The sequence below is a fragment of the Achromobacter agilis genome (assembly GCF_900496965.1).
GTDB classification, from domain to species: Bacteria; Pseudomonadota; Gammaproteobacteria; order Burkholderiales; family Burkholderiaceae_B; genus Achromobacter; species Achromobacter agilis.
In genome coordinates, this window is record NZ_UFQB01000018.1 from 1 (window position 1) to 56,051 (window position 56,051).

Below are 56,051 nucleotides of genomic sequence, written 5' to 3' on the forward strand. Positions count from 1 at the left end.
TTCACATTGGCGATATCCACGCCAGTCTGATCAGACTTGACGCGCACCTTGACGTTGTAGTCAACGACGCGCTTGACCGGCACCAGCACTCTCATGCAATAGCTCCTTGCTCAAATGAACCCCAGGCCGCGATGCCGGCAGGGGGGTGATTCCTCGACGCCGATACCGGCCGCCAACTGCGGGCTTACGCCTCGCCTTCTTTCGATTCCGCCTGCAGCTCGGCCTGGATATCGCGCACCGTGTTGGTCAGTATCTCGATCTTCTCTCGGAGAAAACTGCCCGCCAGGCGTTTTCTCAAGGCCGAAATGCTCAATGCCCCAACGGGCAAGCCATGCCGGTCGAAGATCGGCATGGCCAGCGACAGGATTTCCTGCACTTCGAGCACTTCATTGATGAAGTAGCCCTTTTTGCGGGCATGCGCGATGTGCTCCCACATGGTGGCGACATCGAACCTTGGATAGTCGCGCTCCAGCCGCAGCTTGTTTGCCTGGTAGATGCGTTCGATCTCGTCATCCTCGAAGCAACTCAACAAGGCAACCGCGCCGCCGCCTACGTTCAAGGGCCGGTGCCGGCCGACGTCCGTAACGAAGGCCTTGACCGGGTACGCGCCTTCGGCGCGCGCCGCGCAGACGCCGTCGAAGCCTGACCGTATGGTCAGGAAGACCGTATCGCCCGTCGCTTCGGCCACCCGCTGCAGAAAGGGTAGGCAGACGTCCCGCAGGTCGAACTGCGGCGCCGCCGCCAAGCCCATTTCGTAGACCAGCGACCCCAGGAAGTACTTCTTGGTCCGGCTGTCCTGGCGGACCAGGCGTTCCGTGACCAGGGCCTGCAAGATCCTGTGCGCGGTCGGGCGCGAGAAATCGGCGGCCTTGTACAGATCCACCAGCCGCATTCCCGTGCGATTGTTCGTGGTGATCAGCGTCAGCAGCTTCGCGCAGCGATGGATCATCTGCGTGCCGGTGCGGCCTTCGTCGGTGGCCTCATTATCCTCGAACCTTGCGTGCATTGCATCCTCCTGAATCTCACTTTGTAGACTTTTGCTTGTGGTCAAAACCATGGATCCGCCTAGATAATGGTGAAACGATATCCAGTTTTGAAAAAATAGTCCACATTGAGGGAGATTGATCAGGTGACAACCGATACCTTGGACACCAGCACATCCGGCATTTCCGCCGTGGTGGGCATAGGCCACACCGATTGGGTGGAAGACCACAAGCGCGTGCGCAATGGCGAGAAGCCGCATGACTCCTATGGCTATGCCGCCCTGGCGTTCAAGCGGGCGCTGGATGACGCCGGCATTTCGCGCGACGAGGTCGATGGGCTGATCGTCGGCCCCACCACGGCGTATGAGCGCATGGGAGAGATCCTGAACATCGATCCCCGCTGGGGCGGGCAGGCGGATGCCGTCCAGGCCGTGTTCCAGGCGGTCATGGCGATCAAGTCGGGCATGGCCGAAGTCGTGGCCCTGGTATACGGCAACGACCAACGCTCGGCCGCGGTGCAGTACGGCGGGCCGGAAGCGATGGGCGGCGGGTCTTTCCTGTCGTACGTCTATCACAGCCCCTGGGGCCTGACGTCGCAGGGCGCGCTGTATGCGCTGATGTTCCAGCGCTACAAGCAATTGCACGGAATCGGCGACAGCGACCTCGGACAGGTCGCCGTGGGCCAGCGCCAGTGGGCCAGCCTGAACCCGAACGCGATCATGCGCAACAAGCCGCTCAGCCTGGACGACTATCTTGCCGCGCCGTACATCGCCGAGCCGCTGCGCATGAACGACTACTGCCTCATCAACGACGGCGGCGTAGCCCTCATCATCATGGAAGCCAGCCGTGCCCGCCGCCTCGCCAATAACAAGGCGGTGACCATCCACGGCCTGGGCCGCAGCGACCTCAACCATCACGCCACCAGCCTTGGGCCGCGCCTGATGGACTTTTACCTTCCCGCGCAACGCGGCGCGGCCGAGCAGGTATATGCGGCCGCCGGCATCGGCCCCAAGGACATCGATGCCCTGATGGTGTACGACAGCTTCAGCCCGCACATCTTCTTCGCGCTGGAGGGCTTTGGCTTCTGCAAGCCGGGTGAAGCCGCGAAGTTCATCGCCGACAACGGCATCGGCGTCGGCGGCAAGCTGCCCGTCAACACGCACGGCGGCCACATCTCGGAATCGTACATGCAGGGCTGGAACCACCAGATCGAGGCCGTGCGGCAGGCGCGCGGAAAAGAAGGGAAGCGGCAAGTGCCTGACTGCCGCTTCGTGCAGTATGTGTCGGACGTCGCTGGCAAGGCCATGTCCATTATTTATGGACAGTGAAGGAGGCTCGCACCATGAAAAAGAATCCCCGCTTGTACTCTCCCTACGATGCGCCGATGTGGGAAAGCATCGCCGAAGGCCAGATGAAGCTGCAGCGCTGCTCCGAGTCCGGCGTATTCCGCTACCCGCCGGGCCCGATGTGCCCCGTCAGCCTCAGCATGGAATATGAATGGACGCCCATTTCGGGCAACGCCAAGGTCATTGCCTGGACCGTGTTCCATCGCCAGTATCTACCAGCCTATCCGGCGCCTCACCTGGTGGTTGCCGTGCAGCTCGAGGAAGGCCCCATCATGGTTTCCTACATGGACCATGCGGACCTGGACAAGATCGAGCTCGATACGCCGGTCAAGATGGTCTATGCCGATCATCCCGACGGCTACCGCGTGCCGAAGTTCGCGCTGAATTGAAGGCCCCGATGCAAACCCGCCGTGCGCCTGAGGCGCGCGGCGGGTTTGTGTTTTTCAAGCCGGCCGGATCAGGTCGATTCCAGGAGAATGGCCCGCAGGCGGTCCCGGTGCCGACTCAACTCGCGCGAGCGATCGGCGTTGAAGTTGAACAAGGAGGATGCCAGGGCCTGTTCGAGATTCTGTTCCGACACGCCTTCCAGCCGGCCGGGCAGGCCCAGTCCCTGGGTCAGCGATTGCACGGCCGCTATCACGCATTCGGGCCTGGCCGCTTCGGCCGCCGGCAGGCCCAGCGCGCGGCCCATCTGTCCGACGGCATCCGGACAGAGATCGGCGAAATGCCGCAGCGCGGGGGCCGTCAGCACGACATGGGTGGCGCCCTGGTCCAGATGCGGAACGCAATTGAACAGGGCGGCGCCCAGGGCATAGACCGAGCGGGCGATCCAGTGAGCGTCGAAGGGACGGCCGCCGTCGTCCTCGTCCCGATTCTGCAGCAGGGCCGCGGCGCACATGTCCAGGCGCGCCTGGACATCGCCGCAATCCCGCATGCGAGGCAACGCCGCTTGCGCCAGCGTGTAGGCATGCAGCCGCGAAGCCTGGACCAGGGGGTTGGCCTGGCAGACCGCGCCGATGTTCATCAAGGCGCGCCAGAAAACGCCCAATCCGGTCGACAGTGCCAGGGAGGGCGGCGCGCTGGACAAGGCCTGCGCGTCCCAGAAAATGGCGGCGGGACGGGTCTTGGGATCGAAGAACTCCAGGCGCGGGCCGCCGTCGCTGCGCCGCAAGGCGGCGCCAGCCCGGTTCTGGGCCGAGGTCGCGGCGGTCAACACGTTGAAGATCGGCGGCTTGGGCCGCCGCAGCCGGGGGCTCACGGGCGCGCCCTGTTCGGGATATTGCGTCGCGAGCCGGGGCAGGTCCTCCGCCTCGCCCAGCGCCATCGCGATAACGCGGGTTCCCTTGAGAACGCTGCCCGCGCCGACGGCGATGAGCAGGTCGGCCCGGCATGCAGCGGCCTGCCGGACGGCCTCCTGCACATCTTCCAGCGGCGCGTCCTTGCCGAGCCGGGTGTAGGCCCCCGCGAAGCCGTCGCCGAGCAGGTCACGTATCCGGCCGAGCAGGGGCGTGCGCGTCGCCACGGCGTTTCCGCACACGACGAACGCGCGCCGCGCGCCCAGCCGGGCGGCCTCGCGCGGCAACAGGTCCAGCGCGGCGTCTCCCGCGTGGATCCGGACACCGGCCGAAATCGAGGAAAACGCCATCATGCCCAGCTCCTTTCCGTCAGGCCTCGGGAATGCCGCCGCGCAGCAGTTCGCGCGCCACGACCCAGCGGTGCACCTCGCTCGGACCTTCCACGATGCGCATGACGCGGCACATCCGCGAGATGTATTCCAGCGGCAATTCCTTCGATACGCCCATGCCGCCGAACAGCTGCATCGCCCGGTCGACCACGCGGGTAATCATCTCCGTGCCCTGTACCTTCACCATCGAGCCGTCCAGGCGGACGTCCTTGCCGGCGTCCATCTTCCAGGCCATCTGGTAGACCATCAGGCGAACCATTTCGATTTCCTGGTAGCTGTCCGAAATCCACCATTGCACGGCCTGCCGGTCGGCCAGCGGCGCGCCGAAAGTCTGGCGGGTGTTGGCCTGCTCGATCATCATGTTCAGGCAGCGGGTGGCCAGGCCAAGGCAGCGCGAGGCGATCTCCAGGCGGCGCACGCCCAGGCGCTTGGACAAGGGAGCGAAACCCGCGCCCACTTCGCCCAGCACCTGGCTGTCATCGAGCTCGACGTTGTCGAACACCACCTCGTAAGGGTGATATTCGCCGATCATCGGGAACGACGTCGGGATACTCATGCCGGGCGTGCCCTTGTCGACCAGGAATGCCGTGAATTTGGCGCGCTTGTCGGCCGCCGCGTCCGTCACGGCCATCACGATCATGAAATCGGCCCGGCGCGCGCCGCTGATCCACAACTTGGTGCCGTTGAGCACCCATTTGCCATTCTTGCGCTCGGCGCGCGTCTTGATGGCGGCGGCGTCGGAGCCCGCGCCGGGTTCCGACAGGGCCAGGCAGCTTTTCTTTTCACCGCGCGAATACGGAAGCAGGTAACGGTCCACCTGATCGCCCTTGCACAATTCCTTGAGCATGAACAGATTCGGGCTTTCCGGCGGCAGCACGAACGGCACGATGCTGTTCTTGAGCTGCTCGATCACCAGGCACTTGGTCAGCATGCCCAGGTCCTGGCCGCCGAATTCCTCCGGCACGTCGATGCCCCAAAGGCCGATGCTGCGCGCCTTTTCCTGCAGCGTGGCTTCCAGCTCGGGCGGAATGAGGGCGGTGTCGGCAAAGCCGCGCTCGGCTTCGCGGCGGATGATCAATGCTTCGTGGGGAACCAGTTCCTCCTGGACGAAGCGCGCTACGGTATCGCGCACCATGCGCGACGAATCGGGTAATTCAAAATCCAATTTCTTCTCCTGGTGTTCTTTGGTCTAGCGGCCTTGGTAGACGGGCGGACGCTTTTCCTGGAAGGCGCGCCGTCCTTCGATGCGGTCTTCCGTATCGCGCAGCAGGCCAAACACATAGCGTTCGTTGTCCAGAGCGGCCGGCAGGGGCATGTCGGCGCCGCTGGTAACCAGGCGCTTGATCGACCGCACCGACAAGGGCGCGTTCCGCGCAATGCGCAGCGCGATCTCGCGCGCCGTGGGCAGCAACTCCGCGCGGCTGACCACCTTGCTGACCAGGCCGGTGCGCAGGGCTTCGGCCGCATCCACGCGATCTCCGGTCAGCAGCATCAGCATCGCGTTGGATGCGCCGATCGCCCGCGGCAGGCGCTGCGTGCCGCCGGCACCCGGGATGCTGCCGATGCGGACTTCGGACAGCGCGAAAATCGCGTTGTCCGAGGCGACGCGGATATCGCAGGCGAGCGCAAGCTCCATGCCGCCGCCCATCGCATAACCGTTGATGGCGCAGATCAGGGGCTTATCGGTATCCAGGCCTTCCAGCAGATGGTCGGAGTACGCGCGGCCGAACGTCAGTTCGGCGAAGCTCTCCTTGGGAGGCATGGTCTTCTTCAGGTCGGAGCCGGTGCAAAAGGCCTTGTCCCCGGCGCCGGTCAGGATGGCGACTCGGATGTCGTCGTCCTCCTTGATGCGTTTCCAGGCCGCGTGCAGCTGGTTCCGCATTTCGGGGTCGATGCTGTTCATGGCCTCGGGGCGATTCAGGGTCAGCGTGGCGATATGGTCCTGGACGGCAATATCTAGTGCCATGGTCTATCCTCTTTGTGTATACGTTCAAATGGAGGCGCGGCCTCAGGCCAGCACGCCTTCCGCGCTCAATTTCTCGATCGCCGCATCGTCCAGCCCCAGCAGCTCCCGGCAGATTTCGGCTGTGTGCTGGCCCAGCAGCGGGGCGGGGGAAGACGGTTCGGAATACGCGTGCGAAAAGCGGTAGGGCGGCGAGTTATAGGTGCTGGGCCCCATTTCCGGATGGTTCAGCGTCACCCAGTGGCCGCGGGCGTCCAGTTGCGGGTCGTTCACCACGTCGCGGGCGTCGTAGACGGCCCCGGCCGGCACGCCGGCGTCCTGCAAGGCCTGCGTGAGGCCCGACATGTCTTGCGTTGCCGTGCGCTTCGCCACTTCGGCGTCGATGGCTTCGCGCTGCCGCAGTCTCCCCTGCATGGTGGCCCAATCGGTCTCTGCGGCAAGGCCCAGCACCGACGCCAGCCCTTGCCATTGGGCGTCGTCACAGACTTCGATGGCGATCCAGCGATCGTCTCCGGCGCAGGGATAGACGCCGCTGGGGGCATGGCCCGGCCTTGCATTGCCGTGGCGGGAGTCGATGGCGCCGTTGACCAGGTAGTTCATCAGGGAAGGCCCGATGAAGGCCAAGGTGGGCTCCATCTGCGCCAGGTCTATGAACTGGCCGCGTCCGGTCCGGCGCTGATGGCGCAGCGCCGCCAGGATGGCGAACGCCGTGTGGCCGGGATTGGGAATGTGGTCGGGATAGTTCGTGCCGGTTCCGGCAGGCTCGCGGTCGGGCAGGCCCGTCATGTGCTGTAACCCCGTCAGCGCGGCGATCGTCAGGCCGTAGCCCAGATCGGCCTTTTCGGGGCCCTCGGCCCCTTGCATGGACATCGAGGCATATACGATGCGTTCGGACAGGGACCGGACCACGTCGTAGCCCAATCCCAGCTTGTCCATCACCCCGGGAGTGAAATTGTTCGTCACCAGGTGGGCGTCGGCGATCAGGCGCCTGGCCATGTCCAGGCCGCGCGGATCCTTGACGTTCAATGTGATGCTGCGCTTGCTGGAATTGCGGTCCGCGAAATAGCCGCTACGGTTGACGCCGGGCTTGCCGTCCTTGAACGGCTTCGTCACCCGCAGCGTATCCAGGCGCTGGGAGGATTCGATCTTGATCACGTCCGCGCCCAGGTCGGCCAGGATCTTGGTCGTATACGACCCCGCGCCTATCCACGAAAAATCGATGACGCGCACACCTGCCAATAATGATCTCATTGCACTGCTCCCTGCTGCCGCAGCGCCTGCTGCTGGTCCTGGGTGTATCCGGCCCAAGCCAGGACCTCCTGGGTATGTTCGCCAAGCTGAGGCGCCCGCTTGCGCAGCGCCCACGGCGTTTCGGACAACTTGTAGGGCGCTCCGGGCATGCGCAGCGTGGCGCCATGGGCGTCCGCCACGTCGACGAAGTATCCGCGGTATTCGCGTTGCGGGCTCTGGCAGATATCACGGGTATCGGAGATGGGCGCCAGGGGGATGCGGCGCTCGCGGCCCTTGGCGTGGAGCTCGGATTTCGTCAGCGAGCGCGCGAAGGGCGTGAAGATCGCGCCAAAGCGCTGCTTGGCCTCGTCCGTGACGAGAAACGCCTGGTCCAGCCAGCAAGGCTCGCGGAATTGTTCCGCGCCGGCCACGCCCTCGGCGATCAGCCAGTCGGTCGTTACGGCCCAGAACTTATTGCTGCCCACTCCGCCGGCCATCAGGTAGATGTACCCATCGCGGCATTCGAAAACGCCGGTTCCCGCCAGGCGCTGCGTGCCCGCGTTGCGCTTGCGGATGGACCCTTCCAGGTCATAGAACTGGACCGCGTTCTCCATGCCCAGCACCACGCATTCCTGCATGGACACATCGACGTGCTGCCCCGTGTTGCTGATCTCGGCGTCATATACCGCGGCCATCGAGGCCACGCCGGCGAAGACGTTGGCCGCGCCCACGGCCTGTTCGCCGCAAGCCACCATTGGCGCCGTGTCGGGATAGCCTGCCAGGTACATCATGCCGCCCATGCCCATGGCCGTGAGGTCGGTCGCCAGCCAGTGCGAGAACGGCCCTGACTGGCCGAACGCCGTAATGCTGGTCAGCGTCAGCGATGCATTGAGCTTGCTCAGCTCGGCAAAGCCCAGGCCGCGCCGGGCCATCACGCCAGGCTGTTCGCTTTCGATGACCAGGGAAGCCTGGCTGGCCAGCTTGCGGAATACTGCCTGGCCGGCTTCGGTATCCAGGTCCAGGGCGATGCTTTCCTTGTTCGTATTCTGGTACTGGAAGGTCAAGCTGGAGTCCGGGTCGTTCCGGCCGGCGATCCGAGGCTCGATGTGCCGGGTAGGCGCGCCTTCAGGGGGTTCGACCAGGATGACCCGGGCCCCCAGGTCAGCAAACAGCTTGCCGCAGTAATTCCCCAGGGGGCCCGCGACGTCAAGTACGGTGATGCCCGCCAGCGCGGCGGCATTTGGCGTCGATGTCATGTGATGTGTCCAGCTATGCGGAGGTCTTGCTTAAAGGCGTGGAAAAAATCATTGAACGTGGTAGATGCCGGCCTTCTTGGCGACGTCTGCCCATTTCTTGAGGTTGGCCTGGATGTTCTTGCGCTGTTCTTCAGGCGAGCTCGCGACGACGTCGTAGCCCAGCTCTTCGAGTTGCGTCTGGCGCTTCTTCAGGGACCTGACGATGGCCGCGCTGAGCGTTTCGACGATCTTCGGATCGGCGTTGGCGGGCATGTTGAAGCCGTACCAGGTATCGGAGTCGTAGCCCTTGAGGCCGATTTCGTCCAGGGTGGGGATGTTGGGGAACTGCTTGTTGCGCTGCGGGCTGCCGATGGCCAGGATGCGGATTTTCCCGGCGTCAACGAGTTGCTTGGCCGAGGCCGACTGGACGAACATCATGCTGATCTGGCCGCCCAGCAGGTCCGTCATGGCGGGTTCGCCGCCACGGTAGGGCACATGGAGAATGTTCACGCCGGCCATGCTTTTCAGCAGTTCGCCCGCCATGTGCTGGGAGCTGCCCAGGCCGGCCGATCCATAGCTCAGGCCTTCTGGGTTCGCCTTGGCGTGGGCGATCAGTTCCTGGGCCGTCTTGAAGGGGGAGTCCGAGCGCACGACCAGCACGATAGGCGCATTGACGGCGATCGACAGCGGCGTGAAGTCCTTGAGCGAGTCGTAGTTCAGCTTTTTGTAGATGGCGGGATTGACGGCCATGATGCCGTCGGTCGTGAAGCCGAACGTATAGCCGTCGGCAGGCTGGCGGCGCAGGAAGTCGGCGGCGATCGTTCCGCCCGCTCCGGGCCGGTTCTCGATGATCACCGGCTTCTTGAATTCCTCGCCCAGGTCCTTGCCCACCATGCGCGCGAGAGAGTCCGTGCTGGCGCCGGCGACGTACGGCACGATCAGTTTGATCGGTTCGGCGGGATAGGCGTCGGCCGCGGCCGCCTGGGCGGCGGATGCCAGGCAAACCGTTCCGAACAAAAGTTTCATCCAGTGCTTGATGGAAAACATCAATGTCTCCTGTTTTTTGTTGAATTCACAAATGGACTGCTTATGACGATTGCACGCTCAGGCGCGAGCCGCGAAGCGTATAGATGTTAGGTAGACATCAACACACAAGCAATGTCTAAAAGACCACGATATGAACTAATAGACAAACGTTTTAGAAGAAGCTCAGGAGGGGTGTGATCATTTAATCTCACATAGCAGACTAAATTGGCGGGCGGCGTATGGACGTCGGGTGGGGTCCTCGCTCAGAATCGATGGCTTCCCACAACAGAACTTCCATCACGGAAACAGACATGTCCAAGCCCGTTCTCCCCTCGAAAGCCCGTGTGCTGGTTTCCGCGCACATCAAACGACAGGGAGGGGAGGCGATTGCCGGGCTGGCCGCCTCCAACGGCAGCGAGGTAACGCTCGTCGCGGCCGCGCCCGGCCTCGGTGCCCAAGAGCTGGACGGCATCGACGCGGCCTTTTTCAGCCGGGATATCCACGCCATGCCCGGACGTCCTCCCTCCAATGAAGAAACCCGCTCTTTCTTCCGCCTGCTGGATGCGTGCCCGAACCTGAAGTGGCTGCACATTTTTTCCGCGGGCTCGGACGGAAATGCATACCGGAAACTCCAGGCCCGGGGCGTGGCGGTATCCACCAGTCCGGCCGCGAGCGGCAAGGCGGTGGCCACCAGCGCCCTGGCAGGCATCCTGGCGCTGAACAAACGGCTGCCTTGGCACTATGCCAATCAACAGGCGCGGGCGTGGCGGGCCATGCCGGACGAGCTCAGTCCTCTGCCGCTGGACCGCCAGACCGCGGTGCTCGTCGGCACGGGGCACGTCGGCACGGTGCTGGCCACGTGCCTGCAGGCGCTGGGCATGCGCACGATCGGCGTCAACCGCAGCGGCAAGGCGGTCGAGGGTTTCGACGAAACTATGCCGCTGGGACAGCTGGACGGCCTCATCGGCCTGGCGGACTGGCTGGTCATCTGCTGCCCGTTGACGGATGAAACGCGCAACCTCGTCGATGCCGGCAGGCTGGCTGGGCTGAGGCGCGAGGCGCTCCTCGTCAACGTGGGACGAGGCGGCATTGTGGACGAATCCGCGCTGATCGCAGCGCTGCGCGCGAAGCGCATCGCGGGCGCCTATCTCGACGTCTTCGAGAACGAGCCGTTGCCGGCCGAATCCGAAATCTGGACGCTGGACAACGTCATCGCCACGCCGCATTCCGCCGCCCGGATTTCGGATTTCAACGACCGGGTATTTGCTTGCTTTCTCGACAACCTGAAGCGCTGGCTGGCCGGCCGGCCGCTGGCGAACATCGCGGGGTGAGCCGGGGCCGCCGCAACGCGGCTGCCCGGCCGCCCTTGGCGGCCAGGAACGCAGGAGTGCGAAAAGCACGGCCGTCCCGGCGCCGGTTCAATGGTCCAGCGAGATGTTCTTGAGCTTGATCACTTCGGCCCACATCTTCCGGTCGGCCTGGATCAGCGACGCATAATCCTGCGGACTGCTCTTCTGGGGAAGCACGAATCCCAGATCGCCGAATTTCTGGCGGAACGCCGGATCGGCCAAGGCCTTGTTCATCGCGCCCGACAAGGTGGAGATGCGGTCGGCCGGCGTTGCGGCGGGCGCCATGAATCCATAGCGGACCGTCACGACGAAGTTCGGATAGCCGAGTTCCGCGAAGGTCGGAACATCCGGCAGCAAGGCCAGCCTTTCCTTGGACGCAACGGCCAGGGCGCGCACATTGCCAGCCTTGATCTGCGGCAGCGCCGATCCGACCACGCCGAACAGCGCCTGCACCTCCTTGGACGCCAGCGCCTGCATGGCGGGCGCCCCGCCCTTGTAGGGCACGTGGGTCATCTGCACGCCGGCCATCTGGTTGAACAGCTCGCCCGAGAGGTGGAACGTGCCGCCGGTGCCCGTGGACGAGAAGTTCAACTTCCCCGGATGCGCGCGCGCATACTCCACGAACTCCTTGAGATTCTTCACGGGCAGCGATGCGTTGATCAGCATCACCAGCGGCAAGTCGCTCACCAGCCCGATGGGAGTCAGGTCCTTGTCCGGGTCGTAGGACAGTTTCTTGTACAGCAAGGGATTCAGGACCGCCGTGGAGTCCGATGCCAGCATGAACGAATATCCGTCGGGTTTGGACCGTGAGACATGGAGCGCGGCAATAATGCCGTTCCCTCCGGTCCTGTTTTCCACCACGACGGTCGAATCCAGTTCGCGCGCCATGCGTTCGCCCATGGCGCGCGAGATCAGGTCCGTCGTTGCACCCGGTTCGTAGGGTACGGTCAACGTTATGGGACGGCTGGGGAAGGTATCGGCGACTGCCGTTGCCGCGTACCCATATCCGAGCATCACCCTGGCGGCCAGACCCGCCAGCCGCCGAATCCCCCTGGATTGCCAGGACCACTTCTTATGCATTGTTGTCTCCTTCAAAGCGTGGCCGCCGCATGCCTTCGCCGCGGAAGACCACAAAAAAGCCACCGGGCGAGGGGCCCGTTTTATTGTTGTGGAAGGCCGTTGCGCAGCAGGTCCCGCGCAATCACCCAGCGATGCACTTCGCTAGGCCCCTCGACGATGCGCAACACCCGGCACATGCGGGCGATGTATTCCAGCGGCAGTTCCTTGGACAGGCCCATGCCGCCGAAAAGCTGGATGGCCCGGTCGGCCACGCGCTGGATCAGCTCGGTGGCCTGCACCTTGACCATGGAGCCGTCGCGCCGGAAGTCGGCCACGCCCTGGTCGATCTTCCACGCCAGGCGATGGATCAGCAGGCGCACCATTTCGATTTCCTGGTAGCTATCGGAAATCCACCATTGGACCGCCTGCTTGTCGGCCAGGGGAGAGCCGAAGGTCTGGCGGGTATTGGCCTGTTCGATCATCATTTCCAGGCAGCGGCTGGCCAGGCCCACGCAACGCGAGGCGATGTCCAGGCGGCGGATGCCCAGCCGGTTGGTGAGCGGCACGAAGATGTTGCCGACCTCGCCCAGTACCTGGCTGTCCTCCAGCTCCACCTCATCGAAGAAGACCTGATAGGGATGGAATTCGCCGATCATGGGATAGGAGACCGGGATGGTGACGCCGGGAGTCCCCTTGTCGACCAGGAATGCCGTCATGCCGCCGCGGGACCCGAGCTTCGGGTCGGTTACGGCCACGACGATCATGAAGTCGGCGCGGCGGGCGTGGCTGATCCACATCTTGGCGCCATTGAGCACCCATTTCCCGTTCTTCCTTTCCGCCCGCATTTTGATATTGGCCGCATCGGAGCCGGCGCCGGCCTCCGACAGCGCGATACAACTCTTTTTCTCGCCGTTGGCGTAGGGCAGCAGGTACTTGTCGATCTGCGGCCCCTTGCACAGCGCCTTCAATAGATGGAGATTGGGGCTGTCCGGGGGAGGGACGAAAGGCACGATCGAATGCTTGAGCTGTTCGATCACCACGCATTTGGCCAGCATGCCGAATTCCTGGCCGCCAAACTCCTCCGGCACGTCGATGCCCCACAGGCCCACCTCGCGCGCCTTCTGCTGCAGCGTCGCTTCCAGCTCGGGGGGAATCAGCGGGTCATCTCCCATGCCCCGCTCGGCCTCGCGCCGGATGATGAGGGGCTCATGCGGGATCAGTTCGCGCTGCGTAAAGTTGCGCACCGTGTCTTGAATCATCCGGGTGGTGTCGGGCAACGTGAAATCCATGTCTACTCCTTGCTTCATGCCTTGAGGCTCGATTTATTTTTCGTGGCGCGCGATCGAGAGGAAATCCTCGACCCGTGCCGCCGGGTCCGACGCGATCGCCAACTGGGCGCCGGCATCCGCCTGGAATCCAACCCAGCCATAGCAGTCCATGGCTTTGGCCATCAGCGCTTCGTCCGTCAATGGCAGGGCCGCGGATCCACGCAATGCATCGACCTTGCGTTCGATGCGCTGGCCGTCCCGGGTGTAGAGGCGCACCAGCGCCCAGCGGGGCAGGATCGAGTCGCCTGGCGTGCTGCGTCCTAGCACGAAGGGAAGAAATGCCTGGATGGCGGGGCGCTGCACCGCTTCGTCCGTGAAGGTGGCCAAGCCGATGTGGCCGTCCAGTAGCGCCGCGGCGACCGCATATTCCAGGCTGAACTTTCCCTGCAAGCCTGTCGTTGGCCGGTGATGAATGAGCGGCACCAGCGCGCCGGGGCTGGTTTCGATTTCCACGCGCTCCACGTCGGCGAGCGCGATGCCGTGTTCCGCATGCAGGTCCAGCAAACCGTCCAGCGTCCGGTGGGTCGCGTAGCACAAGGGGTACTTCTTGACCTCCAGTCCGCTCGTGGCCAGCTCCAGCGGAACCGCGCCCAGCGTCGCCAGCGCCGCCGAGAGATCCTGGCCTTGCCCATAGAGCGCGGCATAGCCTTGCTGGGCATCCATGGCATCGGGCGACGAGGTGAATCCCGCCTGCGCCAGCCGGGCGGCGCGTATCGCCGCCGCGTTGGCGTGGCCGGCCTGGAAGGATTTCGCGTCCGAGCCGAAGTTCGCGCGCGTGCCCGCCGCCTGGGCGACCGCGATGCCGATGGCGTGCGCGGTCTGTTCCGCGTCCAGCGCTAGCAGATGGGTGCACGCGGCCGCCGCGCCGATAATGCCGATGCTGGCGGTGACGTGCCAGCCTTTTGCGTAGGCGTCGACGGCGGCGGCCTTGGCCAGCTTGCACATCACCTCGAAGCCCACCACATAGGCGGATTGCAGCCGCCCCATGGCGATGCCGTCGGCCTGCGCCAAGGCGGTCAGCGCCGGCCACAGGACCACGCTGGGATGGCCTCGCAAAGGCGAAGTCACATCGTCGTAATCGAGCACATGGGCGGCGACGCCGTTGTAGAACGCCGCCGCTTCCGGCGCGGCGCGTCCGGCGCACCCCCACAACGACGCGCCGCTGCCGGCGCCCAGCGTCGCGAGATAGGCCAGGGCGCGCGCAGAGGCGGGTTCGTTCTTGCCGGCAACGCCCACCGCATAGGTATCCAAGAGGGAGCGCGCGCAATCATGGCGCAGCGCCGGGGTCAGGGCTTCGGCATCAAATGCCGCGGCGAATGCCCCAATCTGTTCAGAAGGCGTCATGCAGATCTTTCCTGGTGTCCAGGCCTCCGGCCGGTATCGGGCCGAGGCATCTTCGTCATTCGCTCCGCGTACAGGCCCCACGAAGAAAGGCGCGGCGGCATATATCGCAGTAGTCCATAATTTGGACTACTTTGGGCTGGCTAAGCATTTACTCTACCCAATACGAGCGGATAGGTCGCATAATTGCTCGGCCATAAGGTCCATATAGTGAAAAATGTCGAACCATACCGAGCGCGGTGCCAATAGTGGCACCCAGGTCCTGCAGCGGGCAGCCGCGCTGTTGCGCCTGATCACTGCGAACAACCGCCTGGGAATGCGCTTGACGGACCTGCACGCTTCGAGCGCCATAGAAAAGCCCACGGCCCACCGCATCCTGCAGGGGCTCATCGCCGAACAGATGGTCCGGCAGGACAATGCGAACAAGCGCTATTACCTGGGGCCGGCCATGTATGAAATGGGGCTGGTCGCGGCCCCCAGGGTTGCGTTGCGCGACATCTGCCTGCCTCATCTCCAGGCGATTGCGGAGCAGACCGGCGACACGGTATTCCTGACGATACGCTCGGGGTTCGATGGCTTATGCATCGATCGGGCTGAAGGCGGCTTTCCGATCAAGGCGTTCGTCCTGGACATAGGCCGGCGGAGGCCGTTGAACGTGGGCGGGGGCAGCCTGGCAATACTGTCGACGCTGCCCGAGGCCGAAATCCAGCGCATATGCAGCGCCAACGCCGATCGCGTCAAAGCGAACTTCCCCCGCTACAACACGGCGGACCTGCTGCGCGACATTGCGGCGTCGCGCGCGCGAGGCTACGCCCTCAAGGATGTGCTGGAGATACCCGAGGTGCGTTCCGTCGCCGTGCCGATATGCAGGCAAGACGGGGAGGCCATCGCCGCCATCAGCGTAGCCACCCTCAAGGCGCGCCTGGACGATGCGCGCGCGGCCACCGTGGCGGGCTGCATCGCGCAGGCCGTCGCGCAAATAGAAAAGCGGCTGGGCGACGGGCACCCATGAACAGCATAAGAAACGGCGCAGTCGCTTGCGTCGAAGCCGCATGGCTTACGCCGCAAATGGTCTAGCCCTGGAAATCAACTGGCTGCGTGGCAATGGCAACTGCGATGCGTCGTTCGTATGGGAACCGGCAGGCTGGAGCTCAAGCTGGGCGCGGAGGGCCTGGCGGCAAGGCAGTGCAGGTGTCGGACCAAATTTTGGCCAGGCGGGCAATGATAGCCAGAGCGGCTACGGTGGCATGTTGAACGTGCGCTACAGCCGGTGGCGGCGGCTTGCGGCGACCCCGCTAGGGATAGCGGGCGCCGACCCGGAACGTGCGCCAGTTGTCTCCGCCGAGGGCGAGCAAGGCCTTCAGGCTGCTTGCGCCCATCGGCGGCGACAGCACGCTGCCCAGGATGCGCAGGTCTGGAAATACGCGCATCCAGTGCAGATCGTGCGCATGGTTCACGTCTGAAACCAGCAGGGGAAGCTTGGCGACTTCGGCTTGTTGCACCAGCTCGATGAACCGGCTGCGCAAGGACGAGAATTCGGAAAAGTCGGGAGGCGCCTTGATGTGCAGGCCGGTGACCTGCAAGGCGCCGTGCGCGCTTGGCCCGCCCCGGGCCACGGTGGGAGTGAGCCTGATGCGCAAGCCGACTTTGAATTCAGCGTAGCGGGAGAACAGGTGCGACCGCGCATGCAGATGGGAAACCGGCGGTGCATGGAAGGTGACGAGCCTTGCGGGGTATGCGGCATCGACGCCGAAGCGCTCTTCCTGTGCCGGGTTGGGGTTGGCGAGCAGTTCGGTTCCGTCCAGGACCAGGCCGCTTGACGCACATAGCTCCGCCGCGGACCAGCCTATGCTGGAGAGGTCGCCGCCGCAGTCCAGTGTAAAGGGTATGTGCTCGTGGAAAGAGCGAAAGAACGCAAAGGCTTCACGGGCGAGATGCGCAGGCCGGCCGGGTATGTGACGCCGCCACGTATGGCGAGGGCCGGCGACAGCGTACTCGAGCACCAGGCCGTCGGCGGAGAATATCGGTTGGAAGCTCAGCCCTTCCATGGCAGGGCGTGCCGGGGACTCCGCCGTGGCGGCATTGTGGTGCACTAGGGATTCCATTGATCGCATCTGCCAGCAACCGATCGGTTATGGATGATGCCGCGACCGCGGCATGCATGCGAGACAGGAGGCTGAGCACGTGGGAAATGAAAATTCTAGTAACCGTGGGCTTGCCCTTCTATGGGAATATTCTCAATCTGGGGCCAGGCATAACGGGGCGCGGAATCACACCGCCGCCAGCATGGCTTTCATGTCCGCGATCAGCGCTGCCAGGCTCTGTTGGGCCGCGGCGCTGAGGCCGTCATTGCGCAACTGGTTCTCCACGCGCTCGGACTGGTTCTGCAGATCGGTGAGCTCTACCGCTGCCAGGCCGCCGCGCATGCGGTGCAGCACGGCGCGCAGGTCGCGTTCGCTTGCTTCGCCGGCCGCCTTCTCCAGCTTGTCCAGGTCCTGGTTCATGGTTTCCAGGAAAATCGCGCGATACCTGGCGGGGATGGAGGGCACCTTGCCGGGGGCGGCAGGAGACGTCCTGGCCGCGTCTGCCGCCTGCAGAGAGGCGGCGGGCTGGGCCTGTGCATCGGCGTGGGGGCGCAGGCGGCGCAACAGCGAGCGTAGTTCTATCGGCTTGACCAACCAGCTGTTCATGCCGGCGGCCATGCAGCGCGTTTCCTCTTCCTTCATGGCGTTGGCGGTCACGCCGATGATGGGCACTGTGACGCCTCGCGAGCGCAGCGCGCCAGCGAGGTCGTAGCCGTTCATGCGCGGCATGTTCACGTCGGTCAGCACCAGATCGAAGGGCTCGATGCTCCACATGGCGAGCGCCTCGGCGCCGTCCGGAGCGATCACCACCCGGCAGCCCAGCTGTTCGAGCTGATCGCGGATGGTGACCTGGTTTATGGGGTTGTCCTCGGCCACCAGTACGCGCAGGTTCAGGGGCGTGTAGGCCGCCTGGCCGGAATCCTGCGGCTCTTCGGCGGCGCCGGACATCAGGCGCTCGATGGCCTGGCCGATGCTCAGCATCGAATGCCGGTCCGCCTGCGGGCGATGCTTGCCCAGCGTATCCGCGCCGCCCGCGACGATGAGCGGGCCGGCCCACTCCGCGGGCCTCGCGCGGCTGGTCAGCAGCACGTCGACAAGCACGCCGTCCAGGCCGCCGTCAGGGTAGGCATCGGCCGGCAGGATCGCCGTGTGGGCTCCCCAGCTCGCCAGCCATTGGCAGATGTTCTCGCTCAATTCCTTGCGCGGGCTGCGCACGTGCACGTTGAGGCCTTGCAGTTGGGGCGGGTCGGAGGCGGGCGGCTCCGCTTTTTCCAGGTCGATTTCTACCGAAAAGCTGCTTCCCAGTCCCGGCTCGCTAGTGACATCGATCGTGCTGCCCATGAGTTCCGCCAGTTTGGCGCAGATGGACAGGCCGATGCCGGCTCCCCGGATGGTGTGAGAGCCGCTGTCGATCTGGTAGAAGGGCTCGAACAGGCGGACCTGCTCCGCAGGGCCGATGCCCACGCCGCTATCGACCACTTGCAGGCCGAGCCGGGCCTTGCCGCCGGGAAGCTCCTCGGCCCGCAGCCTGGCGATGACGTGGCCGGATTCCGTGAACTTGATGGCATTGCTCAGGAGGTTGCTGAGGATCTGGCGTATTCGGCCGCCGTCGCCTCTCACGCATTCGGGCACCGCCGTGTCGACACAGCTGTAGATGATCAGGTCTTTCTGTTCGGCCATGCTGGCATAGGACGCCACCGTGCCCTGGAAGAGTTCGCGCGGGTCGAAGGTGTCGATTTCCAGGGCCAGCTGGCCGGACTCGATCTTGGTGATGTCGAGGATGTCGCTGATCAGTTGCTGGAGGATCACCGAGGAAGTCTGTATGCGGTCGACGTGACGTCGCTGCTCTTCGCTCAGAGGTGTCATGGCCAGCACCTCCAGCGTGCCGAGCACGCCATACAACGGGGTGCGGATCTCGTGGCTCATAGTGGCCAGGAAAGTGGATTTCGCCTCGCTGGCCTTGTCGGCCTGCTCCTTGGCCAGTGCCAGCGTGCGCTCCATTTCGGCGCGCGCGCTGATATCGGCGAAGGCGCACAGCACCACGTCCTGCTTTTTGTAGCGGGTAGGTGCGAAGGTGACGAACAGCGGCCGGCCGTCGTAGGCGAGAAAGGTCTCGATGGTGCCGGCCGCGCCGGATCCCAGCGCCTGGCGCAGCAACTGGTTGGCGTCGGGCGAGTTGTGCAGCTCGCCGCCCGGCTCGATGCCCAGCCATTGGGAGGCTAGCGCGTTGCTGAACACTACTTTTCCGTCGGGACGGGACAGCACGCAGAGCGCCACGGGGGCGGTGCCCAGCACCGCGCGGTTGAATTCCTCGTTTTCGACGATCTCGCGATGCGCTGCCTCGGCTGGCTGGATCACCCGCCGGTTGTACCAGCGCAGGTAGGCTGCGCCCAGGCCCAGGCCCAGGATGAGCAGCAGCAGAGCGCCGACGGGCAGCCACATGTTGGCGCCGAAGAAACTGCCATACGTCAGCTTGTAGTAGCCTGTCCAGGTTCCGGTCCCATCGGTGATCTTGAGGACGAGGCCATCGGAGAAGTAGTGCAGGCGGTCGCCCTCGGACTGGGGCGGCGGGGTCGTGCCGATCAGCAAACCGCTGCCTTGCCGGGTCAGCCAGAACTCGTCGTACAGGGGCTCGTTCAGGACTCTTTCGGAAATGTTGATGCGCTCCCTGTTGAGCAGGGTCGCGGCATAGACGTTGCGCCGGGTTTCCGGCGCCTCGTTCGCCAGGCCCATGGGCAGGCTGCTGGGCATCATGCCTATCATGGCGTTGGGCAGCTCCGGGTCCTGGATCCATTCGATCCGGCCCGGCGTATCGAGCCGCGATTCGTCCGGGTTCGCGCCGTCCGCCTTGGCCATGACCGCGTCTACCACGGTCATGAAGGCGCGGCGCGTGAGAGGCTCGTAGCCCGAATCCGTGGCCACTGCGGGGACGCTGAGGCTCACCCCCTGGCTGGGCGAGATGACGAACACCGGCGCCGCGGGGAAATACGATGCGGCCCAGTGGCTGGAGTAGAAGTCGGACAGGTAGGGGCCGATGCCTTGGAAAACGCCCTTGCTGACAGGACAGGCGTCCGGCCGTTGGCACAGCAGGGAGAACGGCATGGACGCCAGCGCGTGCTGGCCTTCGAAGAAGCGCCACGCTGGAGGATCGAAGCCGGCGGCTTCGCTGACGCCGGTGGAAGACACCAGATCATGGGAGTCGGGCCGCCTCGTCTGCGTATGCAGGACGCGCAGCATGCGCTCCTGCGCGTTGATGTAGCCGACGAGAATCGAGAAGTCGATGCGGAATTTATCTTCTTCTTCCTGCAGGATGCGCTGGCCGCCCCAGTAAAGGGCGCCGGCCAGCACTATCACGAGCGGCAGGATGCCGAACAGCGCGGTATTCAAGCGGCGGGAAGCGCGCGTCACTTTTCTTAGCGGCGTATCCAGTTTCATAGACGATGTGGGCAGATCTCGCGCCAGGGTTTAGTGGGGCGGCGTGCAAGTGGAAAAGCAGGGGTTGGGCTTGTTGGCCAGCAAGCGGCTGAATGCCGACACATCGACGGCGGCGGAAATCAGGTAGCCCTGCGCATAATCGCAGCCGACCTGGCGCACGAATTGCAGGTCCTGCATGGTTTCCACGCCCTCCGCCGTCACTTGCAGGCCCAACTGCCTGCCCAGTTGCACGGAGGATACCAGCGCAGCCGCCCTGACTTCATCCTTCGCCGCGCCGCAGACGAATGCACGATCTATTTTCAGTTCCGTGAAGGGGGTTGAGATAAGGCTGTACATCGTACTGTAGCCTTTGCCGAAATCGTCTTGCGACAGCCCGAATCCCTTCAGCCGCAAGCGGCTGGTGCCCATATAGTATTGCCCGGCGTCGACCGTCATATCGTCTTCGAGAAGCTCAAACGTCACGTCTTCGGCCGGAAGTCCGGAGTTGGTGACCATATAGTAGAGTTCGTCCGGCAATTGCGGCCTGTCGAGCAGAGAGGTGGGAAGGTTGATGGAAATGGGGATGCGATACCCCTGGCCGCGCCAGATGCGATAGGCCTTGAGTCCGTCTTCCAGCATGCGGATCAGCAGGTCGTGGTCCAGGCCGTAGTCCCGCAGGGTTTTCAGGAACGATGAGGGCATCATCAGCCCCAGCTCCTGGTGCTGCCAGCGCATCAGCGCTTCGGCGCCCACGATCTGTCCCGACGACAATGATTTCTTGGGTTGGAACCACGCCCGGATGCTGCCGTCGCGCAGCGCGCTTTTCACGCTGTTCCTGTCGAGCAGGCTGCTGGCACAGTCCGTGCGGGGAACGCTGAAGCGGGCGCCGGCGGGAGTCTTGCGCAGCAGGCCGACGGCAAGGCTGTCGATCTGCTCGTGCGAAACGGGCTTGACGAAGGCGCCCAGCACGGCAAGGCCTCTTTCCTTCGCCATCAGGCTGATGCTGTTGGCCATGCGTCGGGAGCAGCCGGTCACGATGGCGAGCATGGGGGTCAAGTCCTGGCGGGCGAGCTCGTGGATGAACTGGGCGCCGTCCATGACGGGCATGTTCACGTCCATGACGACGAGGTTGTAGCCATCGTCCCGGATGCTCCGCAGGGCATCGCCCGCGCTTTGCAGGGTGTCCACGTGGCTGAATCCCGCCTCTTCCAGCATGTCCTTCAGGTGTGCGCATTGAAAAGCATGGTCATCCAGAACGAGCACTTTGTAGGCAGACAACATATTCAGTTCAGATCCTCTGCTAGGCCATGCAATGTTTGCGCCAGGACCAGAATGGGCAGGGGCTTGAGAAGCACTCGGTCCATGCCCGCGTCCAGGCCCTGGCGGGCGGCTTCGGGCGCCGCGCTGGCGGTCAGGCCCAGGATGGCCCCGGTGTAGCCGAGCTTGCGCATCGAGCGCGCAAGCTCGTAACCGCCCATCATCGGCATGTTGAGGTCCGTGAGGACGACGTCGTGGTCCAGGGCCTTCCAGTGCCTCAGGGCTTCGTTGCCGTTGGAGACCATCGTCGCCGTGCAGCCGAGGTGCTCGAGCTGTTCGCGCAGGATGATCTGGTTGATGACGTTGTCCTCGACCACCATCACGCGCAGCCCCAGCGAAATGCGCTGCACGTGGGCCTGGCCCAGCGCCGGCCGTTCGATGCCGTCCTGGGCCATGCGCACGGCCCGGCCGATGCTGACCGGATTGAAGGTGCTTGCGATGCCGGTCTTGGACACCGCGGCGACGAGGGTTTCGTGGCCGGAGCCCGGCGCCAGCACGCGCACCCGGCCATGCTTCCAGCGGGGCTCCTGCGGCGCGGGAGGCCAGGCCTGCACGAGTACGGCGTCCTCGCATTCGAGCGTGTCCGCGTATCCGCGGTAGGGCATGGCCACCGCGCCCCATTGGTTCAGCCAGGCGCACAGGTTGGCGACGACCTCGGGAACCGCTCCGTCGACATAGACCGGGCGCCGCCGCAAGGCGACGGCCGCCGCCGAGGGCGGCGCATCGAGCGTCAGGGTGAAGACGATGCTGGTGCCCAGGCCTTCCTCGCTGACGACGGAGAGGGAGCCTCCCATGAGGTCGGACAGCCGCCTGCAGATCGCCAGGCCCAGGCCCGTGCCGGAGATGTCGTGCTCCAGGCCGGCGTGGGCGCGGAAATAGGGTTCGAAGAGTTGGGCCTGGGATGCGGCGGGAATGCCCACGCCGGTGTCCGCGACCTGGAACCGGAGAGAAATGCGGCCATGGCTGGGCTCCGCCGCGGAGGCGCGGACCACCACGCGGCCGGCTTCGGTGAATTTCACCGCATTGCTGACGAGATTGTTCAGGACCTGGAGGATGCGGGTCGGGTCTCCGAGGACGGCCGCTGGCACGTCGATGTCGGTGACGGCATAGATGAGCAGCCCCTTGCCTTGCGCCCGGGCGGCGTAGTTGGCGACGACGCGCTCCAGGACGTCGGCCGGGGAGAATTCCGCGATGTCCAGCTCCTGGCGCCCGGCTTCGATGCGCGACAGGTCCAGGGTGTCGTTGATGGTGCGCAGCAAGGTCGAAGAGGATTGCTGGATGGTGTTCAGGTATTGCTGCTGCTGGCCGCTCAGGCCTGTCAGCGCCAGTAGCTCCAGCGTGCCGACGATGCCGTACAGCGGGGTGCGGATTTCATGGCTGATCGTGGCGAAGAACATGGTTTTGGCTTCGCTGGCCTTGTCGGCCGCCAGCTTGGCCTTTCTCAGCGTGCGCTCGATTTCCTTCTGGCTGGTGATGTCGCTGATGCCGCAGAGCACGACGTCTTCGGATTGGTAGGTCATGGCGGCGAACGTCAGGCAGACGCTGCGCCCGTCCGGCAGCGTATATTCGCGGCCGCCCGTTGCGGTAGTGGCGTGCCGGATATCGTCGCGCCAGCCGCCATGTTCGTCGAGCAAATGGCGGGCGGCTTCGTTGGACATGATCACTTCGCCGTCGGCGCGGCGGACCAGGCTGAGACCCACCGGCGCGACCTCGATGATCTTGTCGTTGAGCGCGACGCTGTCCGCCAGGGCCAGGTACTGCTGCAAAGCCGGCTCGACGAGCTTTCTCTTGATGTGCCGGACCGCCAGCAGCACCACGGCCATCAGGAGCAGGCAGATGGCGCCGGCCGTCCAGAACGAGGCCGAGCCATGGCGCAGGACGTCGCGCAGCGGCACGTAGTAGGCGAGCTTCCAGCCGGCTTCGCCCACCGATTTGACCAGGACCAGGTTTTCGGGAAACCAGACGCCGCCCTGGAATCCGAACGAATCCTGCTCCAGGCGCGACGCCATGGGAGCGATCATCGTTGGCAGCGGGCCGCCGTGCAGCGCCAGCCGGCTGTTGCTGTCGTAGAGCGCGTAGCTGCCGCCGTCGCTCGCGCATTCGGCCGCGATGACCGCGGCGATGCCGTCGACCTCCAGGCCGATCCAGCTGCGCTCCTGGCCCGCGGTGTCGAGCGGGGTATAGAGGAAGAAGCGGTCCACGTCGTCCATGGGAGGCCGCAGCCAGACGATGGGCGCGCGGCCGTCGGGGCCGGGGCTGGGGTCGCGCAGGGCGAGGGTTTCCGACAGCCAGCGTTCGGTGCGGGGCGAGATGGGCGCCGGCGGACGCCGGGTTTCCAGGGGCAAGCGCTGCGAGACGGGTTCTTCCGCCGGGGCATAGACGATGCGGGCATTGGCCGCGACCACGTCGGCGCGGTCGCGCGGCGTCAGGACTAGCGCCCATTCATAGCTGTCGTCTTGCTTCAGGAGCGGGGTGACGCTGATCTGCCTGGTTTCACCAAAGGTATTCGGGGTGCGCGCGGGCGGCATGCGGTCGGTGTTGCGCACCGACGAGCCGGCCACCGACCTGAGCAGCCCTTCGCGCTGGTCGAAATAGACCTGCGCGTTGTAGGCGGCGGCATTCATCCTCCGCCGGTACCTGGAGACTTCGTCGCTGAACGACCAGTACAGGGAGAGCGCCGTACCCACCAGGATGCACGCAAGCAGCGCTACGGCAAACAGGTGCAGTAGAAGCATGGGCAGGCCGGGCACGGCGGGCCCCGGCTTCCGGAAGAGGCGGGGAGCGACAATCATGCAACGATGATAGGAGTCGCGTCCGCCCCAAAAAACCAGACGATTCTTAAAAAATAGCCCCGGGGCGAAGCTGGGGCGTGGCTGGCCTCGAGCCTATTGGAACAACCCGCTTTCCATGCAGAAGGCAACCAGCTCCTGATCGGTCTGCACGTTCAGCTTACGCATGGCGGAGGCCTTTTGGCCGCTGATGGTCTTGACGCTGCGTTTCAGGTTTTCGGCGATCAACGTGACCGTTTCCCCGCGCACGAAATGCCGGAGCACCTCGAATTCCTTGGGCGAGAGGCTATTGATGCAATCGCCGATGGGGTTGCGCTGGACGCCCGCCAGGTGGTCGCGCCCGAATCCGGGCGGATAGTATTTTCTTCCGAGGCGCAGCATGGACAGCGCGGTGACGATCTCGGCGAGGTTGTCGCGCTTGAGGACCACGGCGGCGACGCCGGCATCGTAGAGCGCCGATATGATCATCGGATTGGATACCATGGTCAGCACGACTATCTGCAAGTCGGGGTGCCGCCGTATCAGGTATTTGATCAGGCGCATGCCATCGCCATAGGCGTCGTCGCCCGGCATGGAATAGTCGGTGATCACCACATTGGAGTGGTTTTTTTCCAGATGCGAGATGAGGTCGGTCGAGGTGGAAACGGCTCCCGTTACCTCGACGTAAAGAACCGTGTCCAGAAGATCGCGTATGCCCACCAGGACGAGAGGATGGTCATCCGCCAGGACAATTCGAAGTTTATCCATTGAGGAAGCAGAAAAGCGGCGTGCAACGGGACGCCGAGCCAATCGCAAATTCTGCATCAAGACGTGGACTTAAGCTAGGAGCGCGAAGGGCAAAGGGCCGCCTGCGGGAGGGCGGCCCTTCCGCCTTCAATCGTCCAGCGCGGGCACGGTTCCAATCTGGGCAAGAACGCGCGGCGATTCCATGTCGCCGGTTTCCTTGTCGACCAAGACCTCATAGGCGGCGACGCCCGCGAACTTCGAAGCCATGGAATTCGCGATCCGGATGGCTCCGAATTCGCTGCTGGCGGGGCGGATTTCGCCAGGAGCCACGCCGTTGGCGGCGGCGCGGTAGGGGACGACGATGTATTGGACGAGATGAGCAGCTTCTGACACAGGACTCTCCTGGGCGACAGTTTTTCGGGCGAGCGAAATGTATCACGAGACACTGTGTTTTTGTACAGTATCGTTTGACGCTCCGCCAATAATTTTCAACCGGCCTGGGAAAACCCCTAGCGCGCGCTCGTTGCCCGAATTTCGGCCCGCCTCTATTATTTTCGAAAATACTTAAATTTTTATAAAAAGAGGCAAGGGATGGAAGCGAACCGCTATGACGCGCACCGCGAGGACACCATAGGCCGCGCCAATGTGGCCGACTCGCCCGAGCTCATCGCCTACTACCAGGAGCTGGCGCGCCTGGAGACCGGCGCCCTGTGGACGGTGGCGAACAAGATCGAACCGTGGGCGCCGCGCTCGGTGTCGGTGCCGGTGGTGTGGCGCTACCAGGACCTGCGCGGCCACGTGCTGCGTTCGGCCGAGCTGGTTTCCCCCGAAGAGGCGGGCCGGCGCGTGATCTATCTGAACAATCCAGGCCGGCGCGACGTGGCCGCCGCCGTGGGTTGGCTGTATTCGGGCCTGCAGGTCATGAAGCCGGGCGAACTCGCTTCCGCCCACAAGCATTCGCATTCGGCGCTGCGCTTCATCATGGAAGGGCGGGGCGCGTTCACCGTGGTGGACGGCCACAAGATGACGCTGGGCGCGAACGATTTCGTGCTGACACCCAACGGCACCTGGCACGAGCATGGCGTGGCCGAGGACGGCACCACCTGTATCTGGCAGGACGGCCTGGATATCCCGCTGGTCAATGCGATGGAAGCGGGCTTCTACGCCGTGCACCCCGACCTGAACCAGACCGTGACCTATCCGGTGGACGACACCACCGCCGCCTGGGCCAACGCGGCGCTGAGGCCGCAGGTCTCCGGCTGGACCAAGCCGTATTCGCCGCTTTTCAAGTACGAATGGGAGCCCACCTACGAGGCGCTGCGCCGCTATGCGCGCACCACCGCCGGCAGCCCCTACGACGGCATCCTGCTCGAATACGTCAACCCGGCCACGGGCGGCCCGGTCATGCCCACCATCGGCGCCAGCATGCAGCTGCTGCGCCCCGGCGAGCACACCAAGGCCCATCGCCACACCGGCAGCTTCATCTACCAGGTGGCCAAGGGCAGCGGCTATTCCATCATCGACGGCAAGCGCTATGACTGGACCGAACGCGACATCTTTTGCGTGCCCTCATGGGCCATCCATGAACACGTCAACCTGTCGTCCAACGACGACGCCTGCCTGTTCAGCTTCAACGACCTGCCCGTGATGCGCGCGCTGGCGCTCTACCGCGAAGAAGCGGTCAAGGAAAACGACGGCCACCAAGTGCTGATCTAGCGCCGCCAAATCCCTGCCGAATTTTTATCCGCCGCGCGGGCGCTGTCCGCGCGCCTGACTCAACTCGTCCTGAATTTATGGAGTTCTTATGCGCTTGGTAACTTTTCGCGCCCATCCCGCCGCCGCTGCCCGCCTGGGCGCGCTGGCCGAAGGCTATGTGATCGACCTGGCCCTGCTGGGCCGCGCCGGCGGCGTGGACCTGCCCGACGACATGCTGGCCTTCATCGACCTGGGCCCCGTGGCCGTGGCGCAGGCCAGCAAGCTGATGGAGGCCTATCGCGGCAACTGGCCCGTGGGCAGCGCGCTGCCGCAGGAAAACGTCAAGCTGCTGGCGCCGATTCCGCGCCCGCGCAAGAACATCTTCGGCATCGGCCTGAACTACGTGGAGCACGTGGCGGAGTCCAGCCGCACGCTGGATACCTCGGCCGACCTGCCCAAGCAGCCGGTGATCTTCTCCAAGCCGCCCACCACCGTCATCGGCCCGGGCGACGCCATCGAGCACAACGCCAAGATCACGCAGCAACTGGACTGGGAAGTGGAGCTGGCCGTGATCATGGGGCGGCGCGCCTCGCGCGTGGCCGAAGCCGATGCGCTGTCCTACGTGTTCGGCTACAGCGTCATGCTGGACATGAGCGCGCGCGATTGCCGACGAGCCGGCCAGTGGATCTACTCCAAGGGCCAGGACACCTACGCGCCCTTCGGCCCCTGCATCGTCACCGCCGATGAGATCCCGGATCCGCAGGTGTTGGATCTGTGGCTGACGGTCAACGGCGAGAAGAAGCAGGGCTCCAATACCCGGTACATGCTGTTCAAGGTGCCGTTCTTGATCTCGGACATCAGCGCAGGCATCACGCTGGAACCGGGCGACATCATTGCCACCGGCACGCCGGAAGGCGTGGGCGCGGGCCGCAAGCCGCAGGAATGGCTGTGGCCGGGCGACGTGGTGGTGGCTTGTGTGGAAGGCATCGGCACGCTGCGCCATCCGGTGGTGGCGGTCTAAACCGCCCGGCCGCCGGGGGGCGGCGGGCAACGCAGTCTCCAAGGGGAAAACATGATCAAGAAACAGATATTGGGCGGCGCGTTGTCCGTCGCGTTGGGCGCCGCGGCGTCCATGGGGGCGGCGCACGCCGCGGACCCGGTCAAGATCGGCTTCATCGCCACCTTGTCCACGCCGGCGGGCTACATCGGCGAAGACGAGCGCGATGCGTTCAACCTGGCCATCAAGCAGGGCGGGGGCAAGCTGGGCGGCGTGCCGGTGCAACTGGTGATCGAGGACGACGGCCTGAAACCCGCCAACGCCAAGCAGGCGGCCGATCGCCTGCTGCAATCGGGCGTCAAGCTCTATACCGGCGTTAACTTCTCCAATGTGCTGGCGGCTGTCGTGCCCAGCGTGGTGAAGTCCGGCGCGTTCTACGTCAGCCTGAACCCCGGCCCGTCGAACTTCGCGGGCGAGAAGTGCGATCCCAATTACTTCGTGGCCTCTTACCAGAACGACGCCTTCCACACGGCGGGCGGCGTGGCGGCCAACGAGCTCGGGTACAAGAAGGTTGTGCTGCTGGCGCCCAATTACCAGGCGGGCCGCGACGCCATCGAAGGTTTCAAGCGCACGTACAAGGGCGAAGTGGTCGCCGAGATCTACACCAAGCTGGACCAGTCGGATTTCTCGGTGGAGCTGGCGCGCCTGCGCTCGCTGGCACCCGACGCCATCTATCAGTTCCATCCGGGCGGCACGGGCATCAACTTCGTCAAGCAATATGCGGCGGCCGGGCTGAACAAGAGCATTCCGATGCTGATGCCCAGCTTCTCGATGGATGCGCGCATGATCCAGGCCACGGGCGACGCGTCGGCCGGCGCCTACATCACCGGCATCTGGTCGCAGGACTTCGACAATGCGCAATCCAAGGCCTTCGTGCAGGCCTTCAAGGAAGCCTACGGCCGCGTGCCGACGGACTACGCCATGCAGGCCTACGACACCGCGCAGCTGATCGGCGCGGGCCTGAAGGCCACCGGCGGCGACTTGTCCAAGGCGGCGGAGTTCCGCGCGGCGTTGCGCAAGCCCGAGTTCGCGTCGCTGCGCGGCAAGTTCAGCATGAACACCAACCAGCATCCGATCCAGGACCTGTACCTGATGCGCATCGAGAAGGAAAGCGACGGCAGCCTGTCGCCGAAGCTGGTCCGCAAGCTGGTATCCGACGATAAGGATGCCTACGCGCAACTCTGCAAGATGCCGTCATGACGCTCCTGTTTGAACAGCTGCTCAACGGGCTGCAGTTCGGCGCCATGCTATTCATGCTGGCGGCCGGACTGACGCTGATCTTCGGCATCATGGGCGTGGTCAACCTGACGCACGGCTCGTTCTACATGGTGGGGGCGTATTGCGCGGCCTACGCCATCGGCACCACCGGCTCGTTCCTTGCGGGCGTGCTGGCGGCGCTATTGGGGGCGGGCCTGTACGGCATTTCGGTCGAAGTGCTGGTGATACGCAAGCTCTACAAGCGGGATCACCTGTACCAGGTCCTGGCCACCTTCGGGCTGCTGTTGTTCTCCAATGAAGCGGTCAGCCTGATATTCGGCCGGCGGCCGCCGCTGGTGGGCATCCCCAGCTTTCTGGAAGGCGCGGTGACGCTGGCGCCGGGGTTCCAGTATCCGTTGATCCGTCTGTCCTTCATCGCCATCGGCGCGCTGGTGGCGGTGGGCCTGTGGTGGCTGGTCAACCGCACGCGCATCGGCATGCTGATCCGCGCGGGCGCCGACGATCGCGAGATGGTCGACGCGCTGGGCATAGATGTCCGCAAGCTCTACACGCTGGTGTTCGGCCTGGGAGCCCTGTTGTGCGGGCTGGCCGGCGTGATGGCCGCGCCGCTTCTGGCGGTGGAAATCGGCATGGGCGAACGCATCCTGATTACCACCTTCGTGGTCATCGTGATCGGCGGGGTCGGTTCGGTGCGCGGAGCCTTGGCCGGCGCCTTGCTGGTGGGCATGGTGGACAGCCTGGGGCGGGCCTTCCTGCCGCAGCTGCTGTCGACCATGTTCTCGCCGGCCACGGCGGACCCGCTGGCCGCGGGCCTGGCTTCGGCCAGCATCTATGTGTTGATGGCGATCGTGCTGATCGCCAAGCCGGGCGGGCTGTTCCCGGCGCGAGGATGAAGATGGCATACACACTTACGAACCGCGCCCGCTGGGGGCTGGGCGGCCTGGCGGTGCTGATCCTGCTGCCGGCCGCGGCGCTGGCCTCGGGCTCGCCGTTCCTGATCGGCGTGGTGACGCGCTTCCTGATCTACGGCCTGGCCGCGGTCAGCCTGGACCTGGTGATCGGCTATGGCGCCATGGTCAGTTTCGGCCACGCCATGTTCTTCGGGCTGGGCGGCTATGCGGTGGGCATCATCGCGTTTCACACTGCGGAGGCCGGTCCGATCTTCGGCTGGGCCGGCAGCAATGCCGCGCTGGTGGTGTGGCCGATCGCGCTCATCGTGTGCGCGCTGGCGGGCTGGCTGTTCGGCTATCTGGCGCTGCGCACGCGCGGCGTGCAGTTCATCATGATCACCCTGGCGTTCGGCCAGATGGTGTACTTCGTGCTGGTGTCGCTGCAGTTCTATGGCGGCGATGACGGCCTCATGATTCCGCAGCGCAATGAGCTGCCCGGCATCAATCTGGAAAGCCCCATGGTTTTCTACTATGTATGCCTGGCGCTGCTGACCTTGTGGACGCTGCTGTGCATCCGCGTGACCAACTCGCGCTTCGGCATGGTGCTGCAGGCGCTGCGCCAGAGCGAGCGGCGCGCCATCAATCTGGGCGTGGCGCCCACGCCGTACCGGCTGAGCGCCTTCGTGCTGTCGGCGGTGGGCACCGGGCTGGCCGGCGTGCTGTGGGCCAACTATGCCGGGCTGGTGACGCCCGACATGGCGGCCTGGACCAAGTCCGGCGAACTCATGGCCATCGTCATCCTGGGCGGCGTGGGCACCTTGCTCGGCCCGATCGCGGGCGCGGCGGTGTTCCTGGGGCTGGAACAGATGTTGTCGTCGTTGACCGAACACTGGCTGCTGTACATGGGGCCCATCCTGGTGCTGGTGGTGCTGTGGGGCCAGAAGGGCCTGTTCGGCAAGCTGCTGGAGACGCGCCATGCCGACTGATGCAAGCGCAAGCCTGTTGCGCCTGACGCAACTGCGCAAGGCCTTCGACGCGGTGGTGGCCACCAACGGCGTGGACCTGGACGTGCGCGCCGGCGAGATCCACGCCATCATCGGCCCCAACGGCGCGGGCAAGTCCACCCTGATCGCGCAGATCTGCGGCGAGATCCGGCCGGACTCCGGCACCATCCACCTGGACGGGCAGGACGTGACCGCGCTGCGTGCTTTCGAGCGCGCCCGTCTTGGGCTGGGCCGCTCGTTCCAGATCACCGAGCTGTGCCAGGAATACACCGCGCTGGAGAACGTGATCCTGTCTCGCATGCTCAAGGGTGGCCGCGCCTTCCAGGCCTGGTCCAACCCGCGCCATGACGCGGCGCTGAAGACCGAAGCCATGCAGTGGCTGACGCATGTGGGGCTGGAGGACCGTCGCCACGTGCGTTCGGCGGACCTGGCGCACGGCGAGAAGCGGCAGCTGGAGCTGGCGGTGGCGCTGGCGCGTTTGCCGCGGCTGTTGCTGCTGGACGAGCCAATGGCAGGCATGGGACCCGAGGAATCGGCGCGCATGACCCGGCTGCTGCAAGGTATGAAGGGCGACTACGGCATCCTGCTGGTGGAGCACGACATGGACGCGGTCTTCGCACTGGCCGACCGCATCAGCGTGCTGGTCTACGGCCGCGTGGTGTTCAGCGGCTCGCCCGAGGAAGTGCGCCGCCATCCGGAAGTGCGCGCCGCCTATCTGGGAGAAGAGCATGTTGAAGGTTGAAGGGCTGACGGGCGGCTACGGCTCCAGCAAGGTCCTGTTCGGCATGTCGTTCGAGGCCAGCGAGGGCGAGGTGATCTCGCTGATCGGGCGCAACGGCATGGGCAAGACCACCACGATCAAGACCCTGATGGGCATGCTGCCCGCCACGGGCGGCGCGGTGCAGTTCCGCGGCCGCGCGCTGGGCCGCTCCGCGCCCAGCAGCGTGGCGCGCCTGGGCGTGGGACTGGTGCCGGAAGGCCGGCGCGTGTTCGGATCCCTGACGGTGCAGGAAAACCTGGTGGCGACTTCGCGCGCCGCGGCGGGCGGATGGGATCTGGAGCGGGTCTACACGCTGTTCCCGCGCCTCAAGGAGCGCCGCGGGCAGTCGTCGCGGACCCTGTCCGGCGGCGAACAGCAGATGCTGGTGGTGGGGCGCGCGCTCATGACCAACCCCAAGCTCCTGATCCTGGACGAGGCCACCGAGGGGCTGGCGCCGCTCATCCGCCAGGAGATCTGGCGCTGCCTGCGAGCGCTGAAGGCCGAAGGGCAGACCATCCTGGTCATCGACAAGAACCTGCCCGAAATGGCGACGCTGGTGGACCGCCACTACATCGTGGACAAGGGCCGGGTGGCCTGGTCGGGGCAGCCCGCCGAGCTGTCTGCCCAACCCGAACTGGCCCAGCGTTACCTGGGCATATGAGCTGGCCGCGTGGCGCGGCCCGCGGCCCGGGGGCGCGGGTAGAATGGGCCGCCTGCGCGCGGTACGCGCCCCGGCCGCTGACATCTGGAGACCATCTTGAAGCCTAGAATCAAAGCTTCCCGCCAGGACGATCCCGGATCGGACGGGAGCGCCGGCATTGAGGAAATCACGCTGTCCGAGCAGGTCTACCGCTTGCTGCGGCGCGACATCATGCGCGGCGCCTTCGCGCCGGGCCAGTCCCTGCGGCTGGAGTTGTTGAAGCATCGCTACGGCAGCAGTTTTTCGCCCATCCGCGAAGCGCTCAACCGCCTGCGCAGCGAGCGCATGGTCATCAGCACCACCTCGCGCGGTTTCAGCATCGCGCCCTTGTCGGTCGAGGAAATGTGGGACGCCTGTGAAACTCGCATCTTGATCGATTGCGACGCGCTGCGCCGCTCGCTGGCCAACGCCGACGACGCCTGGGAAACGCGGCTGGTCGGCGCGTACCACGCTCTGACGCTGGCCGCGCAGCGCGCCGAGGGCGCCGCAGAGCCTTCGGAAGAGCTGGACGAACTGCTGGAGGCGCGCCACCTGGAATTCCACCACGCGCTGATCGGCGCCTGCCGCTCCCACTGGCTGCTGGACCTGTCCACACAGCTCTATGCGCAGACTGAACGCTACCGCCGCCCGGCGCGCGCCGGCGCGACCGCCTACGGGCCCGAACGCAACGTCGACGACGAGCATCGCCAGTTGCTGGACGCCGCCATCTCGCGCGACGTGGAAGGCTCGGTCGCCATGCTGGCCGCGCACTACCGCAAGACCGCGCAGTTCATCGAACGCATCATTTCCGAGCCCCAATCGCAGGCCAGGCATGCATAACACCGACATCGATCTCTTCTTTCCTTCCATCGCCGAGCGCGAGGTGCAGTACAACGCGCGCGAATCGGTGCCGGATTTCGACGCCTGCGTGCGCCGCTACGCCGAGTCCTCGGCCCGGGTGCGCGCGCGCCGCCCCGGCGTGCTGGACCTGCGCTACGGCATGGGCCAGGACGAACGGCTGGACCTGTTCCTGCCCGCCGCCTCGCAGGCGCGGGCGCCGCTGTTCGTGTTCATCCACGGCGGCTACTGGCGCGCGCAGCGCAAGGAAGACGCGCCCGTGATGGCCGAGGCCTTCAACGCGGCGGGCGCCGCCGTGGCGACGCTGGAGTACACGCTGGTGCCCGAGGCCACGCTGGGCGAAGTGGTGCGCGAAGTGCGTTCCGCGGTGGCCTGGCTTTACCGCAACGTGGCGGCCTACGGCGTGGATCCCGAGAGGATCTACGTCAGCGGCAGTTCGGCCGGCGGCCATTTGGCAGGCATGTTGGCCGCGCCGAAATGGCAGGCGCGCTATGGCGTGCCGGATGACGTGATCAAGGGCACGCTGGCGCTCAGCGGTCTGTTCGATCTGCGGCCGCTGTGCGACGTCCTGCCCAATACTTGGCTGCAGCTGACGCCTGAGCAGGCGGCGCACCAAAGCCCGATCTTCCACCTGCCCGAGCGGGCGGGTCCGATGCTGCTGGCCGTGGGCGGGCTGGAGACCCAGGGCTTCAAGAACCAGACGGCCGCGTACGAAGCCGCCTGGAACGCTGCTGGGCTGGCTTCCACCCGCATCCCGACGCCGCAATGCAACCATTTCGATCTGGTCAACGAGCTGGAAGATCCGGACAGCGACCTGACCCGCGCCACCCTGGCGATGATGGGCCTGGGCGCAAAGTGAACGGTCGACCGATGGCGTAAGCTTGACGCCCATGGCCGACCTGAAACTCCTTGAAGACCTGATTGCCCTGGCGCAGACCGGCAGCTTTGTACGTGCGGCCGAGCTGCGTCACGTCACCCACCCTGCATTCGGCCGACGCATCCGCGCGCTGGAGGCCTGGGCCGGCGCGCCGCTGGTCGAGCGCCAGCGCCAGCCCGTGACGCTGACCGCTGAGGGCGAAGCCCTGCTGAAGACGGCGGCTCAGGTGGTGGAACAGATGGGGCAGGTGCGCCACCGCATCCGCAGTTCGGGCGCGGGCGGCGAAGCCGTACTGCGCATCGCTACCGGCCGCAGCCTGGCCCGCACGCTGGTGGCGGACTGGATCGCGCGCTTGCGGCTTCGCGCGCCCAAGGTGCTGACCGAGGGCACCCAGGTCGAGCTGTCGACGGGCATGATGCAGGATATGGCGGCCCGGCTGGAACAGGGCAGGGTGGATCTGCTGTGTTGCTACGAGCATCCCGCGCTGTCGGTGCAGTTGAGCCCCGGCCGATACCGCTATATGACTCTGGGCACCGACAAGCTGGTGCCCGTGAGCCAGGCGGATTCGCGCGGCCGCGCCCGCTACGCCTTGCTGGAAGGTGGGCAGTCCGCGCCGCTGATCACATACGCGGGCGGCCTGGCGATGGAGCGCATCGTGGGCGATCGCCTGGAAACCACGCCCTATTCGCTGACGCCGTTCCTGCGCAGCGACTCGCTGGACGCGGCGCACGGCGCGGTCGCCAAGGGGTTGGGCGTGGCGTGGCTGCCCTGGTCCATGGTGGCGGCGGATTGCCGCCGGGGGGCGCTGGCCGCCCTGGGCGGGCGCAGCGACGAGATCGCCTTCGAGGTACGGCTGTACCGTTCGCGCGCCCGGCTGGCGGACCTGGCCGAAGCCGTCTGGGAAGCGACCGCGAACCGCAAGGCCTGAGCCGTGGGTGCGGCCGCCGTTAAGGGCTTTTGGCCAAATCAGCACGGGAATGTGTCGATTCGGCACGAGCGTGCATGGCCGCTGCGCCGAGAATAGCTCCCGACACTTCAAACGAGACGGCGACGCCGTCCACGCCAGTACCCCAGGGAGAAAGCCATGAAATCCATCCAGCACCCGCTGCGCGGCGCGCTTGCCGCGCTCTGCGCCACCGCCGCCTTCGCCGCCTCGCCGTCCGCGTTTGCCGATTACCCCGACCGCGCCATTTCGCTGGTGGTGGGCTATCCGGCGGGCGGCAGCGTGGACCTGACCGCGCGCCTGTTCGGCGAGGAACTGGCCAAGCGCCTGGGCCAGAGCGTGGTTGTCGAGAACGTGGGCGGCGCCGGCGGCACCATCGGGGCGCAGCGCGTGGCGCGCGCGGCGCCCGACGGCTATACCCTGCTGCTGGGTTCCACCAACGAAATGGTGATCGCCCGCATGATCAACAGCGCGGTCAAGTACGACAGCGTGAAGGACTTTTCGGCGCTGGGCGTGATCGCCTCGCAGCCCATGCTGCTGGCCGCCAGCAAGAACTCCGGCGTGAAAACCGCGGCCGAATACCTGCAGAAGCTGCGTGGCGCCGCGCCCGGCAGCTTCAACTATGGTTCTTCGGGCGTGGGCACGACCCTGCACCTGGCGGGCGAGATGATCAACCAGTCCACCGGCACGCGCGCCGAACACGTGCCATACCGCGGCGTGGCGCCGCTGGTGACCGATCTGATGAGCGGCCAGCTGGACTACGGCATGCTGGTGCTGTCCTCGGGCCTGCCGCAGGTCCGCGGAGACAAGATCGTGGCGCTGGGCGTGACCGAGAAGAAGCGTTCGCCGGTCGCGCCGGACCTGCCGGCGCTGGCCGAGACGCCGGGATTCGAATCGGTCGACATCAGCGTCTGGTTCGCCCTGTATGGCCCGGCGGGCCTGCCCGAGCCGGTGGCGGCCAAGCTGCGCACGGCGTTGGCGGAAACGCTGAAGTCGGAACAGTTCCGCGCCAAGATGCAGGAAGCCGGCGGCCAGCTGGCGCAGCCCGGCCTGGATCCGGTGGCCTACCAGGCCAGCGAAACCACGAAGTACGGCGCCCTGGTCAAGGCCGCCAAGATCGAAGCCCAGTAGTCGCGGCACGGCTCGCGGCACCGCAAATCAACGGACGACGTTTCATGGAATTCACGCTTCCCGTTCCCGACCTGGGCGCCGAGCGCGCCGGCAACACCGGCACCCCCGGCGTATGGCATTTCGATTCGGGCGTGCCGGGGCGGGCGCTCATGGTGTCCGCGCTGGTGCACGGCAACGAGTTGTGCGGCGCCTGGGCGCTGAAGGACCTGCTGGCGGCGGGCCTGCGGCCGCGCCGTGGCAGCCTAACGCTGGCCTTCTGCAACCTGGAGGCGTTCGACCGCTTCAATCTTGCCCGCCACGACGCCTCGCGCTTCGTGCAGGAGGACATGAACCGGGTGTGGAGCGCCGAGCGTTTGGACGACCCGGCCACGGCCGACCGCCGGCGCGCGGCCGAGCTGCGTCCGTGGGTCGAGCGCGCGGACTGGCTGCTGGATCTGCATTCCATGCACGAGCCGGGCGAGCCGCTGCTGCTGACCGGCGTGCTGCCGCGCAATATCGCGCTGGCGCGGCGCCTGAAGGCGCCCCAGCATGTGATCGTGGACGCGGGCCACAAGGATGGCGTGCGCATGCGCGATTTCGCCCAGTTCGGCGACCCGGCGCGCGAAGACGCCTGCGCCTTGCTGATCGAATGCGGGTTCCATGGCGATCCGGCCTCGCGCGGCGTGGCGCGCGACATGGTGGCGCGCATGCTGATCGAATCCGGCGTGGCCGGCACGGCGGACCTGCCGCCTGGCTGGCTGCTGCCCGATCCGGCGGGGCAGCGCGTGCTGGAAGTAACGGATGCCGTGGTGGCGCCGTCCATGGACCTGCGCTTCTCCGAGCCCTGGACGGGCCTGGAGACGCTGGAGCAGGCCGGTTCGATCCTGGGCTGGGCCGACGGTCAGCCCATCGTGACGCCTTACGACCGGTGCACGCTGGTCATGCCATCGCTGCGGCAGCTCAAGCCGGGCGTGACGGTCGTCCGGCTAGCGCGCGACTACGCGGGCTGATCTCCCGCGCAGCGTGGGGGCCCTTTTCCCCGCCGGGCCGCCCCAAGGGGAAAAGGGCCCCCTCGGGGGGCAGCAAGCGCACGCAGTGCGCGCGGCGTGGGGGCCCTCTTCTCTACTTTTGGGGCGTATAGCGCAGTTCGTCCAACTGGTAGCCCTGCGCCTTCGCCGCCGCCAGCGCCTTGTCCAGTTCTTCCTTCGGCAGTTGCGGGGAGCGGGACAGGATCCACAGGTATTTCCGGTCGGGCGTGCCGACGACCGCCCAGCGGTAGTCCGGGTCCAGGCCGATCACCCAGTAGTCGCCCTTGAACGGCTTGAAGAACGAGACTTCGAGCTTGGCGTTGTTGCTGCCGTCCAGGACGGTGGCGGTGCCCGAGGCGGAATCGATATCGCCGTCCTTGGTGCGGCAGCGATTGTTCACGCCGACGGTGCCGTCGGTATGCAGGGTGTATTCGGCGGTCGTGTCCCCCACGCAGTCGCGCTGGTAGAACATGGGGAAATTCGCGATTTCGTACCACATGCCGGCGTAGCGCTTCAGGTCTACCGACTCCACGGTCTGCATGGGCGGCGCGGCATGGACGATCCCCGCCACGCTGGTGGCCAAGGCCAACAGGAATGTTGCGGTGCGGCGCATGGGGAAAACCTCCTGATGTGACAGAGCGGTCCGCGCCGCCCGGAGGGGGCGCGGACCAAAACCCTAACGATACGCCTTATTCGACGCGCCTTATGTACGCGGCGCCTTCAGCGCCGAGTGGTAGCGGGCGACGTAGGTATCGAAATCCTCCGTGTCCGATTGCTCCAGGCGCAACTGTTCCGCGACGGACTGCGCGGCAGCCTGTTCGTAGGAGGAGGCGATGTCGGCCGGCAGGGCCTGCGCGCGCAGCGTGTCCGCATGTTTGCGGCTGAGGTCCAGCGAGTAATCGTGGAAGGACAGGCGGCTTTCGGTCAGCGCGGCCAGCAGGCGTGCGGACGGGGTGGAGTCCGGGTGGTCCAGTTTGGCGCGCTGCGCGGCCAGCGCCTCGGCATAGGCGCTGCCGCCCAGGGCGGAGTCGAACAGGGCGGCGTAGGGCGCGATCTGGTCGAGCAGCTCGTGGCCCCATTGCGCCAGGCCGATGGACTGGCCTTCGCGATCGAGGGTCAGGCCGGGCTTGCGGCCTTCCTTCACGACAGTCGAGAAGTTGTCGGCGCTGCGTTGACAGTAGCCGTTGGCGGGGAAGAACGGGCTGTCCGACGCCGTGCAGAACAGGAGGAAGGCGTCGACGAAGCGGCTGGTGGCGGCATCGATGCCGACCGGCGAATCCGGGTCGATGTCCAGGCAGCGGACTTCGACGTACTGCACGCCGCGTTCGGCCAGCGCCGTGATGGGGCGCTCGCAGCGGCCGGTGGCGCGCTTGGGGCGGATGCTCGAGTAGTACTCGTTCTCGATCTGCAGCACATTGGTGTTGAGCTGGATCCATTCGCCGTCGCGGTGGGTGCCGATCTTCTGGTAATCGGGCCAGGGCTGCGTCACGGCGCCGTACAGGCGCCCCAGGAACGTGTCCAGGTCGTTGTAGCAGAGCTTGAGCTGCGACTGCGCCTTGTTCTGGTAGCCGAGGTCGCTCATGCGCAGGCTGGTGGCGTAGGGCAGGTACAGCGTGCTTTCGTCCAGCTTGCGCAGCGGATGTTCGCGCCCGCGCAGGAAATCGCTGGACAGCGCCGGGGCGGCGCCGAACAGGTACATCAGCAGCCAGGAATAGCGGGTGAAGTTGCGGATCAGGCCGATGTAGCCACGCGAGCGGCGGTCCTGGACGGTGCCGGGCTGCGTGTCCAGCACCGACCAGAGGTCTTCGGCCAGCGAGAAGTTGTAGTGCACGCCCGCGATGCATTGCATCGTCTTGCCGTAGCGCACGGCCAGGCCCCGGCGATACACGTGCTTGAGCATGCCCGTATTGGACTTGCCGTACCAGGCGATGGGGATGTCGGCCTCGGGCGGCAGCGTGGCGGGCATGGACTGGTTCCAGATCAGTTCATGGTCCAGCACGCCGTAGACGTGGCGGTGAGTGTTCGTCAGCTCTGCCAGCAGCGCGTCGACGTCCGTATGCGTGCCCGTGATGAGTTCGAGCAGGGATTCGGAATAGTCGGTGGTGACGTGTTCGTTGGTCAGCGCCGAGCCCAGGCCGGCGGGGTGCGGCGTGCGGGCCAGCAGGCCTTGCTCGTCCACGCGCAGGCCTTCTTTCTCGATGCCCCGCAGGGTCTGGGTCAGCAGCGAGCGGTTGGCCTCTAGGCGGGAGAGTCGGTTGGCAGCGGTATCGGTCACGGATTCTTCTCGTTTGGGTCTGACGACGGATTTTACGGGGTGCCAGCCTCCTGTGCCGAGGGAGTCAATACTGGGGACAGGGACAATGCCTGCGCCGTGCGCGCCAGCCACTCGTCCAGGTCGGCGTAGACCGGATCGGCGATGGGGGCGGTTTCGTTGAAAATCTCGTGCCAGGCGGTGTCGTACCAGCGCAGCGTCAGCAGTTCTGCCGGCGCCCGCTGGGCGAATTGGCGGCTGCCTTCGGCGGCGACGATCGAGTCGTCTCCGGCCACCATCAGCAGGGTGCGGCAGGGCAGCAGCGGGGCTTCCTGCAGGGATTCCCGGCCGCCTTCGTCCACGAAACGGGCCAGCCGGCCCGTCATGAGGCGGCGCACCAGGGGATCGGCGCGGTAGGCCTGGACCACGGCCCGGTCATGCGAGATCCGGGCGGGGGCCAGCCCATGGGGGACCCGCAGATCGGGCGCGTGCAGGGACATCCAGGTCAGCGTGCGGCGGACCCATAGGGGCACGTTGACGACGAAAGGCGGCGAACTGAGCACCAGCGCGTCGATGTCGGCCAGGCCGCGCAGGGCGATCCGCACGGCGACCAGGGCGCCCAGGCTGTGCGCCAGCACGATGGGCGGGCGCCCCTGGGCCTCGGTCCAGGCCTGGAGCCGGCCGACCGCGTCGACCACCAGGTCGTCCTGGCGCTTCAGGGTGGCGGGCGGCCCGCCCGAATGGCCGTGGCCCCGGTGGTCATGGGCGCCGACGGTCCAGCCGCGGGCGGTCAGCCAGCGCGCCAGCCGGTCGTAGCGTCCGGCATGCTCGCTCAGCCCGTGCAAGAGGTAGATACTGGGTGTGCCCGGCCCGGCGATGGGCGGGGCGACATTGGGGGCGGACGGCCAGACATAATTGGCCAGGGGAGTGCCATCGGGCGCGGGGGTCATCGAAATCGGCGACAATTTCTGGCTTCCTCGAAATGAATAGACCATCGGGATCCTCGGGTAATGATGATTTCATCGCTGTTTCGTTTCATGTTCAAGAAAGCCGGCGCCATCGTGGGGCTGGCCCTGCTGGTGGCTGCCTGCTCGCCCAGTTACAACTGGCGCGAAGTGGACGTGGCCGATGGTCATGTGCGGGCGGCCTTCCCGGACCGGGTCATGACGGACACCCGCGACCTGAAGCTGGACACCCATACCCTGCGTTTCACCCTGGCCAGCGCCAACGTGGGCGAGGCGGTCTTCGCGGTCGGGTCGGCGCCGCTGCCGCCGGATATCGCTGCGGACCCGGTCGCCAGGCGCGCGCTGGGCATGGCGCTGATGCGCTCGCTCTACACGAACATGCAGGCGATGCCGCCGATGGAATGGCCGCCCTACGGAGAAGTGATCGAGGTGCATGGCAAGGCCATGGGCAAACCGGGTTGGCTGCAGGCGAAGGTCTGGGTGACCGACACCATGCTGATCGAGGCCGTGGCGGCGGGCACGCAGGAAAGCCTGCCGGCCGAGCGGGCGCGTGAGTTCCTGCGGTCGGTCGTGCTCAAGCCGTGAGGGCGTCGAGCAAGCCGCGCCGCAAGGCTTCGACCACTGCGGCGCGTCGGCCGCGCACGCCGAGTTTGTCGCAGGCGTTGCGCAGGTGGAAATTTACCGTGCTTTCGCTTACGCCCAGGATGCGGGCGGTTTCCCAGCTGGTCTTGCCCAGCGCGGCCCATTGCAGGCAGGCGGCCTGGCGCGCCGACAGGAGTGCGTTGTTGGACGTCGGGGGCATGGCGGCGAGGGAGGCGGGAGGCCTTCTGATTGACGAGTCGCCTCATGCTGCGTTCCGGGTCGGCTGCCCGGCAAGCAATGATGCCTTGGCGCATCGATCTACTTATCTCTGACGGAATAGTCGTATGTCGGCCATCGTGCAGTTCTATTTTTCGGCCATTGTTTTGATGCTGCCCCTGCTTTTCTGCGCGGGCATTGGGATGTTCTGGGCCAAGCGCGATCTTCCGTTCGGGGGCTCCTTCATCACCACGCTGGTCACGTCGGTGACCACGCCCGCGCTGGTGTTCCACACCTTCGTCACGACCCATCTGGACGACCGCGCGCTGGCCGACGTGGCCATCGCGACCCTGCTCGCGCTGGCGCTGTGCGCGCTCGTGTGCGCGCTGTGGCTGAAGATGTGGAAGCTGCCCGTGTGCACGTTGCTGCCCACCGCCTTCCTGCCCAATGCCGGGAACCTGGGCCTGCCGATTTCGCAGATGGCGTTCGGCGACGCGGGCCTGTCGGTGGCGGTGGCGTTCTTCGCGGTGAATTCCTTCGTCATGCACACCGTCGCCGTGCGGTTGCTGCCGGGGGTCAACACCAAAGGCAGCTGGAAAAGCCCGATCCTGCTGGCGTCGGTGGTCGCGGTGGGCATGCGCGTGCTGGACATCCCTGTGCCCGAATGGATCGTCGAGACGTCCCGCATGCTGGGGGCCGTGACCGTGCCGCTCATGCTGCTCAGCCTTGGCCATGCGCTGGCGCTGATTCCGTCCAACGGCCTGCGCGACGGTGCGAAGGTCGCCGTCGTCCGTCTGGCCGTCGGGCTGGCGGCCGGCCTGGCGGTGGTGTGGATGCTGGACCTGGGGCCGGTGCTGGCCGGCGCCCTGAGCCTGCAGATGGCCATGCCCTGCGCGGTGGTCAGCTACATGTACGTGAAGCGCTACACGCCCTTGGGCGATACCGCGGCCGGCGCCGTGCTGGTGTCCACGGTGGCGTTCCTGCTGCTGGCGCCGGTCATGCTGTGGTTTTCCCGCGCGGCCTGATCCCTGCCGCGCGGCTGGGGGTTCAGGCCGCGCCGGCCATCTGCCGCAACTGGGCCATCAACGTGTCGGGCAGATCGATGCCGTGCTTGAGGGCCTCGTCGCGCAGCTTGCGGCGCCGGTCGCCGGGCAGGCGCACGCCTTCGTCTTCCAGCATGGCGTCGACCAGCGTTTCGACGCGCTCCAGATAGGCGTCGTTGCCGGCCAGGGCGCCCGGATCGATGGCCAGGAACGCCTGGCCCAGGCGAGCCGGACCGCCGTCGTCGACGAAGAACGATTCCGTTTCGAAGCCGAAATGGGCGCCCGTGAGCGCGCAGGCGAGCAGCTCGACGATGAGCGCGAGCATTGCGCCCTTGACGCCGCCGGCGGGCAGCATGCTGCCCGCCAGGCCGGCCTTGGGATCGGTGGTGGGCTGGCCTTCGGCGTCCAGCGCCCAACCCAGCGGAATGGGCTGGTTGTCGCGGGCGGCGATCATCAGTTTGCCGCGCGCGACCTGCGACAACGACAGGTCGATCAGGAGGCGCGCGCCGCCGCGGCGCGGGAATACTGCGGCGATGGGGTTGGTGCCGAAGAGCGGACGCTTGCCGCCCCAGGCGGGCATGGCCGCCGGCGAATTGCTCAGCGCCAGCGCCACCAGGCCAGCGTCCGCCAGGGCTTCGAGGTGATAGGCCGCCGCGCCGAAATGATGGCTGTTGGCAACGCCGACGAAGGCCACGCCGTGCTCGCGGGCCCGTGCCGCGGCCTGTTCCACGGCCAGCGCGCACGCGGGAAATGCCAGGCCGGAGCCAGCGTCGATCAGCGCCGCGCCGCCGCGTTCGTGCACGATGCGAGGCGCCGCCGAGCCGATGGCCCGGCCGGCGCGCAGGTGGCCGGCGTAGAACGGCACTCGCGACAGGCCGTGGGAGCCGAGCCCCTGGCTTTCGGCATAGACCAGCGCGCGGGCGGTCGCGTCCGCCATGGCCGGGTTGGCGCCCGCGGCGGCCAGCCCGGCTGCCGCCAGATGTTGGAGTTCGTCCAGATAGATGTGAGCCATATCCTTCCTGTCAGGGGGCGGAGGCCGCCGAAACCTCGGCGCCGCCGGTAAGGGCTATTGTCACACCGGCCGCCACCATGTCGGAAACGCGGGTGTTGGCTTCTTGCGTCAACCCGGCGATGTGCGGCGTGAGGATCAGGTTGGGCGCGCCGGCCAGCGGACTGCCGGCGGGCAGGGGTTCCTGGTCGAACACGTCCAGCGCCGCGCCGCGCAGGTGGCCCGCCCGCAATGCGCCGGCCAGCGCCGCTTCGTCCAGGATGCCGCCGCGCGACGTATTGACCAGCACGGCGCCCGGCCGCAGGCCTGCGATGCGGCCGGCGTCCAGCAGGTGCCGGGTGCCGGCAGTGAGCGGCAGGTGCAGAGTGACGGCGTCCGATTGTGCCAGCAAGGCGTCCAGCGGCATGGCGGCGACCCCGGTTTCCTCCCAGACAGGATGGTCCGGCGGCAGGGCCGCGTCGCAGCCGATGACGCGCATGTCCAGCCCGTGCGCCAGGCGCGCGACCAGGCGGCCGATTCCACCGAAGCCTACGATGCCGAGCGTCCGGCCCTGCGCTTCCAGGCCCTGCGAGAGCGCAGGGCGCGGCCATTGCCCCGCCGCGACCGCCTCCGACGAAAAGTAGGCGCCGCGCAATAGCGCAAGCGTCGTGCCGATCACGTATTCGGCGACGGCGCGCGCATTGGCGCCGGTGGCGGGCACCACGGCGATGCCGCGCGCGGCGCAGCCCGCCTGGTCGATGTTGTCCAGCCCCACGCCCAGCCGGCCCACGGCCCGCAAGCGCGGCGCCGCCGCGAGCAGGGCGGCGTCCACCTGGCTGCGGTTGCGCACGATCAGGCCGTCGGCATCGCTCACGGCCTGGAGCAGTGCATCGCGCTGCTCCACCAGGTCCGGCGCATACCGCACATCGAACCGCTGGCGCAGTGCTTCGATGGCGGGCGTATCCATGAACTCCGAAATGACAATATGCATTGGCTTTTCCCGACTCAAGCGACCTGGATGTTGGCTTCACGGATGATTTTTGCCCAGCGCTCTACCTCCGACTTCAGGTATGCGCCGAACTCCCCTGGACCGCGCGGTTGCGGTATGAAGCCCAGCTGCAGCAGGGCCTGCTTCATGGCCGGCTGCGAGATCTGGGCGACGATGGCGCCGCCGATGCGCTTGACCAGTTCGGGCGGCGTGCCCGCCGGCGCCAGCACGCCGGTGAAGTTCTCTACGATCAGGTCGGGCAACCCGGCCTCTTTTACCGTGGGCACGTCGGGCAGGTCCGCGCTGCGTTCGTGGGTGGTGATGGCGAGCGCGCGCAGCGAGCCGTTCTTCACGTGGGACAGCGATTCGGGATAGTTGGAGAACACCACATCCAGATGGCCGCCGATCAGGTCCGTGAGGGACGGCGCGCCGCCCTTGTACGGAATGTGCATCATGGGCAGGCCGGTGAGCTTCTGATAAAGCGCCAGGGTCAGGTGCGGGGGCGTGCCGTTGCCGCTGGAGCCCGCCGATAGCGATTTCGCGCGGGCGGCCTTCGCCAGGTCGGCCATGCTCTTGATGTCGCTCTTGGCGTTCACCACCACCATGATGGGGGACGAGGCCAGCCCCGCCAGAGGGGTCAGGTCGCGGGTCAGGTCGTAGCCGGCTTTGCCGGCGAAGAGCGTGACGTTGGCCGCGTGCGTGAGCGTGATCGCCAGCCAGGAGTAGCCATCGGGCGAGGCATGGGCGACGTGCGCGGCACCGATATTCGCGCTGCCGCCGGGCTTGTTCTCCACCACCACGTTCCAGCGCTCGGCGTCGCTCAGGGCCTTGCCCACCTGGCGCGCGGCCACGTCGGTGAGCCCGCCGGGCGGAAAGGGAACCACATAGTTGATCGGCCGCTCCGGCCAGGCGCTTTTTTGCGCCAGCGCCCGTTCCCACGGCGCCAGGGCACAGAGGCCGGCGGCGCCGAGGGCGCCGAGCAGGCGCCGGCGTTGCGCGGCGTCCGGGGTGAGATCGTGTTCGCTACTCATCTGTCTTCCTCCTTGGGTGGCGCCCGGGTAGGAATGCAACCGCCTGTGCCGCCGTGGCGGAAATCGCCCGGGTCTGCTGGTGTTGTTGCGATGGTGCTGCGGGGAGTGCGGGATGATGCCGCGTGCAGGACGGCGCGTCCGCAATCCTTCCTGCGGACGCGCCGGGGGGATGCACGCCTGGTCAGGCGCTTTCGAAGATCCGCGTCAGGACGAACTCTCGGTGGCCCAGCGCCTCGGCCGCGGTCCAGCGGCCGTTGGCTGTGGCCAGCATGCATTCCAGCAGCTTGTCGCCCGCCTGGCCCAGGTCGATCTCGCGCTGCAGCAGGCCGCTGGTGTCCACGTCGATGTGTTCGGACATGGTGCGCACGGTGCGCGGGTTGGCGCAGATCTTGATGACGGGCAGGATGGGGTTGCCGATCACGTTGCCCTGGCCCGTGGGGAAGAAGTGCACCGCGTAGCCCGAGGCCGCGCACAGGGTCACCATTTCGGCCGCCGCGGAAGACGAATCCATGAACCACAGCCCGGGGCCGTCGGGGATCTCGGCCTTGTCCAGCACGCCGTCCACGCGGCATTGCTTGCCGATCTTCTGGATATTGCCCAGCGCTTTTTCCTCGATGGTGGTCAGTCCGCCCGCGATATTGCCCTTGGTGGGCTGGGATTCCGACAGGTCGCTCGTTTTCCAGCGGTCGATCATGCCCTGGTAGCGGTTGAACATGAACATGAAGCGTTCGCGCACGGCGTCGTTGGCGCAGCGTTCGGCCACGATGTGCTCGCCGCCGGTCAGTTCCGAGGTTTCGCCGAACACCAGCGTGGAGCCCAGCGCGTAAAGCTTGTCGAAGGCGTTGCCGACGGTGGGGTTGGCGCCACAGCCGGAGGTGGTGTCGGATTCTCCACATTTGGTGGAGACCCAGAGATCGGCGATGGGGCATTCGCTGCGGCCGAGCGCCGTGGCGTAGTGCACGAATTCCTTGGCGCAGCGCGAGGCGCGCATGATGGTGTCGTGGTCGCCGTGCAGTTCGATGCTGAATCCCATGACGGGCTTGCCGGTGGCGGCGATGCCGTCCACCACGCGCTTGGTCCAGCCTTCCTCGATGCCGATCACCACGACGGCGGCGACGTTGGGATTGCAGCCGGTGCCGATGAGGGTGCGGAAGTGCAGCTCCAGGTCTTCGCCGAATTGCAGGCGGCCATAAGGATGGGGCAGCGCCAGGGTGCCCTTGATGTTGTTGGCCACGGCTTCGGCCGCGGCGTTGGAAATGTCGTCCACGGGCAGGACGATGACGTGGTTGCGGACGCCGACGCGGCCATTGTCGCGGCGGTAGCCCTGGAAGGTGGTCGAGGCGTTGATGACGGACATGGTGGTTTCCTGTGCGGGGTGGAGGGCTTACCAGCGCTTGGTCTTGATGTTGTGGACATGGGCGTGCTGGCCGGCCAGGATGGGCTGCACCACGCGGCCGATATCGACGCCGTACTTGAAAACGGTATCGCCGACGGCCATGTCTTTCATCGCCACCTTGTGGCCGATCGGAATGTCCTGCGACGCGCGCACGTGGATGATCTTGTCTTCATCCATGATCCAGGCGTTGAGTTCCGTTCCGGCGGTGACGCCTTCCACCACGGCGACCGCCACCGTGTCCTTCGCATCGTGCAATACGGCGTGAATCATTTGTCTTCCTCTCTTGGGCTTGGGCGCCTGCCGGATGCGGCGGGCGCGGATCGCTACGGCCAGGAAATCTTATGGCTCCGCATCTCCCATGTCAACTAAATCATATATATGAATTGTATGACTTGAGCCTGCTCCGTCCCCGCCGCTACACTGTGGGCTTCCGATTATTGCGATGCACCCATGAACACCAGCCTGTCATCGACTGTGCCGCTCGGCAGTCCCTTGTACGCGCAGGTCAAGCAGGCCGTGCTGGCCGCGCTGGCGCAAGGCGAGTGGAAGCAGGGCGAGGCGATCCCGCCCGAAAAACTCCTGGCGGAGCGCTTCGGCGTATCCATCGGCACCTTGCGCAAGGCAATCGATGAGCTGGCCGCGGAGAACATCCTGGTGCGCCATCAGGGCCGCGGCACCTATGTGGCGGTGCATACGCGCAACCACCACTTCTTCAAGTTCTTCCGCATCGTGCGGCAGGATGGAAACAAGTCCTATCCCACGACCGAGCTGCTGCGGTTCCGCCGGCAGCGGGCATCGGCCATCGCGCGCGAAAAGCTGAACCTGCCGGCGGGGGCAATGGTGTTCGAGTTCACCAACGTGCTGTCGCTCAACGGCGACGTGGTCATGGTGGACGAGCTTTGCCTGCCGGAGTCGTGCTTTCCGGGCATGACGGAGGCGCACTTGCGCGAGCGCGCGAGCACGCTTTACGCGCTGTACCAGGACGTCTTCGGCGTGAACGTAATCGCGACCGACGAGCGCCTGCGGACCTGCCTGGCCGAACGCGCGCAGGCGCGGGCGCTGGGCGTGGCCGAAGGCAGCCCGTTGCTGGAGATCCGCCGCGTCGCCTTTTCGTACAAGCGCCAGCCCGTCGAATGGCGGGTATCGCGCGTGAACACCGAACGCTACGAGTACCTGGGGCAGGAGCCCTGGGAGGCCGGGGCGTGACCGGGCGCTACTGCGCCACGCGCAAGCAGTGCTAGAATTCTTGCCGCAGTATCCAAAGTTTCGGCGCCGATTTGCCTGATCCGCTTGCGGGCGCCTTCCAATAAATCCAGCTAAAGAGGTCCGTATGACCACTCCTGCCCAGAATTTGGCCGGTGATTCGGCCAGCGGGTTCGTTCCCGCACCCATCACGACTTCCGAAGCCGCTGATCCCGGTTCCGTCGGTCTCGTCGCTCCCTCCTTCATCCGATTCGATGAGCCGCTGCCGCTGTCCAGCGGCCAGTCGCTGGCCGCCTACGAGCTCGCGGTGGAAACCTACGGCACGCTCAACGCGCAGCGCAGCAATGCCGTCCTGATCTGCCATGCGCTGAATGCCTCGCACCACGTGGCCGGGCAGGCGGCCGACAATCCCGCCGACGTGGGCTGGTGGGACAACATGGTCGGCCCCGGCAAGCCGGTCGACACCAACATCTTCTTCGTGATCGGGGTCAATAACCTGGGCTCCTGCTTCGGCTCGACCGGCCCGGCCAGCATCAATCCGGAAACCGGCAGGCCCTGGGGTGCCGCTTTTCCGGTGCTGACCGTGGAAGACTGGGTGCAGGCGCAGGCCCGGGTGGCGGATCACTTCGGTATCGAGCGCTTCGCCGCGGTGATGGGCGGATCCCTGGGCGGCATGCAGGCGCTGAGCTGGGCCATCACCTTGCCCGACCGTGTCGCCAATTGCGTGGTGATCGCCAGCACGCCGCGGCTGTCGGCGCAGAACATCGGTTTCAACGAGGTGGCGCGCCGCGCCATCATTACCGATCCGGATTTCCACGGCGGCGACTACTACGCGCAGGACGCCGTGCCGCGCCGCGGCCTGTCGGTGGCGCGCATGATCGGCCACATCACCTATCTGTCCGACGACGACATGGCCGAGAAGTTCGGCCGCGCCCAGCGCGCGCCCGCCGAGAACGGCGCGTACCGCTACGGCTACGACGTCGAGTTCGAGGTCGAGTCGTACCTGCGCTACCAAGGCGAAAAATTCACCCGCTATTTCGACGCCAACACCTATCTGCTGATCACCCGCGCGCTTGACTACTTCGATCCGGCCCGCAACACCGGCGGCGACCTGGCGCGGGCGCTGGCGCCGGCCAAGGCCGATTTCCTGCTGGTGTCGTTTTCGACCGATTGGCGCTTCCCGCCGGAGCGTTCCCGCGAGATCGTGCGGGCGTTGCTGAAGAATGCCAGCCCCGTGACCTACGCCGAAATCGACGCCCCGCACGGCCACGACGCCTTCTTGCTGGAAGACGCCCGCTACCATGCGGTGGTTCGCGGCTACTACGAACGCATCGCGCGCGAGCTGGGCCTCGGCGCCGCGGCCCAGACCGAAGGACGCTCCGAATGACTCCCCTGACTCCCCGCCAAGCGCACAGCGTCCTGCGGCCCGACCTGGCGCGCATCGCAAGCTGGATCGAGCCCGGCAGCCGCGTGCTGGACCTGGGCTGCGGCGACGGCGCGCTGCTGGCGCACCTGCGCGATCACCGGCAGGTGCGCGGCGCGGGCGTGGAGCTGGACGATACCTGCGTCATCGCCTGCGTGCGGCGCGGCGTCGAAGTCATCCAGCAGAACCTCGAAGACGGCCTCGCCCTGTTCGACGACAAGCAGTTCGACACCGTGGTGCTGTCGCAAACGCTGCAATCCATGCACCGCACCGAACATATCTTGCGCGAAATGGCGCGGGTGGCGCGTTTCGGCGTGGTGTCGTTCCCCAACTTCGGCTATTGGCCGCACGGCTGGTCCATCCTGCGAGGGCGGATGCCGGTGACGGGCCAGATGCCCTACCAGTGGTACAACACCCCGAACATCCACCTGTGCACACTGCGCGACTTCGAGCAACTGGCCGGTGAGCTGCGCCTGGCCATCCTCGAACGCGCCACCTTCAACGAGGGGCGCGAGGTGAAGCGGTTCCAGAGCTGGCGCAGCACCCTGGCGGTGTACCGTTTCGCGTCGCCCTGACATTCCGACACGCATCCTCCGGGCGGCACGGGCCAACAGGCCCTAAAATGCCGCAAGCCCGCGGCGCCTGCCTGTAGCGCCGCGCCGCCGCGTACAGGAGACCGTCATTACCGCTGCATCCAACGTCTACACCAGCCCCCGCGTGGCCCCCTTGCTGGTCCTGGGCTTCGCCAGCGGATTGCCGCTGGCCCTGACCAGCGGCACCTTACAGGCCTGGGCCACCGTGGAAGGCGTCCCGCTGCAGCAGATCGGTTTCCTGACCCTGGTGGGCACGGCGTACACGCTCAAGTTCCTGTGGGCGCCCTTCGTGGACCGGTACGTCCCGCCCCTGCTGGGCCGGCGGCGCGGCTGGATGCTCCTGACCCAATTGCTGCTGGCCGCCGCCATCATGGCGATGGGCGCGCTGTCGCCGTCGACGGCGCTGCAGCCCCTGGCCCTGCTGGCCGTGCTGGTGGCCTTCCTGTCCGCCACGCAGGACATCGCTTTCGACGCCTACTGCACCGACGTGCTGCGCAAGGAAGAGCGCGGCGCGGGGGCGGCCATCAAAGTCATGGGCTACCGGCTGGCCATGATCGTGTCCGGCGGGCTGGCGCTGATTCTGGCGGACCAGTGGATAGGCTGGGGCAATACCTATGTGCTGATGGGCGGCCTGATGCTGCTGTGCGCATTGGCCACGCTGTGGGCGCCGGAACCCGAGCACATCGCCCGCGCGCCGCGCGATTTGCGGGCGGCGGTGGGCGAGCCGCTGCGCGAGTTTTTCTCGCGGCGCGGGGCGCTGGCCGTCCTGCTGCTGATCGTGCTGTACAAGCTGGGAGACGCTTTCGCGGGCGCCTTGTCCACTACGTTCCTGATCCGCGGCGCGGGATTCTCCCCGACCGAAGTGGGGACCGTGAACAAGGTGCTGGGGCTGGCCGCGACCATCATCGGCGCGCTGGCCGGCGGGTCGCTCATGTCGCGCTGGGGCCTGTACCGTTCGCTGATGGCCTTCGGCCTGCTGCAGGCGGTGTCGAACCTGGCGTACTGGCTGATCGCGGTCAGTCCGAAGAGCGTCTGGCTCATGGCGCTGGGCGTGGGGATCGAGAACCTGTGCGGCGGCCTGGGCACCGCGTCTTTCGTCGGGCTGCTGATGGCGCTGTGCCGCCAGCGCTTTTCCGCGACCCAGTTCGCCTTGCTGTCGGCGCTGTCGGCCGTGGGCCGCACCTATCTGGCGGGCCCGCTCACGCCGCCGCTGGTCGATTACATGGGCTGGCCCGGCTTCTTCCTGCTGACCGTGGCGATCGCGTTGCCCGGGTTGGTGCTGCTGCACCTGTTGCGCGGCACCATAGAAACCATGGAGAAGCAGGGCGAGGAGGCCTAGGCGAGTGAAAAAAAAGCGGCGCCGGTGCGCCGCTTTTTTCATGGCCCGGACTTACTCTTCGCCGACGAGCCTGACGATCAGCACGTCGCTGGGCAGGGACTCCAGCAGCCGTTCGGCCACGCTGCCGATGGCGGTGCGCAGGATGCCGGTGCGGCCGTGCGTGCCGGTCACGACCAGGTCCGAACGATGGTTGAACGAGTATTCCGACAGCACCGTTTCAGGCTGGCCGCATTCCAGCACCACCTTGGGTGCGGCAACGTTGGCCAGTTCGGGCGTCTCGGCGGTGAACTCCTGGGCGCTCTGTTCGGCGGCCTTGTAGAAGTTGCGCGTGACGGTCTCGTCCGGCACGTTCTTGCCCTGGAACGGCACGTCGTAGGCGTGGAAGAGCGTCAGATTGGCGTTCGGCACCAGTTGCAGCGCGGCGCGCAGGGCCTGGCGCGAGCCGGCGGAGAAGTCGGTGGCGACCAGTACGTCGCGGTACGGCCTGCGCGGACGGGTCTTGACCACGAGCACCGGATGGCGGGCCTGGCGAGCCAGCTTTTCCACGGTGGTTCCCAGCAGCAACCGGCCCAGCGTTTCGTCGCGCGCGATGCCGGTGACGATCAGCGAGCACCCGTAGCTGTCGGCCGTTTCCATGATGCGCGCCAGCGGATCTCCGCTGACCACCACCACTTCGGTCTGCACGTCGGCGGCGGCCAGGTCTTCGGCCAGCTCGCGTTCGGCCAGGGCCTTGTGGTCCGACGACAGGCGACGCCAGACGGGCGTGGTCAGGCGTGCCGGCGTGGCATGGGATTCCATGACATGCAGGACGATCAGCTTGGTATCGAGTTCCTTGGCCAGTTGCAGCGCGCGGTCCAGGGCGCGGTCGCCGCGCGCGCTGAGGTCGGTTGCCAACAGGATGGGACCAGTTTGCTGTGTCATTACGTTTTCTCCCGGGTGTGGCCTGACCGACGGCTCCCGCGTCCGTGCGCTCCGGCCGTTCCGCCCTTGCGGGCATGTCCCCATTGTCTCGCTGCTTGCCGGACCGGGGTTTGATCGATATCAACGCAATGCCCAGCGTAAGGGATGACGCGTACTCAGGCAATGGGGGCCCGCCGGGCGCCAGGCTCAATACAATGAGGCCTGCCCAAATCGCGCCCGTCCCATGTTCTCCGACATCTCCCCCGTCCTGTTGCACACGCTATACCTCGTCGCCATCGTGGCCGAAGCCATGACCGCGGCGCTTTCCGCCGGCCGGCGCGACATGGACTGGATGGGCGTGTGCATCATCGCCTGCGTCACCGCGCTGGGCGGCGGATCGCTGCGCGACGTGCTGCTGGGGCATTACCCCCTGACCTGGGTGATCCACCCTGAATACCTGTGGATGACGGGCGGCGCCGCGATCGTGACCGCCCTGATCGCGCCGGTCATGCGGCGCCTGCGCAGCCTCTTCCTGCTGGCCGACGCCCTGGGCCTGGTGGCGTTCACGGTCATCGGCTGCCAGGTCGCGCAGTTGATGCAGCTGCCGATCACCGTGGTGCTGATCAGCGGCATGATCACCGGCTGCGCCGGCGGGGTACTGCGCGACGTGCTCTGCAACGAGGTGCCGCTGCTCTTTCGCAAGGAGCTTTACGCCAGCGTGTCGGTCGTGACGGGCGGGCTGTACCTGGGCGGGCAGGCGCTGGGCCTGTCCGCCAACGCTTCCGTGCCCATCGCGCTGGCCGCGGGCCTGGCGGTGCGCCTGCTGGCGTTGCGGTTCAACTGGCAGATGCCCAAGTTCGTCTACCGCGACGACTGGGACTGAGCGCCGGGCGGACCGCAACAATTTTCTTATTTGTGTTTCAAGAAATTTCTAGTATCTTGCCTGGGTTATACACCATGCATTGCGCAGCACAAGGGGAGCCGATTGGACATCAAAGCGCCCGCCACGATTCCGTACTTCCTACAGGAACAGATTCGTGAACTGATAGTGGACGGGACTATCCGCCCCGGCCAGCCGCTACGGGAACAGGAACTGGAGCAGCGTTTCGGCACCAGCCGCAGTCCTATCCGAGAAGCGCTGCGCCTGCTGGAATTGAGCGGCCTGGTCACGCACATCCAGCGCAAGGGCTTCAAGGCCACTCTCTATACGGAAACGCAGATCCGCCATCTGTACCTGCTGCGCGCGGAACTCGAGGCGTATTGCCTGCGCCAGGCTGCCGGGTCCGCAGACCTGGCGTCGCTGGTGGCCGAATTGCGCCGCCACGACGGCGAGATCGCCGCGGCGCTGGCCGCCAGCAACGTGCGGGCCTGCATCTCGGGGGCATGCGCCTTTTATCTGGCCGCGGCCCGCAGTACGGGCAACACGCCGCTGGCCGCCATGCTCAGCAAGCTTTACGAACAGATCGAGCCGCTGCGCTACCTGCTGGCCAGGCGGTCGATGGCGTCCAGCGCCATCCAGGCCTGCACCCAAGCCATCATCGACGCGATGATGGACCGGGACGTCGAACGCGCGGCCGGCCTGGCGCGCGGCTACCTCGAGGACGTGCTGCCGGCCGTCGTGGAGGCGTACCGGGACGCCGCGCTGCAGGACGCGGAAGACCTGGCGCCGCGCTACGGACGGGCTTGAGGCCGCGGGGGCGTGCGCACTTCGATGCCCGCCTGTTCAAGGGCCTGGCGGATGCCGTGGGCGAAGACCAGGGCGTTCGGCTGGTCGCCGTGGATGCAGAGCGTGTCCGCCTGCACTGGCACGTCCTTGCCGTCCACCGAACGCACCTTGCCTTCGCGCACCATGCGCACCACCTGCGCCACCGCCTGATCCACGTCTTCGATCATCGCGCCGGCGCGCGTGCGCGGCGTGAGGGAGCCGTCGTCCTGGTAGGAGCGGTCGGCGAAGACCTCGCTGGCGGCGGCCAGGCCGATGGCGCGGGCCGAGTCGATCAGCTTGCTGCCGGCCAGCCCGTACAGGATCAGGGTGGCGTCCACGTCCTTGACGGCCTGGCAGATGGCGCGCGCCAGGCCTTCGTCCTTGGCGGCCATGTTGTAGAGGGCGCCATGCGCCTTGACGTGGTGCAGCCGCGCGCCTTGCGAGGCGGCGACGCCGGCCAGCGCGCCGATCTGGTAGACCACGATGTCGTAGGCTTCGTCGGCGCTGATCTGCATGACGCGGCGGCCGAAGCCGGCCAGGTCCTGCAGGCTGGGATGGGCGCCTAGCGCCACGCCCTGTTTGAGGGCGGCCGCCACGGTCTTGCGCATAGTGGCGGGATCGCCGCCATGGAAGCCACAGGCGATGTTGGCGGAGCTGACGTACTGCAGCACCGCCGCATCGTTGCCCATGGTCCAGGCGCCATAGCTTTCGCCCATGTCGCAGTTCATGTCGATGCGGGTAGTCATAGCGGTTTCCTTTCTAGGCGAGGAGCGCGCGCAACGGCGCCAACGCGTCCTGCAGTTGCGCGAAGGCGCGCTCGCGCTCGCTGTCCAGCCGCTGCGCTTCCTCCAGCGCGACCGGCTGGAAGCGCAGCGTGTGGCCGGGCGCGCATTGCGCCAGGATGGGCAGATCCACCGTGGCGATCTGCGCGATCTTGGGGTAGCCGCCGGTGGTCTGACGGTCGGCCATGAGGATGATGGCCTCGCCGCCCGAGGGCACCTGCACGGTGCCGAAGCAGGCCGCCTCCGACAGCATCTGGCGCGGCTGGCTCATGGACAGGGCGGGCCCCAGCAGGCGGTAGCCCATGCGGTCGGATTGCGGACTGATACGGAATTCCGAGCCGGCAAAGGCCTGGCGGGAGGCATCCGAGAATTCCTGCCAGTGCATGCCCGGCAGGAAGCGGATGGCGTCGCGGCGCTTGGCGCCCAGCGCTGCCGGCAGGTACACGCGCACCTGCCACAGCGCGTCCTGCAGGGCGTCCAGGTCGCGGCCGCCGGCCAGCGGGGCCCGCAGGGGCAGCTGGTCGCCCTTGGCCAGCGCGCGGCCCTGGAAGCCGCCGAAGCCGCTGCGCAGATAGGTGCTTTCGCTGCCCATCACAGGCGGCAGCGCAAAGCCCCCATGCACCGCCAGATAGCCGCGCACGCCCGTGGCCGGCCGGGCGCCGAAGGCCAGCGTATCGCCGGCCCGCGCGACCAGCGGGCGGTGGACGGGAAGGTCCCGGCCGTTCAGCGTGGCGCCCAGGTCGGCGCCGGCCAGCGCGAAGCATGCGGGCGCATCGAAGCGCAGCGTGGGGCCCGTCAGCGTCATTTCGAGCGTGGCGGGGTCGCCCTCGTTGCCCGCCAGCGCGTTGGCCAGGCGATGCGCGCGTTCGTCCATGGCGCCCGCGGCCGGGATGCCCTGGTGCTGGTAGCCCTCGCGGCCGCGGTCCTGGAAGCTGGACAGCATGCCGGGCTTGATCACGGCAATGCTCATCGCCCGGCCTCCCGGATGCGGTGGAATTCTTCCGGGCTGATGGGTACGAAGCGGACCGAGTCGCCCGGCTGGAGCAGGGCGGCGGGGTCGCGGGCCGGATCGAACATGGTCAGCGGCGTGGTGCCGATGATGTTCCAGCCGCCCGGCAGCCGGTTCGGGTAGATCACGGTCTGGCGGTTGGCCACCGCGACCGCACCGACCGGCACGGCGGTGCGCGGAGACGGACGGCGTGGAATGTTCAGTTTTTCGTCGTGCACGCCCAGGTAGGCGTGGCCCGGCGCGAATCCCAGCATGAACACCATGCTGCGGGGCTGGCTGTGCAGCTGGATGACGCCCTCGGGGGTCAGGCCGGCGGCCTGGGCCACCTCGGCCAGGTCGGGGCCGTATTCGCCGCCATAGCAGACGGGGATGTCGATCTCGCGGCCGCCCGAGGCGTCGGCGCGGACGCCTTCGGCCAGCAGCTCTCCGATGCGTTCGGCGAGCTGGGCGTAGGTGGGCCCGCCATGCGTGCCGGGCCGGTAATGCACGGCCACCGCAACGAACGAAGGCACTACGTCGGTCACGCCGGGCAGTTGCGCGGCGCGCAGCTTGGCGGCCGCGGCCAGACAGGTCCTGCCTACCGACGCGTCGATGCGTTCGCCAAAGGAAACGATGAGGCAGCGGTCACCCTGGGGCAGGATGTG

Annotated in this window: 53 protein-coding genes, 1 pseudogene and 1 riboswitch (1 of these 55 running past the window's edge); of the genes and pseudogenes, 24 read left to right on the forward strand and 30 right to left on the reverse strand. The window is 66.4% G+C overall.

Annotated features, from left to right (window positions below; translation table 11 throughout):
* Both AGI3411_RS19740 and AGI3411_RS19745 read right to left on the reverse strand, forming a co-directional pair.
* Positions 1–95: pseudogene (locus AGI3411_RS19740) on the reverse strand (electron transfer flavoprotein subunit beta/FixA family protein); the annotation flags it as partial.
* Between the two features lie 89 nt (positions 96–184).
* Positions 185–1,006: an IclR family transcriptional regulator gene (locus AGI3411_RS19745; RefSeq protein WP_165359218.1), complete on the reverse strand. Its 822-nt coding sequence runs from the start codon at positions 1,004–1,006 to the stop codon at positions 185–187.
* Positions 1,007–1,129: 123 nt separating this feature from the next.
* Between AGI3411_RS19745 and AGI3411_RS19750 the strand changes: the two genes are divergently transcribed.
* Positions 1,130–2,311, forward strand: coding sequence for a thiolase family protein (locus AGI3411_RS19750; RefSeq protein WP_244240396.1), 1,182 nt, complete (start codon positions 1,130–1,132; stop codon positions 2,309–2,311).
* Positions 2,312–2,325: 14 nt separating this feature from the next.
* Positions 2,326–2,718, forward strand: a complete 393-nt coding sequence (locus tag AGI3411_RS19755) for a Zn-ribbon domain-containing OB-fold protein (RefSeq protein WP_129529042.1) — start codon at positions 2,326–2,328, stop codon at positions 2,716–2,718.
* 68 nt (positions 2,719–2,786) lie between these two features.
* Here AGI3411_RS19755 and AGI3411_RS19760 read toward each other — a convergent pair whose 3' ends face one another.
* From AGI3411_RS19760 to AGI3411_RS19785, 6 genes are read right to left on the reverse strand one after another with little or no spacing between them, the layout of a single operon-like run.
* Positions 2,787–3,977, reverse strand: a complete 1,191-nt coding sequence (locus AGI3411_RS19760) for an iron-containing alcohol dehydrogenase (protein ID WP_129529043.1) — start codon at positions 3,975–3,977, stop codon at positions 2,787–2,789.
* Between the two features lie 16 nt (positions 3,978–3,993).
* Positions 3,994–5,178 (reverse strand): acyl-CoA dehydrogenase family protein, encoded by a 1,185-nt coding sequence (locus AGI3411_RS19765; RefSeq protein ID WP_129529044.1) that lies wholly within the window; start codon positions 5,176–5,178, stop codon positions 3,994–3,996.
* A gap of 24 nt (positions 5,179–5,202) precedes the next feature.
* Complete coding sequence (locus AGI3411_RS19770) at positions 5,203–5,979, reverse strand: enoyl-CoA hydratase/isomerase family protein (protein WP_043544615.1); 777 nt, start codon at positions 5,977–5,979, stop codon at positions 5,203–5,205.
* Between the two features lie 42 nt (positions 5,980–6,021).
* Entirely contained in the window at positions 6,022–7,227 is a 1,206-nt protein-coding gene (locus tag AGI3411_RS19775; RefSeq protein WP_129529045.1) for a CaiB/BaiF CoA transferase family protein, read from the reverse strand.
* The gene (locus tag AGI3411_RS19780; protein WP_129529046.1) at positions 7,224–8,462 is read right to left on the reverse strand and encodes a CaiB/BaiF CoA transferase family protein; all 1,239 of its coding nucleotides are present in this window, start codon (positions 8,460–8,462) and stop codon (positions 7,224–7,226) included. The genes AGI3411_RS19775 and AGI3411_RS19780 overlap by 4 nt, the downstream gene beginning before the upstream one ends.
* 48 nt (positions 8,463–8,510) lie before the next feature.
* On the reverse strand, positions 8,511–9,488 hold the full coding sequence (locus AGI3411_RS19785) for a Bug family tripartite tricarboxylate transporter substrate binding protein (protein WP_129529047.1): 978 nt from the start codon (positions 9,486–9,488) through the stop codon (positions 8,511–8,513).
* 290 nt (positions 9,489–9,778) lie between these two features.
* Here AGI3411_RS19785 and AGI3411_RS19790 point away from each other — a divergent pair, with 290 nt between their 5' ends.
* The gene (locus AGI3411_RS19790) at positions 9,779–10,798 is read left to right on the forward strand and encodes a D-2-hydroxyacid dehydrogenase (protein WP_165359219.1); all 1,020 of its coding nucleotides are present in this window, start codon (positions 9,779–9,781) and stop codon (positions 10,796–10,798) included.
* Between the two features lie 87 nt (positions 10,799–10,885).
* On the opposite strand, the gene AGI3411_RS19795 is transcribed toward AGI3411_RS19790, so the two are convergent.
* The 3 genes from AGI3411_RS19795 to AGI3411_RS19805 all read right to left on the reverse strand — a co-directional run bounded on the left by AGI3411_RS19795 (position 10,886) and on the right by AGI3411_RS19805 (position 14,547).
* Positions 10,886–11,896, reverse strand: a complete 1,011-nt coding sequence (locus AGI3411_RS19795) for a Bug family tripartite tricarboxylate transporter substrate binding protein (protein ID WP_129529049.1) — start codon at positions 11,894–11,896, stop codon at positions 10,886–10,888.
* A gap of 80 nt (positions 11,897–11,976) precedes the next feature.
* The gene (locus AGI3411_RS19800) at positions 11,977–13,164 is read right to left on the reverse strand and encodes an acyl-CoA dehydrogenase family protein (RefSeq protein WP_129529050.1); all 1,188 of its coding nucleotides are present in this window, start codon (positions 13,162–13,164) and stop codon (positions 11,977–11,979) included.
* A gap of 33 nt (positions 13,165–13,197) precedes the next feature.
* Positions 13,198–14,547: an MmgE/PrpD family protein gene (locus AGI3411_RS19805; RefSeq protein WP_129529051.1), complete on the reverse strand. Its 1,350-nt coding sequence runs from the start codon at positions 14,545–14,547 to the stop codon at positions 13,198–13,200.
* 214 nt (positions 14,548–14,761) lie between these two features.
* Here AGI3411_RS19805 and AGI3411_RS19810 point away from each other — a divergent pair, with 214 nt between their 5' ends.
* The gene (locus AGI3411_RS19810; protein ID WP_043544619.1) at positions 14,762–15,556 is read left to right on the forward strand and encodes an IclR family transcriptional regulator; all 795 of its coding nucleotides are present in this window, start codon (positions 14,762–14,764) and stop codon (positions 15,554–15,556) included.
* 283 nt (positions 15,557–15,839) lie between these two features.
* Here the strand turns inward: AGI3411_RS19810 and AGI3411_RS19815 are convergent, their stop codons facing one another.
* The 6 genes from AGI3411_RS19815 to AGI3411_RS19840 all read right to left on the reverse strand — a co-directional run bounded on the left by AGI3411_RS19815 (position 15,840) and on the right by AGI3411_RS19840 (position 25,267).
* Positions 15,840–16,592, reverse strand: coding sequence for a hypothetical protein (locus tag AGI3411_RS19815; protein ID WP_129529052.1), 753 nt, complete (start codon positions 16,590–16,592; stop codon positions 15,840–15,842).
* Positions 16,593–16,814: 222 nt separating this feature from the next.
* Positions 16,815–20,036, reverse strand: coding sequence for a hybrid sensor histidine kinase/response regulator (locus AGI3411_RS19820; protein WP_244240397.1), 3,222 nt, complete (start codon positions 20,034–20,036; stop codon positions 16,815–16,817).
* A gap of 57 nt (positions 20,037–20,093) precedes the next feature.
* On the reverse strand, positions 20,094–21,323 hold the full coding sequence (locus tag AGI3411_RS19825; protein ID WP_129529053.1) for an EAL domain-containing response regulator: 1,230 nt from the start codon (positions 21,321–21,323) through the stop codon (positions 20,094–20,096).
* A 2-nt stretch (positions 21,324–21,325) separates the two neighbouring features.
* The gene (locus AGI3411_RS19830; protein ID WP_129529054.1) at positions 21,326–24,094 is read right to left on the reverse strand and encodes an ATP-binding protein; all 2,769 of its coding nucleotides are present in this window, start codon (positions 24,092–24,094) and stop codon (positions 21,326–21,328) included.
* Positions 24,095–24,244: 150 nt separating this feature from the next.
* A complete protein-coding gene (locus AGI3411_RS19835) occupies positions 24,245–24,895 on the reverse strand; it encodes a response regulator (RefSeq protein ID WP_129529055.1) in 651 nt (216 codons plus the stop codon).
* 126 nt (positions 24,896–25,021) lie between these two features.
* Positions 25,022–25,267 (reverse strand): hypothetical protein, encoded by a 246-nt coding sequence (locus AGI3411_RS19840; RefSeq protein WP_129529056.1) that lies wholly within the window; start codon positions 25,265–25,267, stop codon positions 25,022–25,024.
* 198 nt (positions 25,268–25,465) lie between these two features.
* On the opposite strand from AGI3411_RS19840, the gene AGI3411_RS19845 reads away from it, so the two are divergent.
* The 12 genes from AGI3411_RS19845 to AGI3411_RS19900 all read left to right on the forward strand — a co-directional run bounded on the left by AGI3411_RS19845 (position 25,466) and on the right by AGI3411_RS19900 (position 36,975).
* Positions 25,466–26,590: a cupin domain-containing protein gene (locus AGI3411_RS19845; RefSeq protein ID WP_129529057.1), complete on the forward strand. Its 1,125-nt coding sequence runs from the start codon at positions 25,466–25,468 to the stop codon at positions 26,588–26,590.
* A gap of 88 nt (positions 26,591–26,678) precedes the next feature.
* Positions 26,679–27,590, forward strand: coding sequence for a fumarylacetoacetate hydrolase family protein (locus AGI3411_RS19850; protein WP_129529058.1), 912 nt, complete (start codon positions 26,679–26,681; stop codon positions 27,588–27,590).
* A 51-nt stretch (positions 27,591–27,641) separates the two neighbouring features.
* Positions 27,642–28,826 carry an ABC transporter substrate-binding protein gene (locus AGI3411_RS19855; protein ID WP_043544626.1) on the forward strand — a complete coding sequence of 395 codons (1,185 nt, stop codon included), beginning with the start codon at positions 27,642–27,644 and terminating at the stop codon, positions 28,824–28,826.
* A complete protein-coding gene (locus AGI3411_RS19860) occupies positions 28,823–29,737 on the forward strand; it encodes a branched-chain amino acid ABC transporter permease (protein ID WP_129529059.1) in 915 nt (304 codons plus the stop codon). Before AGI3411_RS19855 ends, AGI3411_RS19860 begins: the two co-directional genes overlap by 4 nt.
* Positions 29,734–30,720 (forward strand): branched-chain amino acid ABC transporter permease, encoded by a 987-nt coding sequence (locus AGI3411_RS19865; protein ID WP_043544628.1) that lies wholly within the window; start codon positions 29,734–29,736, stop codon positions 30,718–30,720. The genes AGI3411_RS19860 and AGI3411_RS19865 overlap by 4 nt, the downstream gene beginning before the upstream one ends.
* The gene (locus tag AGI3411_RS19870; protein ID WP_129529060.1) at positions 30,710–31,480 is read left to right on the forward strand and encodes an ABC transporter ATP-binding protein; all 771 of its coding nucleotides are present in this window, start codon (positions 30,710–30,712) and stop codon (positions 31,478–31,480) included. The genes AGI3411_RS19865 and AGI3411_RS19870 overlap by 11 nt, the downstream gene beginning before the upstream one ends.
* Entirely contained in the window at positions 31,467–32,159 is a 693-nt protein-coding gene (locus AGI3411_RS19875) for an ABC transporter ATP-binding protein (protein ID WP_129529061.1), read from the forward strand. The genes AGI3411_RS19870 and AGI3411_RS19875 overlap by 14 nt, the downstream gene beginning before the upstream one ends.
* A gap of 96 nt (positions 32,160–32,255) precedes the next feature.
* Entirely contained in the window at positions 32,256–33,017 is a 762-nt protein-coding gene (locus AGI3411_RS19880; RefSeq protein WP_129529062.1) for a GntR family transcriptional regulator, read from the forward strand.
* Positions 33,010–33,894, forward strand: a complete 885-nt coding sequence (locus AGI3411_RS19885) for an alpha/beta hydrolase (protein WP_129529063.1) — start codon at positions 33,010–33,012, stop codon at positions 33,892–33,894. The genes AGI3411_RS19880 and AGI3411_RS19885 overlap by 8 nt, the downstream gene beginning before the upstream one ends.
* Positions 33,895–33,925: 31 nt before the next feature.
* A complete protein-coding gene (locus AGI3411_RS19890; RefSeq protein ID WP_129529064.1) occupies positions 33,926–34,840 on the forward strand; it encodes a LysR family transcriptional regulator in 915 nt (304 codons plus the stop codon).
* A gap of 156 nt (positions 34,841–34,996) precedes the next feature.
* Positions 34,997–35,986, forward strand: a complete 990-nt coding sequence (locus AGI3411_RS19895) for a Bug family tripartite tricarboxylate transporter substrate binding protein (protein ID WP_129529065.1) — start codon at positions 34,997–34,999, stop codon at positions 35,984–35,986.
* Positions 35,987–36,030: 44 nt separating this feature from the next.
* Positions 36,031–36,975 carry a M14 family metallopeptidase gene (locus AGI3411_RS19900; RefSeq protein WP_129529066.1) on the forward strand — a complete coding sequence of 315 codons (945 nt, stop codon included), beginning with the start codon at positions 36,031–36,033 and terminating at the stop codon, positions 36,973–36,975.
* Positions 36,976–37,087: 112 nt separating this feature from the next.
* Here AGI3411_RS19900 and AGI3411_RS19905 read toward each other — a convergent pair whose 3' ends face one another.
* From AGI3411_RS19905 to AGI3411_RS19915, 3 genes are all read right to left on the reverse strand, one after another.
* A complete protein-coding gene (locus AGI3411_RS19905) occupies positions 37,088–37,606 on the reverse strand; it encodes a lipocalin family protein (protein WP_129529067.1) in 519 nt (172 codons plus the stop codon).
* A gap of 90 nt (positions 37,607–37,696) precedes the next feature.
* Positions 37,697–39,268: a glutamate--cysteine ligase gene (gshA, locus tag AGI3411_RS19910; RefSeq protein ID WP_129529068.1), complete on the reverse strand. Its 1,572-nt coding sequence runs from the start codon at positions 39,266–39,268 to the stop codon at positions 37,697–37,699.
* A 32-nt stretch (positions 39,269–39,300) separates the two neighbouring features.
* Positions 39,301–40,209 carry an alpha/beta hydrolase gene (locus tag AGI3411_RS19915; protein ID WP_129529069.1) on the reverse strand — a complete coding sequence of 303 codons (909 nt, stop codon included), beginning with the start codon at positions 40,207–40,209 and terminating at the stop codon, positions 39,301–39,303.
* Positions 40,210–40,254: 45 nt separating this feature from the next.
* Here AGI3411_RS19915 and AGI3411_RS19920 point away from each other — a divergent pair, with 45 nt between their 5' ends.
* A complete protein-coding gene (locus AGI3411_RS19920; protein ID WP_129529070.1) occupies positions 40,255–40,794 on the forward strand; it encodes a hypothetical protein in 540 nt (179 codons plus the stop codon).
* On the opposite strand, the gene AGI3411_RS19925 is transcribed toward AGI3411_RS19920, so the two are convergent.
* Positions 40,784–41,011 carry a helix-turn-helix domain-containing protein gene (locus AGI3411_RS19925; RefSeq protein WP_129529071.1) on the reverse strand — a complete coding sequence of 76 codons (228 nt, stop codon included), beginning with the start codon at positions 41,009–41,011 and terminating at the stop codon, positions 40,784–40,786. The genes AGI3411_RS19920 and AGI3411_RS19925 overlap by 11 nt on opposite strands.
* 124 nt (positions 41,012–41,135) lie before the next feature.
* Between AGI3411_RS19925 and AGI3411_RS19930 the strand changes: the two genes are divergently transcribed.
* Positions 41,136–42,032, forward strand: a complete 897-nt coding sequence (locus tag AGI3411_RS19930) for an AEC family transporter (RefSeq protein WP_129529072.1) — start codon at positions 41,136–41,138, stop codon at positions 42,030–42,032.
* Positions 42,033–42,054: 22 nt separating this feature from the next.
* On the opposite strand, the gene AGI3411_RS19935 is transcribed toward AGI3411_RS19930, so the two are convergent.
* The 5 genes from AGI3411_RS19935 to AGI3411_RS19955 form a co-directional block, all read right to left on the reverse strand.
* Positions 42,055–43,062, reverse strand: coding sequence for an Ldh family oxidoreductase (locus AGI3411_RS19935; RefSeq protein ID WP_129529073.1), 1,008 nt, complete (start codon positions 43,060–43,062; stop codon positions 42,055–42,057).
* Positions 43,063–43,072: 10 nt separating this feature from the next.
* A complete protein-coding gene (locus AGI3411_RS19940; protein ID WP_129529074.1) occupies positions 43,073–44,029 on the reverse strand; it encodes a hydroxyacid dehydrogenase in 957 nt (318 codons plus the stop codon).
* Between the two features lie 14 nt (positions 44,030–44,043).
* On the reverse strand, positions 44,044–45,057 hold the full coding sequence (locus tag AGI3411_RS19945) for a Bug family tripartite tricarboxylate transporter substrate binding protein (RefSeq protein ID WP_129529075.1): 1,014 nt from the start codon (positions 45,055–45,057) through the stop codon (positions 44,044–44,046).
* 181 nt (positions 45,058–45,238) lie between these two features.
* The gene (locus AGI3411_RS19950) at positions 45,239–46,414 is read right to left on the reverse strand and encodes a UxaA family hydrolase (RefSeq protein ID WP_129529076.1); all 1,176 of its coding nucleotides are present in this window, start codon (positions 46,412–46,414) and stop codon (positions 45,239–45,241) included.
* A gap of 27 nt (positions 46,415–46,441) precedes the next feature.
* The gene (locus AGI3411_RS19955; protein WP_129529077.1) at positions 46,442–46,723 is read right to left on the reverse strand and encodes a UxaA family hydrolase; all 282 of its coding nucleotides are present in this window, start codon (positions 46,721–46,723) and stop codon (positions 46,442–46,444) included.
* Between the two features lie 180 nt (positions 46,724–46,903).
* On the opposite strand from AGI3411_RS19955, the gene AGI3411_RS19960 reads away from it, so the two are divergent.
* From AGI3411_RS19960 to AGI3411_RS19975, 4 genes are all read left to right on the forward strand, one after another.
* The gene (locus tag AGI3411_RS19960) at positions 46,904–47,659 is read left to right on the forward strand and encodes a GntR family transcriptional regulator (RefSeq protein WP_129529078.1); all 756 of its coding nucleotides are present in this window, start codon (positions 46,904–46,906) and stop codon (positions 47,657–47,659) included.
* A gap of 53 nt (positions 47,660–47,712) precedes the next feature.
* Positions 47,713–47,794: riboswitch (SAM riboswitch) on the forward strand.
* On the forward strand, positions 47,784–49,043 hold the full coding sequence (gene metX / locus AGI3411_RS19965; RefSeq protein WP_129529079.1) for a homoserine O-succinyltransferase MetX: 1,260 nt from the start codon (positions 47,784–47,786) through the stop codon (positions 49,041–49,043). (Overlaps the previous riboswitch by 11 nt.)
* Positions 49,040–49,654, forward strand: a complete 615-nt coding sequence (gene metW, locus AGI3411_RS19970) for a methionine biosynthesis protein MetW (protein WP_129529080.1) — start codon at positions 49,040–49,042, stop codon at positions 49,652–49,654. The genes metX and metW overlap by 4 nt, the downstream gene beginning before the upstream one ends.
* Before the next feature lie 106 nt (positions 49,655–49,760).
* Positions 49,761–51,011 (forward strand): muropeptide transporter, encoded by a 1,251-nt coding sequence (locus tag AGI3411_RS19975; RefSeq protein ID WP_129529081.1) that lies wholly within the window; start codon positions 49,761–49,763, stop codon positions 51,009–51,011.
* 51 nt (positions 51,012–51,062) lie between these two features.
* On the opposite strand, the gene AGI3411_RS19980 is transcribed toward AGI3411_RS19975, so the two are convergent.
* The gene (locus AGI3411_RS19980; protein ID WP_129529082.1) at positions 51,063–51,932 is read right to left on the reverse strand and encodes a universal stress protein; all 870 of its coding nucleotides are present in this window, start codon (positions 51,930–51,932) and stop codon (positions 51,063–51,065) included.
* A 223-nt stretch (positions 51,933–52,155) separates the two neighbouring features.
* On the opposite strand from AGI3411_RS19980, the gene AGI3411_RS19985 reads away from it, so the two are divergent.
* Together AGI3411_RS19985 and AGI3411_RS19990 are read left to right on the forward strand one after the other, a co-directional pair.
* Positions 52,156–52,794 carry a trimeric intracellular cation channel family protein gene (locus AGI3411_RS19985; protein WP_129529083.1) on the forward strand — a complete coding sequence of 213 codons (639 nt, stop codon included), beginning with the start codon at positions 52,156–52,158 and terminating at the stop codon, positions 52,792–52,794.
* Positions 52,795–52,896: 102 nt separating this feature from the next.
* Complete coding sequence (locus AGI3411_RS19990) at positions 52,897–53,598, forward strand: GntR family transcriptional regulator (RefSeq protein WP_129529084.1); 702 nt, start codon at positions 52,897–52,899, stop codon at positions 53,596–53,598.
* Here AGI3411_RS19990 and AGI3411_RS19995 read toward each other — a convergent pair.
* The 3 genes in view from AGI3411_RS19995 to pxpB are tightly spaced (at most 13 nt apart) and all read right to left on the reverse strand, a layout consistent with a single transcriptional unit that may run on beyond the window.
* Entirely contained in the window at positions 53,583–54,362 is a 780-nt protein-coding gene (locus AGI3411_RS19995; protein WP_129529085.1) for a LamB/YcsF family protein, read from the reverse strand. The genes AGI3411_RS19990 and AGI3411_RS19995 overlap by 16 nt on opposite strands.
* Positions 54,363–54,375: 13 nt before the next feature.
* Entirely contained in the window at positions 54,376–55,368 is a 993-nt protein-coding gene (locus AGI3411_RS20000; RefSeq protein WP_129529086.1) for a 5-oxoprolinase subunit C family protein, read from the reverse strand.
* Positions 55,365–56,051, reverse strand: partial view of a 5-oxoprolinase subunit PxpB gene (gene pxpB / locus AGI3411_RS20005; RefSeq protein ID WP_129529087.1) — the 3' portion only. 45 nt of this gene lie beyond the right edge of the window; the window shows 687 of its 732 coding nt (coding positions 46–732); its start codon lies off the right edge, out of view; its stop codon occupies positions 55,365–55,367. The genes AGI3411_RS20000 and pxpB overlap by 4 nt, the downstream gene beginning before the upstream one ends.

Coding starts and splice junctions, on each gene's coding strand:
- AGI3411_RS19745 (WP_165359218.1), bottom strand. CDS start 1,006: ATGCACGCAAGGTTCGAGGATAATGAGGCCACCGACGAAGGCCGCACC.
- AGI3411_RS19755 (WP_129529042.1), top strand. CDS start 2,326: ATGAAAAAGAATCCCCGCTTGTACTCTCCCTACGATGCGCCGATGTGG.
- AGI3411_RS19760 (WP_129529043.1), bottom strand. CDS start 3,977: ATGATGGCGTTTTCCTCGATTTCGGCCGGTGTCCGGATCCACGCGGGA.
- AGI3411_RS19770 (WP_043544615.1), bottom strand. CDS start 5,979: ATGGCACTAGATATTGCCGTCCAGGACCATATCGCCACGCTGACCCTG.
- AGI3411_RS19775 (WP_129529045.1), bottom strand. CDS start 7,227: ATGAGATCATTATTGGCAGGTGTGCGCGTCATCGATTTTTCGTGGATA.
- AGI3411_RS19780 (WP_129529046.1), bottom strand. CDS start 8,462: ATGACATCGACGCCAAATGCCGCCGCGCTGGCGGGCATCACCGTACTT.
- AGI3411_RS19785 (WP_129529047.1), bottom strand. CDS start 9,488: ATGTTTTCCATCAAGCACTGGATGAAACTTTTGTTCGGAACGGTTTGC.
- AGI3411_RS19790 (WP_165359219.1), top strand. CDS start 9,779: ATGTCCAAGCCCGTTCTCCCCTCGAAAGCCCGTGTGCTGGTTTCCGCG.
- AGI3411_RS19795 (WP_129529049.1), bottom strand. CDS start 11,896: ATGCATAAGAAGTGGTCCTGGCAATCCAGGGGGATTCGGCGGCTGGCG.
- AGI3411_RS19800 (WP_129529050.1), bottom strand. CDS start 13,164: ATGGATTTCACGTTGCCCGACACCACCCGGATGATTCAAGACACGGTG.
- AGI3411_RS19805 (WP_129529051.1), bottom strand. CDS start 14,547: ATGACGCCTTCTGAACAGATTGGGGCATTCGCCGCGGCATTTGATGCC.
- AGI3411_RS19810 (WP_043544619.1), top strand. CDS start 14,762: ATGTCGAACCATACCGAGCGCGGTGCCAATAGTGGCACCCAGGTCCTG.
- AGI3411_RS19815 (WP_129529052.1), bottom strand. CDS start 16,592: ATGGAAGGGCTGAGCTTCCAACCGATATTCTCCGCCGACGGCCTGGTG.
- AGI3411_RS19825 (WP_129529053.1), bottom strand. CDS start 21,323: ATGTTGTCTGCCTACAAAGTGCTCGTTCTGGATGACCATGCTTTTCAA.
- AGI3411_RS19830 (WP_129529054.1), bottom strand. CDS start 24,094: ATGCTTCTACTGCACCTGTTTGCCGTAGCGCTGCTTGCGTGCATCCTG.
- AGI3411_RS19835 (WP_129529055.1), bottom strand. CDS start 24,895: ATGGATAAACTTCGAATTGTCCTGGCGGATGACCATCCTCTCGTCCTG.
- AGI3411_RS19845 (WP_129529057.1), top strand. CDS start 25,466: ATGGAAGCGAACCGCTATGACGCGCACCGCGAGGACACCATAGGCCGC.
- AGI3411_RS19850 (WP_129529058.1), top strand. CDS start 26,679: ATGCGCTTGGTAACTTTTCGCGCCCATCCCGCCGCCGCTGCCCGCCTG.
- AGI3411_RS19855 (WP_043544626.1), top strand. CDS start 27,642: ATGATCAAGAAACAGATATTGGGCGGCGCGTTGTCCGTCGCGTTGGGC.
- AGI3411_RS19860 (WP_129529059.1), top strand. CDS start 28,823: ATGACGCTCCTGTTTGAACAGCTGCTCAACGGGCTGCAGTTCGGCGCC.
- AGI3411_RS19865 (WP_043544628.1), top strand. CDS start 29,734: ATGAAGATGGCATACACACTTACGAACCGCGCCCGCTGGGGGCTGGGC.
- AGI3411_RS19870 (WP_129529060.1), top strand. CDS start 30,710: ATGCCGACTGATGCAAGCGCAAGCCTGTTGCGCCTGACGCAACTGCGC.
- AGI3411_RS19875 (WP_129529061.1), top strand. CDS start 31,467: ATGTTGAAGGTTGAAGGGCTGACGGGCGGCTACGGCTCCAGCAAGGTC.
- AGI3411_RS19885 (WP_129529063.1), top strand. CDS start 33,010: ATGCATAACACCGACATCGATCTCTTCTTTCCTTCCATCGCCGAGCGC.
- AGI3411_RS19890 (WP_129529064.1), top strand. CDS start 33,926: ATGGCCGACCTGAAACTCCTTGAAGACCTGATTGCCCTGGCGCAGACC.
- AGI3411_RS19895 (WP_129529065.1), top strand. CDS start 34,997: ATGAAATCCATCCAGCACCCGCTGCGCGGCGCGCTTGCCGCGCTCTGC.
- AGI3411_RS19900 (WP_129529066.1), top strand. CDS start 36,031: ATGGAATTCACGCTTCCCGTTCCCGACCTGGGCGCCGAGCGCGCCGGC.
- AGI3411_RS19905 (WP_129529067.1), bottom strand. CDS start 37,606: ATGCGCCGCACCGCAACATTCCTGTTGGCCTTGGCCACCAGCGTGGCG.
- AGI3411_RS19920 (WP_129529070.1), top strand. CDS start 40,255: ATGATGATTTCATCGCTGTTTCGTTTCATGTTCAAGAAAGCCGGCGCC.
- AGI3411_RS19925 (WP_129529071.1), bottom strand. CDS start 41,011: ATGCCCCCGACGTCCAACAACGCACTCCTGTCGGCGCGCCAGGCCGCC.
- AGI3411_RS19930 (WP_129529072.1), top strand. CDS start 41,136: ATGTCGGCCATCGTGCAGTTCTATTTTTCGGCCATTGTTTTGATGCTG.
- AGI3411_RS19935 (WP_129529073.1), bottom strand. CDS start 43,062: ATGGCTCACATCTATCTGGACGAACTCCAACATCTGGCGGCAGCCGGG.
- AGI3411_RS19940 (WP_129529074.1), bottom strand. CDS start 44,029: ATGCATATTGTCATTTCGGAGTTCATGGATACGCCCGCCATCGAAGCA.
- AGI3411_RS19945 (WP_129529075.1), bottom strand. CDS start 45,057: ATGAGTAGCGAACACGATCTCACCCCGGACGCCGCGCAACGCCGGCGC.
- AGI3411_RS19950 (WP_129529076.1), bottom strand. CDS start 46,414: ATGTCCGTCATCAACGCCTCGACCACCTTCCAGGGCTACCGCCGCGAC.
- AGI3411_RS19955 (WP_129529077.1), bottom strand. CDS start 46,723: ATGATTCACGCCGTATTGCACGATGCGAAGGACACGGTGGCGGTCGCC.
- AGI3411_RS19960 (WP_129529078.1), top strand. CDS start 46,904: ATGAACACCAGCCTGTCATCGACTGTGCCGCTCGGCAGTCCCTTGTAC.
- metX (WP_129529079.1), top strand. CDS start 47,784: ATGACCACTCCTGCCCAGAATTTGGCCGGTGATTCGGCCAGCGGGTTC.
- metW (WP_129529080.1), top strand. CDS start 49,040: ATGACTCCCCTGACTCCCCGCCAAGCGCACAGCGTCCTGCGGCCCGAC.
- AGI3411_RS19980 (WP_129529082.1), bottom strand. CDS start 51,932: ATGACACAGCAAACTGGTCCCATCCTGTTGGCAACCGACCTCAGCGCG.
- AGI3411_RS19985 (WP_129529083.1), top strand. CDS start 52,156: ATGTTCTCCGACATCTCCCCCGTCCTGTTGCACACGCTATACCTCGTC.
- AGI3411_RS19995 (WP_129529085.1), bottom strand. CDS start 54,362: ATGACTACCCGCATCGACATGAACTGCGACATGGGCGAAAGCTATGGC.
- AGI3411_RS20000 (WP_129529086.1), bottom strand. CDS start 55,368: ATGAGCATTGCCGTGATCAAGCCCGGCATGCTGTCCAGCTTCCAGGAC.